A 57,671-nucleotide genomic window follows, 5' to 3' on the forward strand; every position below is an offset into this window, starting at 1 on the left:
TTCCCATGTCGAACACAGAAGTTAAGCTTCTTAGCGCCGATAGTAGTTGGTGGGAAACTACCTGCGAGGATAGGACGCTGCCGCGCAAATATAAAAAGGTTGAGCCACTAGGTTCAACCTTTTTTTGTAGTCATTAAATAATAAGTTGGGAGAAATCAGCATGATTCAAACCGTAACAGAACAGAACATCGAAAACTTCGTTCAGACACAACCGTTAGTGATTTTAGACTTTTGGGCGGATTGGTGTGCTCCGTGTCGGATTATGACACCGATGATTACGGAGCTACATGAACAACTGGCTAATCAGTTTGGCTTGGGGACCGTCGATGTAGCGGATCAAGTAGCGTTAGCTGAACAATATGCGATTCAATCCGTTCCCACCCTACTAATCTTCAAAAATGGGCAGGCAACCGAAAAGGTAACCGGGGCCTTCCCAAAAGAAAAATTAAAACGATACTTAGATAAGAAAATAGCTGAAATGAAGTCAGCCTATTAACAGTAGCCCGCAACTTTCAACAGAGTTGCGGGTCTTTTTTAAAGGATGCATAAAATAACCCCCTAGACTAATCTAGGGGGAGCAAGGATTATTGACGAACCATATGGTTAACACGTTGATAAAGAATTAATGCGCCTAGTTCACAAAGTAAAATCAAAACAGCTAATGGGAGATAGGTATAACTCCCCATAATGCCAACTAATGGGGATAAGAAAATGCCGAAAACATACGTACCAAGTCCAAGAATTGACGAAGCAATCCCTGCATGTTGTCCTTGCCGTTGTAAGGCTAGTGAGGTGACAACAGCGTTAATTAGACCAAGTGTTGCGACAACTAGGAATAAGCCAATTAAGGCTAGCCAGAGGCGATTAGTGCCCAAGCCGCTCATTAAGACGCAGATAGCACCAATTAAACCGCCAATTAAGCCGATTTTCAATTGTTGTAACTCATTGAACCAGGGCATTAAGACGGTCGCCATTTCAGCCATCAAGATAATCCCAATCCCATTGATGCCGTAAATTAGGCTGAAAGTTGATTTAGAAAGATTGAAGACGTTTTGAAGCATAAAACTGGAACCAGAAATATAACAGAACATCGCGCCATAAACGAGACCTTGAATTAAAACAAATAGGATGAACGGACGATCCTTAAAAATGGCCTGAACACCAAGGCGTGATTGTTGGGATAATTGGGTGGTCGTGGCGACTGGGTGGGTTTCTTTGAAGCCTATAATGATTCCTAATAACAAAAGGAACCCGACAATGCCTAAGAAGCCGAAAATACCTTCCCAAGAGGTGAAACGCAGTAAAACACTCCCGATTAAGGGGGAGATGATTGGGAAAATGCCGTTGATTGCCATCAGTAAGGCAATGAATTTAGTCAATTGTTGACCGTTAAATAAATCTTTAGCGACTGCCCGGGTAATGACTTGTCCTGCAGAGCTCGCTAACCCTTGGATAAATCGTAACAGGAACAAAAGCCAAATGTTGTGGGTCACTAAGGATAAAAGACACGCCGCAAAAGCGAGTGCCGTTCCGATTACCAATGGTTTTTTGCGCCCGACACGATCGCTCCAAGCGCCCATGAAGAGTGGGCCAATCGCTAAACCAGCTAAACACATGGTCAAACTGAGTTGAATCATTGAAGCGGATGAATGAAAATCAGCTTTCATAATTGGAAACGCTGGTAAATACATATCCACTAGTAGTGGGCCATAAGCACTTAGCGAGCCAAGTAGGACAGATAGCCAAAGCGTTTTTCTTTTCGTTAAAATCATTTTAATAAACCCTCCAATTTAAAAAAAGTCCAAAAAAATAGCCCGTTGAAAACGTAGCTAGCGCCGTACGCATTTAATTAATTGCTATTCATGGTGCTTCTTAGTTACACTAACATAAGAAGGCGGTTTTGTGGCGGTATATGAGCAATTTTTAATATGTAAATGGTTTCTATTTCAGTTTAAACAAGTTATGATGGAGATAATGAAAAAAGTTACCGAATGAGGTTGTGCCATGAAAATTGCCCAAAAAAATAAAATATTAGAAACTTGCCTAATTGCGGGACGGATCATGATTGAAAGTGGTTCTGAAATGTACCGAGTCGAAGATACGATGAACCGAATTGCTTATAATGCTGGTATTCAAAAAAGCGTTGTGTTTACGACACCGACCGGTTTATTTATCGGGATTGAAAATCAACCTTATGTGCAATTAGGCGCCGTTGCTGTACGCACAATTAACCTTGAAAAGGTTGAAAATGTGAATACTGCCTCACGTCAGTTTGCAACTAAGGAGATTACGCTGGATCAGTTAATGCTACGGTTGAAACAAATTGATCAAAATACCGACCATTTTCCATTGTGGGTACAAATTACGGCGGCGGCAATTATTTCGGCACTTTTGATGATTATTTTTTCTGGTGAATATGATTGGTTAGATATCATACCGTCAGCGGTAGCCGGTGCTTTAGGCTATGCGGTCTTCGCGGTGGTCAATCGGGTCACAATGATTCGCTTTATTGGTGAGTTTTTAAGTGCAACAGTAATTGGAATAGTAGCTTATCTATTAACTAAATGGCACTTAGGGGTTGATATTGATAACATTATCATTGGCGCTGTCATGCCGCTCGTTCCAGGAGTGGCGATTACCAATTCGATTCGAGATTTATTAGCGGGGCATTTATTGTCTGGTATGGCCCGTGGGATGGAAGCCATCTTAAGTGCATTTGCGATTGGAACGGGGATTGCCCTCGTATTTAGATTTTTTATGTAAAGAGAGGTTCAGCAGATGCCATATTGGGGACAGTTTATGATTCAAGCGCTGTTTAGTTATTTTTCAACAGTGGCCTTTGGAATTTGTATTAATTTACCAAGAAGAGCGTTGTTGTGGTGCGGTTTGGCAGGCATGGCAGGCTGGCAAGTTTATTGGATGCTTTTTAACTTTGGCAGTGGCCGCATGCTCGCTAATTTGTTGGGCGCGTTAGCCGTTGGGATTTGTGGGAATATTATGGCACGCTATAAACGGATGCCGGTGATTATTTTTAATATTCCGGGGTTAGTCCCATTAGTGCCTGGTGGAACTGCGTATCGGGCGATTCGCAACCTCGTGTTGGGTAACTTAAATGAAGCTTCAACCCAAGGTGTTTCCGTGATTATGATTGCTGGTGCGATTGCCGTTGGCTTTATGTTGGCGCAAATTTTGGCCGATATAACACGAAAACGATCGATTACGCCGAAATGGGTATCGCGGCACTAAAAAGTATGCTATAATAAGTTCATGCGATGAGTCGAGTAAGTCTCGGTAGGTAACTATTCTGCGAAGGCAGCTAGGAGACCCAAAGATACAGGATACCACGGTTATTTATTTAACCACTTGCCGTATTGCAAGGGTGTTTTCGCCCGCTGTGTTGTGGAGCACAAGGTGTTTATTCTTCGGAATACTGTGAAAAAAGCCCCTTCCGTCAGGAAGGGGCTTTTTTTGTGCGCGGAAAAAGTGTTGCGTTAAGTTTTGGCGGACTATTTAACTAATTTTAAGATTGCTGAAGCCTTTTCCTGACGTTCGCTTGCAGACAATGACATGAGGTAGCCCCACAACTCATTTGTTTGATTATCGACATTTGGGACGCCGAATATATCTGACATAGGAATAGCAAGAGCATCTATCACCGCAATTAACTTGGATAGACTGACAGAATCAACGACGTTTCTTTCAATTCGAGAAATGAGCGCTACAGAAGTATCGCTTTTTTCGGCTAATTCTTCAATGGTCAGATTAAGTAATCTCCGCTTACTACGTATTTGATGGCTAATATTATTAGGTAACATAGATGGCACCGTCCTTTTGTAAAATTTTGACGGTAATCGGTACTTTTCTGAATATCTAAAAAGATGTTTTTGCTTATTTTAAATCTTTTTAGATGTTTTTATGATAATATTAGATATATAATTAAAATATATATCTATTTGGAGGTTAAATTTAATGAAGAAGCGATTAGATATAGGGGTAATATTTCTTCTTTTGGTAGGTATAATAGCAGGTTGTGGCGCAAACAATTTTCTAAAAAAGGCGAAGGTTGAGTTTACTGGCTATAACGGTTACGGAGTAGCATCAATAGCAGAAGAAAGTTCACTTCAAATCTATAAAGAGATTGCACGTTTTGAAGGTAAAAAGGCAAATGTTGATAAAAAAACATTGGATTCATTAATCGAAACTGCGGATTCTTCAAGCGATTTATATGACGCAGATAAATTTAATCCATTAACGATGAAATCTGCAGAAATTAACAATGCAAAAAATTATATTGAGCATATGGAGAAAACCAGCATTGACTTTGATAAAAGTAGTAATTTAAAAAATGGCGAGACAATTAAATTAACAATTAAGGATGACACTACAAAGCCGTTTTTTAAGCCCGTCAATAAGACCTATAAGGTAAAAGGTCTAAAGAAACAAAAACGAATAGCTGTTAAAGACATTAAAGCGTCAGATTTTAAGCTTAGCAATTCTGGAACGAATACCCATGGGAGGGTTTCGCTTTATTATACTGGACATGGAAAAACATACGTTAATAAAGCGACTGATATTACAAGTAAAAAAGGGTATTCTAATGGAGACAAGATAGCAATAAGCGAGGTCAAGTTAGCAAAAATATTGAATGATGGTGGACGATATGCTTATTATGGGCGCAAGGGCCATAATATCAATTTGACGGTTTCTGGTTTAAAGCGTAATAAGCCGAAAAAAAATCCAACAAATTTGGCGGCCGTTATTACAGAAGTCCAAAAAAATACAACCGAAATATTTTCTGAGTATAAAGGTAGTAAATTAGTCCATGCTTATTTAGATAATGGCAAACTTTATTTAGACTACCGGACGCCTGATAACGAACACTATGAAATATCTAATTGGGCGAAAATTAAGCATAATAAGTTATGGGGCCGTGACGTCACGGGTAATCAGCCGTTGGAAAAAAATATATCAACAGACCCAATTTTTTCAGGGAAGACAGATCCCTATAAAAGTGAAGCGTTAATCGGAGATAACGTCATTGATTTGGATATTTAAATGTTTTTTGGGGGGAGAATAAAATCATTAGAAAGGTTAAATTGGTTGGCATTAGTCTTTTAATGCTAATGCTTTTAAGTGCTTGTCAAAAGACGCAAAAAGTACGCGAATTACGTCGTTCAAGTCAATCGATTCAAATGAAGAATAGCAAAAAAGATAAACAAGTATTGGACGAAGAATCAAGTTTTAGCAAACAAGAAAAAGAATTGTGGAGTAAGGATAAAATGCATAAGTTGGCAACGTTTATGGGCAATTGGGGTCGCTCGATGGGGCAAACATATGCAGCGTATTATCCTGAAAATAATACTGATTTCTATGGTAAGAAGTATCCGCAAGATTTTAGTAAAAACCAAATTGCGGTCGCAAATCAGCAAGTTTCAGTTGCTTGGTCAGAGGATGGGAATGGAACGGCAGATTATCAAGTTGTTGCAATCTATGCAGAGGATTCAAGTGCAAACTTTGGTACTGCTCACCTATATTTATTTTCAATCCATGATGACAAGCCGATGGTTTTAATAACGCAACAGAATCAAGGGATGCCTGATAATTTGATTCATTTTGACGAAACTAAAAATGCCACACTAAAAAATGGCTTTAGTGATATTGTAAATGGCGTGACGCCGAATCAACCAACTACTACAAGTGATGTAACAAAAGAATCAAATACTTCATCTGGCAAATCATCGGTTGCTGAGACAACGCAAAGAGAACAAGCCAATGGGAACCAACCAGTTTCGACAGATGTCATTCACACTGCTGAAGAGGCGATTAATTATCTAAAACAACAAAAAGGGGATGATGGGTGGACTGTAGCACATGGATCAGCAGGGATATCATCACCTGTTTACTGGTCAATTTCTGGCCAATCGGGCGCTTATTGGATAGTTTACGCAGATGGACGAGTTGAACCTTTTAAGTAGCATAAAGGTACTTGAATGGGCTGGGAAGTCGCTTCAATTGGCTTGGGTGATGTTGTGATGAACTCTGGTCCAAAAGGTAATCGCCACAAATGGGGATAGCCGAGCATAATCATGAATGAAGGCACAGGCAATTGAACATTGTCAGTGCCTTTTTTGTATGATAAAAGTGTAAGAGAACTAGCTGATTAAAATAGGCTTTTTCTGAAAGTAAAAGCTACTTTTTGGCTAGTAGGGCGCCATTATGAAATAAATTATGAGAATTAGGACCTATCTAATGCAAAAATAGTCACTATCGTTTACAATAAGTAAGTATTAAAAAAGGAATGGGGTAGAGAAATGACAATTACATATGTCGTCATCAACATCGTAATCATGCTCATCATGTTATTTGTTTTAAACAAGATGGCCCGGATTCACGTTAAGTTTAGTCGCCGCGTCTTCACGGCATTGGGGGTCGGGATTTTATTTGGCGCCCTCTTACAGATTATTTTCAAAGCAGATTCAACAGTTGTTAAACAGACAGCCGATTGGATTGGGATTGTCGGCAACGGGTATGTCTCATTTTTAAAAATGATCGTTATGCCGTTGGTCATGGTTTCGATTATTCAAGCCATTACGAACTTAGAATCATCTAAGGGCTTAGGGAAGATGGCCGGCATGGTCATTGGGATCTTAATCTTTACAACCTTAATCGCAGCCACAGTTGGTTCAATGACCGCGGATGTTTTCGGCTTAAATGCGAGTGATATTCAATCAGGCCAAGTCGAAAAGGCCCGTTCAAAAGAATTACAAACGAAGTTAGGCGACGTACAAGAACAAACAGTTCCTGAAAAAATCGTCAGCTTCATTCCTGAAAATCCATTTATGGATATGACGGGTTCACGTCCTACATCGACACTAGCTGTTGTTATTTTCTCAGCCTTTTTAGGGGTTGCCGCATTACAATTACGGCGTAAAAAGCCGGAACAAGCAGAAATGTTCAATAAAATTGTTAATGCTTTATACGCAGTTATCATGCGCATGGTAACCTTAATTTTACGGATGACGCCTTATGGGGTGTTAGCCTTAATGACAACAACCGTAGCGCAAACAAACGTCAAAGGGATTCTCAGTCTGGGTGAGTTCGTGATTGCCTCTTATGTGGCTTTAATTATCATGTTCTTGATTCATTTCCTATTAATCACATTGACAGGCTTAAATCCAATTAACTACATCAAAAAGGTCATTCCAACCTTAATCTTTGCGTTCACTTCTCGAACAAGTGCGGGGTCCATTCCAATGAACATTGAAACCCAGACAAAACGCTTAGGGGTTGAAGATGGTATTGCTAACTTATCAGCTTCATTTGGGGCTTCAATCGGTCAAAACGGCTGTGCTGGTGTTTATCCAGCCATGCTCGCGGTGATGATTGCCCCAACTGTTGGGATTAATCCATGGAGCATTGGTTTCTTGGTTAAATTGATCTTGATTGTCGCAATTAGTTCTTTTGGGGTTGCCGGTGTCGGCGGTGGTGCAACATTTGCCGCTTTAATCGTCCTATCTTCAATGAACTTGCCAGTCGGGTTAGCTGGCCTATTGATTTCAGTTGAACCATTAATTGACATGGGGCGGACAGCTTTGAATGTTGATGGCTCAATGACAACTGGTGTTTTGACGGCGCACTTATTGGGAAGACTAGATAAGAATAAGTTTAATGATATGAGTTTAACGGAAGATTCAGATGAAATGGCTTAATTTCAAAAAATGGAGGGGTTAGCGATGCGAACGATTATTGTCGGTGCTACAGCTGCAGGGACCAGTGCAGCTGCAAAAGCCAAACGAACGAATCCAGATTTAGACATCACGTTATATGAAAAACGGGATTATGTTTCCTTTGGTGCTTGTGGCTTACCTTATTTTGTTGGTGACCATTTCGAAGATCCCAACCAAATGATTGCCCGAACGCCTGAAAAATTTGCCCAACAAGGGATTAATGTCCAGCTTGAACATGAAGTTGTATCCGTTGATTTCGATGCGCAATCAGTCGTTGTCCGTGATTTAAAGACGGGTCAAGAAAAGACAGACTCATATGATCAATTGATGTTGGCAACCGGGGCGACTGCCATTATGCCACCGATTAAAAATGTTAACCTAAAAAACGTCTATCATTTACGGACGATGGCTGATGGACAAGCTTTACGTGAATTAGGTCAAGATACGCAGATTCAATCTGTAACGGTGATTGGTGCGGGCTTTATCGGGTTAGAAATTGCCGAAGAGTTTCATCAATTAGGAAAAAAAGTGCGGGTCATCCAATTAGAAGATCGGATTTTACCACTGGCATTTGATCCGGAATTAACGGATATGTTTGCGGATGACTTACGGGATAATGGTATTGAGTTACACTTATCAGAAACCGTTCAAGCTTTGGAAGGAACGGATCAAGTAACTGGGATTGTGACTGATAAAGGGCAATATGCGACAGACTTAGTAATTGTAGCAGCTGGGATTCGGCCCAATACGCAATTCATCACAGATGATCGCTTACAGAAGTTGAAAAACGGTGCGATTATTGTCGATCAAGCGGGCCGGACATCGATTAAAAATGTCTATGCTGCTGGTGATAACGCAACGGTTATTAACAGTGTGACCCACCAACCCATGTATTCAGCACTTGCAACCGGGGCCAATAAATTAGGCCGGATTGTCGGCACCAATTTAGGCGGCCAAGCAGCGCAGTTGCCAGGAATGTTGAATTCAGCTGGTGTGAAGTTAATCACGCTAGAAGCGGGCCGAACAGGGCTGACGGAAAAAGAAGCAGCGGCGGCTGGCCTTGAGTTTGGGACTGTTTTAATTCACGATAAGAACCAAACAAGCTATTATCCAGGCCAATCAGATTTAACGATTAAACTGATTTATACTAAAGCAGATCATATCTTAATTGGTGGCCAAGTTGTTGGTCAAAAAGACGCGGTGTTACGCGTTGATGTATTAGCAACGGCCATTCAAGCGAAGATGACAACTGAACAACTCGGGTTACTTGACCTTGTTTATGCGCCACCGTTTGCAAGAACGTGGGATGCATTGAATGTGGCCGGCAACGTTGCCCATTAATAAAAAAAGGGCCACCGCACAAACCGTGTCGGGGCGCTTTTTTTGTTGATATTTAAACAGTTGTTCATAGCGTTTACTTGAATGTTTACTTGGGTCTGTGCTAAAATTGCATTTAGAAATTAATTTTTTGCAAAGTTAGTTATGAATTAATTACGATAATTAAGAAAATCCAAATAAAAATTTATCGACAGGAGACAGTTTAATGAACAACACAAAGAGTTTGATTGCATTGAGTTCTGGAATTTTAGGGGCAGCTGGGATTGGTTTATTGAGTGCAGGGCAAGTACAAGCAGCAACAACAGCAACCGTCAACTACGCAGATGGTGCAACAACTGTTTGGACAAGTCCAACAACTGGTCAAACTGCGAAACGATACATTTTTAAGGGCCAATCAGTTAATCTTTTGGCATCACAAAAGATTGGTGCTGAAACATGGTACCGAATTGGCAACGGCGAATGGGTGCCAGAACGTTACTTGACGATTAGCAATGCGACACCAACTGAAAGGACATCTTCAACAGAAGCACCAGCTGCCCAAAAGACAGCGCGGATTGCTTATGCTGGCGGTGCAACCACTGTTTGGTCAACGGCAACTTATACAGCCCCAACAGGCCAATACTTAGGTTATGGACAAACGGTCAACATTACAAAGACAGAAACGGTTTCAGGTGAAGAATGGTATCAACTTGAAAACGGCGGTTGGGTGCCAGCACGCTTTACAGGTGATGGTAAGATTGAAGCGACACCGACGCCTGCTGCACAGCCAGTAGCGCCATCGACAACCACGACACCGGTTGAAACCCCAGCGACACCAGCCCCAGTTGACACAACACCGGCTCAAACCGCAAGTACTCCGACAACACCAACCCCCGCTACAGAAAATGAAACAGCTCCAGTTGCAGAAAGTGAATCAACTCCGGTTGAAACACCGGCTACACAAGAAAGTACGCCAGCTGCCACAGAAAGTAGTGCATCTGCTCAAACAGCAAGGACAGCGCCAGCTCAAGCACAACAATCAACGACACCGGCTCCAGCTGAAACTGCAACGAAGCCCGCTCCGGTTGAAACGCCAGCAGCTCAAACGGCGCCTACTGAAAATACGCCAGCCCCAACCCCAACGGCACCGGCAACAACGACCGGTAATGTGCAAGCTGTTATTAATTTAGCGATGGCTCAAATTGGGAAACCTTACGTTTGGGGAGCTCATGGGCCAAGTAGTTTTGACTGTTCTGGTTTAATGGATTATGTCTTCAGAAATGCTGCCGGTAAGAGTATCGGTGGTTGGACAGTTCCTCAAGAAAGTGCCGGTTATGCTGTTTCATTAAGCAACTTACAACCTGGCGATTTATTATTCTGGGGTTCACAAGGTAGCTCATACCATGTTGCCCTATACATTGGTGGCGGCCAATATATCCATGCCCCACAACCTGGCGAAAATGTTAAGATCGGTTCAATGCAATATTATGCTCCAAGTTTTGCACGCCGTGTCTTTTAATGATTGCAATTAGACGAACATCTCACCTAGGTGGGATGTTTTTTTGTATTTTAACCCTAAGTAAGCTATGATATGTAGAGATTTAAAAAAAGGACTGACGAGATGAAGATAGAAGTACAAGCGTTTATCAATCAAATCCAAGATCAAACCTATTTAACGGATGAATATGAGCTCCCTACGCCAGACCCTTTTGTGGCGGACGATATTTTGGCACAGTTAAAACCTGCTATTGATAAGGCCATCGAAAAACAAGCTTTGGCCTCTTTTTCAGTGCTGACAGAATATGCTGGTGAACCTATTAAAGTGACCCTGGAAACGGGCATTGTGAATCTGCCCCTCCAATACATTAAAAAAGTAAATCAATTTTTTGAACTTGAGGATCAAGTAGAAGTGAACCTTTATTTATACGTGACCTCACCACTGATTAATCGATCGAACATGCGGATTGATTTAATTGGACCGGTGGCTTCTTTTGCAACTGCCGCCGCTGCTAATTGGACGAAGATTGCTGACTTACTAACAAAAGACTTGGAAGCTGTCGTAATCGGCTCACAAGCACCTAAAGAAGAACCAGCTGAAAAAAAGGCGCCCGCTAAGAAGACTGCGACTAAGAAAAAAGCAACCACTAAGAAAAAAGCCGCTGCTAAGAAGACAACCAAAAAGGCAACGACGAAGAAGACCACGACCGCCAAAAAGACTACGAAAAAAGCAGACTGATTTAGTCTGCTTTTTTTATGGCATCTATTAAAGGTAAGTCGCCGTTAACGAACGAGAATTTCTTGTGGATAGTTTCGGTTGGATGCTCTAAGACGGTCTGAATCATCGCAGCAACATCAGCACGGGCAACTTGACCACCAGCTGGTTGCATTGTCACTAAGCCGGTGCCTGCATCGTTTGTCAGTGCTCCAGGGCGCAGAATGGTCCAATCTAAACCAGAAAATTCTAGCCAGTGATCGGCATAGTATTTTGCAGCATAGTACGGCTTGATACTTTCAGGCCATTTGGTCCGATCTTCAACAAAGAGAGCGCTGACCATGACGTAGCGGCTTACTTCAGCAATCTTAGCTGCAGCCATGCTCTTAACGGCACCATCGAGATCGACTAATAGTGTCTGATCGTCACCCGTTTTACCGCCAGAACCAGCTGTAAAGACAATCGCATCATGATTGGCTAATAGCGGTGCTAACGCCTTAGGTTGTTGGGTTAAATCGAATAAGACCGCACTAGCACCTAGTTGTGTAAGTTCATCCACTTGTTGTTCAACCCGAATGCCGGCAGTAACAGTGTGACCAGCAGCAACAAGTTGGCTAATGAGGAGTTGGCCAACGTTACCATGGGCGCCAATAACAAAAATCCGCATAAATAAAACCTCCAATATAAATGTATGTGCTATTTATTATAGTCGTTATTAAACAGTGACGCAAAGATAGTGGATTTAAAAACCTGTGTTGTAGTACAATAAAATTCGGTAACTTACGAAAAAAGAGTATGATTTGGGGGATATAATCTTGAAAGTGGCTGATAACTAATTTTAAACCGGTAAAGCGAATGATGGAATTGGTTTTAAAAGTCAATCTAAGAATTCTCTCATTTTTTCACAAAGTTGCTTAGTAGAATATCATGAAGCAAGGATTATTTTGTGTTATGGTACAGATGTAGAGATTGTGATTTGTTGGATAAGTCGTCTTATTTATTAATACTATCTCAGAAAGTAGGAGGGGAACATGACAAATCAATATCGCAGCGTTTTTGATATTATCGGCCCGATTATGATTGGCCCTTCAAGTTCACATACTGCTGGCGCAGTCGCTATTGGACATGTTGCCAATCGTCTTTTTCATGCACCGATTAACAAAGTCATTGTGCGCTATTATGAATCATTTGCACAAACTCACCAAGGGCATGGCACCGACTATGCGATTATTAGTGGTGTGCTAGGATTTGATCCGGCCGATCAACGGGTACCAATGGCAGTTGATTTAGCGCGTCGTCAAGGAATTGATGTTGTTTTCATCGAAGACCCAGGGAATAGCCCGATTAACCATCCCAATACGGCGGAATTAACGTTAATCAATCGTGAGAAGGAACTAACGATTTGGGGATGTTCAGTTGGTGGCGGGACCATCGAAATTCGTCAAGTGAATTTGAACGGCATCGTTATCAAAACTGCTGGCCCGTTACCATTGGTTTTTGTCGAATCGGAACAAGAAATCGGGGATGCTTTGGATCAAATATTTGAAGGCAACTATCGTGATAAGCGTATTTCGGTTAAAGTTCCCGATCGGTTTTTGTATAAAATTGAATTGATTGATAAGCCGTATCCAGAACAGATTGAACAGGTTCGCGGAATGAGCCAAGACGTTATTGTGTTATAGAAAGTGGTGAGAAGATGTATACAACAATTCACGAATTAGTCGAGACGGCGCAAGAACGGCAACTACCAATCTCAGAATTGATTATCGAACAAGAGGTTGCGATGAGTCACACTAGTCGTGAGGTTATTTGGGCCACCATGGGGAAAAATTTAGATGTCATGATTGCGGCCGCAGAAAAAGGCGTGACCGGTGAAGGGGTTCAGTCTGCCACTAAGATTACTGGTGGTGAGGCAGTTCTATTAAAGCGGTATCGTGAAAAAGGTAAGTCGTTGTCAGGTGATGTGATGTTGACCGCTATGCAAAATGCGGTGGCCACTAATGAAGTGAATGCTTCAATGGGGATTATTTGTGCGACGCCTACTGCTGGTTCAGCAGGCACGCTACCTGGTGTTTTAGCAGTTATTACAGAACGTTTGGCACTTGATCGGGATGCACAAATTCGGTTCTTGTTTTGTGCATCAGCCTTTGGGATGATTGTTGCCAATACGGCGATGATTGCCGGGGCAACTGGCGGTTGCCAAGCCGAAGTGGGGAGTGCTGCTGCCATGGGGGCGGCGGCAGCAGTTGAGGCTGCCGGTGGCACGCCACAACAATCGTCAGAAGCCTTCGCGATGGCGATGTCTAATCTATTGGGATTGGTTTGTGATCCCGTTGCTGGATTAGTTGAGATACCATGTGTTAAACGCAATGTGATTGGGGCCGTAGATGCCTTAACGAGTGCTGATATGGCATTGGCAGGGCTAGTCAGCAAAATTCCAGCTGATGAAGTGATTGGTGCCATGAAACGAATTGGTGAAGACATGCCAGCTACATTACGTGAAACTGGGTTGGGTGGGTTAGCTGCCACACCAACTGGGGTTGCATTGAAGATGCAAATCTTTGGTCAGGATAAGAGCCTTAAATAAAAACGACTTTTAGGAGGAACCATTATGCAAAAGAAACTTTCGAAATCCGCGTACGGCGGCGTTTCAGGTGAGAAATACGTACCATATGTCAACCAAGGCGACAAAAAGGTCGGCAACGTCGCGATACTAATTATGGGGAGCATTTTAGCCATTATTTTTGCTGCTTCAACAGCTTATTCTGGAATGAAGGCCGGCTTAACTGTTGCGGCCGGAATTCCAGGGTCCATCATTGGTTCCGGGTTAGTCGGGGCGTTTGCCAAATCAAAAGGGATTCTAGGCAAAAATATTATGCAAGGAATGTCCAGTGGTGGTGAATCAATTGCCAGTGGGATGATTTATGTTTTACCAGCTATTATTTTAATTGGTGGTCACATTAACTTTATTCAAGGGGTTATTGTGGGGGTACTCGCCATTCTTTTTTCAATAGGAACAGCCTCATTAGTGCATAACTATTTAATAGTTGAAGAACATGGTAAGTTGGTTTATCCAGAAGCCATGGCGATTTCAGAAGCCTTGGTTGCGTCAGATACTGGTGGCGACTCGCTTAAATACATGGGGGTTGGTTTTGGTATCGGTGGGATTATCACGATGCTAACATCATCAGTCTTTGGGGTTGTCAATAATATGATCAGCTACGTGGGCTCATCATTTTATAAATGGAAATTAGACGTTGAAGTGAACCCATTACTAGCAGGGATTGGCTTTATCGTCGGGTTAGAAGTGTCATTAACAATGTTTGCCGGTGCGATTTTATCCAACTTTGCGATTGCACCATTAATCGGGTACTTCACGGATATGGCAGGCAACGGTGCCCATGTTTGGAATAACACAAGTTTAGCTGTGAACCAAATGGCGGTTAACGATTTATCGAGTTCATACGTTAAATACATTGGTGCGGGAATGATGCTTTGTGGTGGTTTAATCGGTGCGATTAAATTAATCCCAACCATTGTGACCTCAATCAAGAAAACATTAGCTGCTAAAAACGTAGCAGGCGAAGAAAAAAATACCCTTGGCATGGTGGCGATTGTTGCTGGTGGGGTTGGCATCTTCGTTGTTGGCGTAATCATTGCGCAAAACTTCTTGATGGGGATTGTTGGGGCATTATTAGCAGCCATTTTGAGTTTACTCTTTGTCATTGTTTCAGCACGAATTGCTGGGACCATTGGTTGTTCGAACCTTCCTGTATCAGGCATGACGATTGCCTCATTAGTCATTATGACGGTCGTCTTCGTATTATTTGGTTGGACGGATAATAACCATACGCAAATCTTATTAATGTTTGGGACCTTCGTTGTGACCGCCATTGCTGTTGGTGGGGGTTATATGCAATCTCAAAAAGTAACATATGTTATTGGTGGTTCAAAATCAGAAATGATGAAATATTTTATGATTGCTGGCATTGTCGGCGTTATCGTAACTGTTGGCACAATCACCATTCTGTCGCCACAATTTGTTACAGATAGTGCAACACCAGCCTTTGGATTACCACAAGCTAACTTAATTGCTACGTTAACATCGGGAATTATGACGGGTAAATTACCATGGATCATGATTATCGTTGGGGTTGTAATGGCATTAGCGTTCTACTTCTTAGATTTACCAATCATGACAGTTGCAATTGGCTTTTACTTACCAATTTCAACAACTTCAATTATCTTAATCGGTGCTTTGATTAAAGTCTTTATTGAAAAAGTAACGCGTGATGAAGCGATTAAGAATAACCGGGTTCAAAGTGGGATTAGTTTATCATCTGGTTTAATTGCGGGTGGTTCAATTATTGGTTTAATTGGGATTATTCTCCACGTGACTGGTGTGTTAAAAGACCATGTCCTTACTGGTTTTGCGAATACCAATGCAATGGGGATAATCTTATTGGCTGTCATGGTTGTTTCGATTACTGTGCCACTTATGATGATTCATAAAGGAGGAGCAACAGAAGATGGGACGTCAGAAAGCGGAGATTGATTTAGAACAACTTGTCTATGAAAAAAATCCGCAAGTCCAATTTAAGTTAAAAGCTGGCCAAGTCACTATTATCCGGCCGCAGAACCATTGGATTCAACGGACATTACGGCGTTTGCACGTGAAGATTCCGCTAGAAACCCAGCTGGAACTCGATGAGTACGGTAGTTTTGTCTTTAGACATGTGAACGGCAAACGAAGTGTCCACCAGATTGGTCAAGCACTGGCAGGGCAATATGATGAAGCCGGTGAATATCTATATGAACGATTACTCGTGTACTTGAATCATCTAGAACACACCGAGCATTTGATCCGGCGGGTAACCGACTAAGTTTTATTAATCAATTAGTGAATCATATTTTTAATAAAAAGGAGTTTTTCAAATGACAGACAGAATTGAATTATCAGCATGTACTTCAATGATGGTAGGAAAAAATGCGTCAATTGATGGCTCTACGATGATTTCGCGAAATGAGGATCGCTTCTATGCAATCCATCCTAAACGGTTCTTCGTACAACCAGCAGTTCATGATCGACACGCGACATATGTTTCAAAATATAATGGCTTAACTGTGCCATTACCGGCGGACGGTTATCGTTACACATCGACCCCCAATGGCGATTTAAGTGATGGTTTAAATGAAGAAGACGGGATTAATGAAAAAAATGTCGCCCTCTCCGCAACTGAAAGTGTCTATGCTAACGAACGGGTATTAGCTTATGATCCATTGGTCAAGCAAGGTTTAGCTGAAGATTCAATGTGTACGTTGGTTCTTCCATATATCGATTCTGCACGTCAAGGGGTTCAATTGATGGGGGATTTGATTGCTAAATACGGTTCAGCTGAAGGGAATGGGGTTCAATATAGTGACCAAAATGAGGTTTGGTATCAAGAAATTGTTACTGGGCATCACTGGGTTGCTGTTCGAATTCCGGATGATTGCTACGCAGTTGCTGCTAACCAAATTGCAATCGAAGATGTTGACTTTAATGATCCCGAAAATTACATGTGGTCAGAAGGGATTCAAGAATTCGTCAGTGAAAATCATTTGAATCCAAGTGATACTGAATGGAACTTCCGCAAGATTTTTGGGACAGATACTGAATTGGATCGCCACTATAACACACCACGGGTTTGGTATGCCCAACGCTATTTAAATCCTGAAATCAAACAAGAACCAGAATCAAGTGACTTGCCATTCATTCGCAAGGCCAATCGTAAAATAAGTGTGGAAGACGTTCAATATGTGTTAAAATCACATTACAACGAAACTATTTATGATCCACTTGGTAATGGGACAGAAGAACAAAAGACGACTTATCGGGCAATTTCACTTTCACGGACACAAAACTCACATATCTGTCAGATTAGAAATAATGTGCCAGATGCTGTGCGCGGTGTTCAATGGCTAGGCTTTGGGGTACCAACATTCTGTCCGCACGTACCATTTTTTACGAATGCGACGGATACGGATGAAAGTTATCGCGAACTGCCAGCGAAGATGCAATTGAAGAACGCTTATTGGTTATACGAAGCATTGGCAATGATTGTTGAATCACACTATGGGGCCTTTAAAAAAGCTGATATTGACTATCAAAAAGCATTATCAGAATGGGCAAGAACTAAGATTGCTGCGGTAGATACTGCTGTGAAGACAGAAGTGGCTGCCACTGATTTTTTAACCCATCAAAATCATGAAATTGCTGCACACTACCATAAAGCAACAACCGATTTGTTAGCGCAATTGGTGACAGAAGGGACGCAACTTTCTAAGTTAACCTTCGTGATGGACAAGAACCTATAAGCCAAGGGCGCACTTTAATCATTTGTCACACTCTTCCAAGTGGAGAGTGTGGCTTTTTTAATCGATGGAGGTGCTACAATGATTGCTTTAAAAGGAAATTCGAAAAAAATTATTATCGCGATGATATACGGCTTTTTGGCAGCGATGAGTGTTAATCTGTTCTTGATTCCGGCGAAGACGTATTCGAGTGGGGTCACAGGGATTGCTCAATTGCTAACCTCGTTAGTCACGTATCTGGGCGGCTCATTAAGTGTTGCGATGTTGGTTTTTATTTTGAATGTGCCGTTATTGATTTTGGCATGGTTCAAAATCAACCATCAGTATGCGATTTTTAGTATCGTCGCTGTTTTTACAAGTGTCCTTTTCTTGAAGGTCATTCCAGTACCTGTCCATCCAATTGTAACGGAACGCTTTGCGGGCGCCTTGTTCGGTGGCGCGTTGATTGGTTTAGGGGTTGGCTTGTGTTTTAATGCCGGTTTTTCAACTGGTGGGACGGACGTCATTGTGTCGTTAGTCGGTCGATTAACTGGCAAACGCGTGGGCGTCGTGAATAACATCATCAACGGGATGATTATCCTTGCAGCCGGCATCTTTTTTGGTTGGGGTGCTGCTTTATACAGTATCGTCGAAATCTTCGTTTCAAGTTTGTTGATGGATTACATTTATATTCAGCAACAAAAGGTGACCGTAACAATCTTTACCAAGCGCCCTGAAGATTTGAAGAAGCGAATGCGCGACTTTATTCATGGGGCCACTGAACTAGATGGAACTGGGCTGTATACCAACCAAGAAACAACGGTGATCATGACGGTGGTTTCCAAATACGATTTAACGGCATTAAAACGGGTCGTTATGGATGCGGATCCGAATGCCTTTGTCAATATTCAATCGACAATGAACTTATGGGGCAAGTTCGAAAATGTAGAATAAAGTAGGCATCTTTTAAGCCTATCTAAAAAGGGGACAATCGACTGAATGACCGTCGATTGTCCCCTTAATGGTTGACTACGCTTTTTTAAATACACGTGGGTACTTTTGTGAATGATCCCCAAGATCCGCAATAGGGTGGTTAAAATCCGTTTGAGCGCATGAAAAAAGCACCCGCTAAGGATGCTTTTTCATTTTGCTTTAGCAGCTTTTAATTGCTTAAGATTAACAACAATTTTGTTGTTTAATTCCGAAACATTAGCCTTATCAGCTGCATCGAAATCCGTAATGTTAATTAAAGCGGAGTTTTCATATACTTTTTCAACAGTTCCTGTGAATGCCCCCTCGAGGTCTTCGTCCACTTTGCCAGTTACTAAATCACCGATATTGAGATTTTCTTTATCCATAGCCAAAAACTCCTTCAGACATTATTAAAATTACCAAATAAGGTGATAATAAACTATGTAATGGTAAATAGCAAGACTTACTGCTATAAAATAATCGTTTGATTGTGAATGAAACAAAATTGCCTATTTAACGTTTCATCTAAATACGCTAAAATGAAGAAGTGTTGCCGGTTACAAATCTAAATTGAGGGGAATCTATATGGCACCTTACTTAGTTTTTTCAGATATTGATGGGACGTTAGTACGCGACCATCAAATCGTGACACCTTTGACTAAACGTGTGATTCGCACGTTACAAAAACGTGATGTGCTTTTCTACATTGCCACGGGCCGGATGTACAATCTTGGTCGGGTAATCTCACGGCAAATTAACGATGATGTTCGGATTGTGGCTTCTAACGGTGCTGTTTTTGAAAACGGTCATCAGATGAACAAATCCTATTTAGGTAAAAAGGCGCTCAAAGCGGCCTATGAAGTGTGTTTAGCAGATCCTAATTTATCTGCGTATTTTTTTACCACTGATACAGCTTACTATACACAAGAAATTCCTAAGTTTGTCGCCCGTGATGCGGGCAATTTATTGTTGAATGCCGATATTGATCATCATCCGGTGACCGATTTAGAAATGTTATTGAATTTAAGTGATCAGATTACCAATGGCATTATCATTGGGCGGGGCCATCCCGAGCGGTTAGCGGTCGCTAAACGACGATTAATGAATCAAGCTGTGATGAGCGTATCTTCTTCTGGCCCAGATAACATCGAAATGATGCCAACTGGAGTTGACAAAGCTACTGCAATTCGCCAGATTCAAATGCTTCATGGAATTGATGCTGAACATACGATTGCCTTTGGCGATGGTCAAAATGACATGGGAATGTTACAATCGGCGAAGTACAGTGTTGCGATGGGGAATGCCTTGCCAGAAGTCAAGGCCACTGCAAATTATGTAACAGAAACCAATACGAACGACGGGGTCGCTAAATTCTTACAACAACATTTCGAATTAGCACTTTCTGATACAGAAGTTGGCCTCTAGGGGCTTGACCCGCTTTTTATTTTTCGATATACTTATATCACGGTTGGTAATCAATTGTGAAATGCTGTTTTAGCTCAGTAGGTAGAGCACCACCATGGTAAGGTGGGGGTCGTCGGTTCAAATCCGATAAACAGCTTAAAAAATAAGGGCTACTCGATTAGGGTCGGCTTTGCGGCATCATAGTAAAACGGGTATCATGGCAAGCACCGCCATGATACCCGTTTTTTTTAGGCTTTTCGAGTTAATAAACGTTTTGTTAATTGTTGTAATGTTGTTCTTGTCGGCATAGCTGGTAGTTTTGCAAGACCAGCGAGTGCGCGGTTTGTGTAATCTTGTGCGAGTGCTTGAGCTTTTTCAACGCTCCCGGATTGGCGGACGATGCTTTGAACAGCGTGGACGTCGGCATCGGTCATGGCGCTTTGTTTGTCGAGGTAAGGTGCTAATGTTTGGCGATTGGATTGTAAGGCCATGATTAAGGGAAGCGAATAGACACCGCGGCGCATATCATCGAGGACGGGTTTGCCAAAATTAATGTCAGTCTGGGTATAATCTAAGATATCGTCCAAAATTTGAAAGGCGAGACCGATATTTAAGCCAATTTTTTCGGCTTGGTGGGCAAACTTCAAGCCTTTTTGACTTTCGTAAGCACCAATGAAACAACTGAGCGCGAACAGTTGGCCAGTTTTGCCATTAATTTGTTGTAAATACTGTTTGGGGGTTAAATCGAGATTATAACGCGTTGTCATTTGACTGAGTTCACCATCGAGAATTTGATCCATCGTTTGGCTGTTAAATTGGATACTCTTCAAATCACTCGCATAATTGGCCAATAACTTGAAACAGACAACGAATAAGTAATCGCCAGCATAAACAGCGACATCTTTGCCAAAGCGGGCTTGAATTGATTCTTGATGGCGACGTAAATCGGAATCATCCACGATATCATCATGAATTAACGTCGCAGTGTGCAACGTTTCGATAGCAGCGGCTAAGGCAATCATCTTCTGCCGGTTGACTGGATTAAATTGTGAAAATAATAAGCAATAAGCAGGGCGGAGCAACTTGCCGCCAGCACTAATCATCTCTAAAATAGCGTCGGTGACGGCTTGGTTTTTGGTGTGAATGTTATCTTCAATTAGCGCAAGACTTTGCGCAAGTTCGGTTTCGATTTCTGGATAGTTCTGCCACATGGCATGTATTTTTGCCATCATTAACTCCTTGTTAAACTAAATTTCGTGTTGCGCTTTTAAAAAAGTCAGGGTTTTGACGTGTTCGAATAAAAAGTTTGCGGCGATACCGACCGCGATTCCGGCGAGAATGCCGAGAAATGCAAGGATGGGTAGATAGAGGAGCACCTGCCAACTCTGGGCAATAAAACTCGCGACTAAGAGCTGACCGACGTTAAAGAGCAAGCCACCAGTGGCTGAGATTCCGATCATACTGATAAAACGGCGACTAAGCTGTTTTAGCAAGACCATACCGCAAAAACTTAACGTTGCGCCCGCAAGGCTATACATAAAAGTTGAGAGGGTCCCCCCTAGCAAGGCGGATAAAACAGTCCGCATAATCATCAATAAAAAGCAGTCGTTGACCGGTAGGGTAAATAACGAAATAATAGTGATTAAATTGGCTAGTCCCAACTTAGCACCCGGGGCTACGGCAAATGGAAATGGAATCGCGCGTTCGACAAGGCCGATAATGATTCCTTGAGCGCACAAGAGTGCAATATAGATGTATTTACGCGTTTGATTGTTAGTCATCGCTTGTGCTCCTTTTAAATCAGGCAGAAACCATCCCGCCCGTGTCGGTCCCGTCCTTGGCTTTAATTTCAATCAGTAACTTGTGTGGTAAGCAAACAATCGTTTGGCCGGGCTTAGAAATTTTGCCACGCTTAACATCAATCTGATTGAAGCAATTAGCTTCAGTAACCGCGATGGCGTGATCGGTCACTTGAATTTTGTTGTAGTCACCATCGGCATCGCGATAAGTAAAGTGGCTAACGCCACGGTGGGTGGTTAGGTTGACTTGATAGACGGTTTTACCATCGTGTTTGACATAAGCCGTCAATACTTGTGTGTTTGAACCTGTCGCTTGCGTTGTTTGCCATTCATGCCAGCTAAAAATAGCAACTGGGGTAAACGATAGCATAAACAAACTAATTACGACTATTATATCACCGGGCCGAATCATTTTGATGTAACGGTTAGTGCGAATTTGTTTGAACATAGGCGTCAGTCTTTCTCTCTGAAATAGCAATAAAAAGGGTTATGACAAAAACATGTCTGTCATAACCCCCTCCTTTTGATAACGACCAATGGCTTGTTTTATTTAACGTGTCTTTCAAGCCGACTTTCGAGACTAATGCTTAAAAGTTGAACGAATTTCAACGTCCTTCTTTTGTGCATTCATTGATTTTTGTATAGTGCGCGTTGTTGACCGTAGCGCCAGCGACCGAGATGTTTTTGTAAATATGGGACCACCCATTTGTCTAGCCCGAAAGCACGACCTGAACCGTTCATGCAGGCAAGGGCCATTGGAATAATCCAAATGTTAACCCAATAGAACATCCCTGACAGGCAGAATGTGATAACCATTGCAATGGTTGCTGCGCTAGTTAACCAAGTGAAGAGTCCAGCAATTAAAGCCAAACCAATTAAAATTTCAATGATAGTCATTGTTTTTTGCATGAAGAAGGCCACTTCTTGGTTTGGAATCAAGACCTTTGTAATGCTGTAGAACCAGTGAGGCATCTTATCGAACACAGGCATTGGATCGTGGCCAAATAAGTAAGAAAGACCGAATGTGACTTTAGCAGTAGCCGGTTCAGCGGCGCCGCTTGAGGCAGCACCACTAGCGGCGCTTGTTGCATCGGCTGCTTTAGAAGCGCCACTGGTGACTGCTGGTTGGAGCCAGTCAAAAGGTAAGCGGAGCTTATTGGTGAACCAAGAACCCTCACCTTGTACCTTATCCCAACAATCAACGAGCCACATGGCCCCTAAGAAAAGACGTGCAGGGACTGTCCATAAAACATTCCCATATCGTGAAATATGACCGCGCATCAAGTTGCGATCGTTCTTTGTTCTGAAGAATTCATTCATTGAATAGTGGAATAAATCATAGCCAGAATAAATCTGAATAAAATAGAGCATGTTGACTAAATGTTTAACGAATGTTGCAAAGAAACCACTGAGATGGAAAAAATTCATCAAGTTAGCAACTGCATAGCGAGAACCGATTGAAACCATGAAGCCAGAGTAATTTCCTTTGTAAGGGACTTTTTCTCGCCCTGCTTCAGTGGCGATGATGTTCTTTAAAGCAGTTGCAGCAGATGCTTCGGCACCTTGGACAATTTGCGGTTGGCCACGACCGTCATCCGTTTCATCGAAGAAGGCCACATCGCCGACAACGTAAATCTTGTCGTCATCAACAGATTGCATGAATTTATTTGTCACAATTCGGCCAGCTTTCCCCGTTGTTAGGCCCAATTGTGCTGCTTGTGAAGAAGCCTTAACGCCCGCTGTCCAGATGAGAGTGGCAGTTGGGAAAGTTGAACCGTCATTTAAATCAATGTGCATTTCGTGAACACCAGTGACACCGGTATTCTTCCGCACGTTAATTTTTCGTTTAGCCATGTAGCGTTCTGCTTTAGCTGCATCATTGCGGTCGAGCATATTCATGATGGTCGGTGCCATTTCCATCATGGTAAATTGGATTTCTTCAGGGTCCAGCTTATTATCAGCTGCTAGTTCATCGCGCCAATCGCGTAATTCACCAATGGTTTCAGTTCCGGTGAAACCAGAACCAACGACCACAATATTCAAAAGTGCCCGCCGTTTTTCTGGGTCATGTTCAATTGCCCCGCGGCGCACAACATCGATAATGTGTTGTTTCAATGCAACAGCTTGTTCCCATGAGCCTAAAGTGAACCCATATTCAGCAACCCCAGGTGTGCCAAAGTCGTTAGGCTCACTGCCAATTCCCAGGATAACTTGGTCATAGGCATAGCGACCATGTTCGGTAATGACGGTTTTGTTAGCTCGATCGATACGCGTAACCGTATCGGTTACCAATTTGACGTTTTTACGGCGACAGAAGAGATGTTGCAAATCGTGTTGTACATGATCTTCTGGAACGCGGTTAGCAGCGACTTCGTGCAATTCCGTCAAATACGTGAAGTAGGAATGTTTATCGGTTAATGTAATTTGATAATCTGGATGCTTCTTGTAATATTTTGCAAGTTTTTTAGTCGCATAGATTCCGGCAAAACCGGCACCAATGATGACGATGTTTTTTTGAGCCATGATGAGCCACCCCTCAATAATGCGTTTTCAATCAGTATCCATTATACAGAATAAGTCAAAGATTGTCTATTTTTTCACGGATGAACTTGATGAATTTGAGCACTATCAAGGAAACCGTTTTAAATTTTGCAAAATCAATGTTGTTCGGCAAAAAAATAAGTGTTTTAAAAGCCTTGAACTTTTTACACAAAAAAGATAAACTGACTTTGTGTGAAAAGCAACACAATTATATGACTAATTATGCAAAGGGCGGGAAAATTATGAAATTAAGTAAAGCATTAGCTAGTTTATCGGTTGTAGCAATGTCAGCAATGGTTTTAGCAGCTTGTGGCAATCGTAATAGCGCTAAAGATTCATCTTCAAAAGAGGCAAAATCGAGTGCAGTGAAAGAATCATCAAGTAAAAAAGCAACCGCTAAGAAACAAGTTGCTGGTGGTGAATTAAAAGATGGTACTTACCACTTAGAAGAAAAAAATTACGAAAATAATTACCGCGTTAAGATGTCAATGACCGTTGCGGATGGCAAGGTCACGAAGACAACTTATGACTACGTGGATAAAGATGGCAAGTCAAAACAAGATGATAAAGCATATAACGAAAAAATGAAAAAGGTTTCAAAAACAAATCCCCAAGAATACATTCCTCAGTTGAACAAGGAATTTACAGCTAACGGAGCCGATGTTTCAAGCATAGAAGTCGTTTCAGGCGCAACCCATAGCTCAAATTCATTTAAGAACTATGCACAACAATTAGTTCAAGCTGCCCAAGCTGGTAACACTGAAACAATTGAAATCAATAATGGTGCTAAGCTGCAAGATGGTACCTACAAGTTAGAAGAAAAGAATTACAGTCACGACTATCGAACAGTCTTCACAATGGTGGTTAAAGACGGTAAAATCACTGATTCTAAATTCGATAACATCAACAAAGATGGCAAGTCAAAGGCTGACGATGCCGCATATAATAAACAAATGAAGAAGATTGCTAAGACTAATCCTAAGGAATACATTGCTAAGTTGAATTCTGAATTCGTTAAAGCGCAAGAACCTGGTAAAGTAGACGTTGTCTCTGGTGCAACAGAATCATCACACAGCTTCGTCAATTATGCCGAACAATTAGTCAACGCTGCTCAAAAAGGGAATACAGCAACGATTACAGTTGATAATATCGTTTACGCTGAGTAAACAGGACTTTTGGTAGTCAGTTGCCAATGAATTAATGGATCACTGTCTGCTAGAAGGTACGCTGAAGCTAGGGCAAGTCAATTGGCCTAGCTTTTTTTAATGGAAGGAAGGCCGAGATGTCTTTTAAAACATTTCTAGAATTTGTCCGGATTGAGGTCAAAACGGTAAGTGTCTTACCCCTCATCTTAGGAATTGTTTATTGTTGGTACGTTAAGGGGCAACTTAACTTAGTGACAACAGTTGTTTATTTTATTGCCCAGTTTTCGATTGCGTTGTTTGTCACCGGCTTTAATAATGTGATGGATTACTACAAAGCGGTTGATCTAAATTACCGGGCACAGACGAATATTATTGGACGCGAACACTTATCACCAACCAAAGCATTACGTTTAATGCTCTATTTTTTATCGTTCAGCATCGTGGCTGGGATTTGGTTGGTTTGGCAAACAAATATTTGCTTATTATTAATCGGTGGCGCTTGTATTTTTGTGGCGATTTTTTATACATTTGGTCCAGTACCGTTATCGCGGATGCCGGTTGGTGAATTGTTGAGTGGTGTGACCGAATCGTTTGGTGCGTTTTTCATCATGGTCTATGTCAATGTGCCGAGTGATAGCATTATGGCCCTGCATTTTGATTGGCCGACAGTCACCCTCACCGGCCAATTACCAACATTACTCAGTTTATGCTTGATCGGTGTGATTATTGCAATTCCCACTTCGAATATCATGTTGGCGGATAATATCTGTGATTTAGATCAAGACCGCCGCAACGAACGTTATACATTGCCGCATTATTTAGGAACGACATGGGCGTTACGGTTATATAATACGTTGATTTGGGTCTCGTTAGTGGCAGTTGTTGTGGCAGTGATGACGCACGTCTTACCACTTGAATCTTTATTATTGTTATTATTGGTTCCTGTCATTGAGCGCAATAATCGGCGGTTTAATGCGCAGCAACTGAAGGAGGTAACCTTTATTACCGCGATTCAAAATGCGATGGCCATCAATACTGCTTTGATTGCCAGCTTGTTATTAGCGACTGTTCGAACGACTTGGTGGGGATAAGCCAGCACATTGACAGTTTGGCAAACCCATGATAAAGTAAATGGGATAAACGTCAATTAGAGAGGGGCTTTTCATATGGGTGTTAAGAAAGTCGCCTTAGCCTGTACTGTCTGCGGTTCACGTAACTACTATGTTGCTGAGAACAAGAACCGGACAGAACGTCTAGAGTTAAACAAATTCTGTAAACATTGTGGGCAATATGCACAACACAAAGAAACGCGCTAATTAGGAGGAAATAAGATGATTAAGTTTTTTAAAAGTGTTGGTCAGGAAATGAAAACTGTTAGTTGGCCCGATGCCAAACAAACACGTAAAGATACATCGACAGTCGTCATGACCTCCGTTTTATTCGCCATTTTCTTCGGCGTTGTTGATTTTGCAATCTTAAAAGTACTACAATTATTTATCTTTTAGAACTGGCTTAATTAAGCTGGATTTGCTATACTAATGGCAAGCAAAAAACTTCGCGTGGTCGGAGTTTTTTTATTTTGGTATTTAAAAGGAGAACACACATGGTTGAATCAATCGAAAAAAGCTGGTATGTCTTACACACATATTCAGGTTACGAAAATAAAGTGAAGGCAAACTTAGAATCTCGTGCCCAATCAATGGGGATGGAGAATAATGTTTTCCGCGTTGTGGTTCCTGAAGAAGAAGAACACGAAATCAAAAACGGTAAGGACAAAGTCGATATGAAGAAGACTTTCCCGGGCTATGTTTTGGTTGAAATGGTGATGTCAGATGATGCTTGGTTCGTTGTTCGGAATACACCAGGTGTGACAGGCTTCGTTGGTTCACACGGTGCCGGTAGCAAACCAGCACCATTATTAGACGATGAAATCTCACAAATCTTGCGTCAGCTTGGCATGAGCACGCGTCATTTAGATGTCGAATTTAAAGTCGGCGAATCCGTTAAGATTGTCGAAGGCGCCTTTGCTGGGCTTGTTGGTCAAATTACCGAAGTTGACGATGAAAAAATGAAATTAAAAGTTAACATTGATATGTTTGGTCGTGAAACGGCAACTGAGTTAGACTACGACCAAGTAGATGAACTAGTCTAACAAACGGACGAGTTGCGCGATGTAGCACCCACAGAAAGTACGGCTTAACCATCAGATAACGGGGCTAGGATTTGTCCCAAGCCCAACAAGATAGACGGCTGAGACGAAGCATAATTTGTCTCAGCCGCTTTTTTATAATCAGTAGTATTTATTTCAAAAGAATGATGTGATGACGATGTGGTATATCATTGATCAAATATTAATTGCGGTGGCCTTAGTCGTACTGCTGCTAGCCTTATTGGTCGGGTTGGATTTTTACAAATTGATCCGGGTTTCGGCACATTGGCGGCCACGTACTCGTTTATATACGAAACAACCAACACTATTCATTCATGGCTATCGAGGGAATCGTTATTCGTTCGGCCATTTACTCTGGCGCTTACAAAAAGCCGGGATTGCTAAGAAGAGTATGGTCATTTGGGTTGGTAAGGACGGTCAATTGCATGTGAGCGGGGATGCCGTATTGCAGGCGAATAATCCAACAATTCAAGTCTTATTTGCCAATAATCACGCCGATGTGCAGGCTCAAGTTCGTTGGTTGGGGGCAATTATCGAGCATCTAAAAGAAGCGTATAACGTTACGCAAATCAATCTAGTGGGGCATTCGATGGGGGCGATTACGGTGTTGCGCTATTTATTGACGCCAGAGCATGCTGTGGTGGATAAAGTGATTTTATTGGCAGCGCCAGTTAATGATCCATCGATTGGTCCGGATACCCCGCTTGTTTTTTGGAGCGAGTTAACGAGTCGGGGACCGGTTAAACGGACGCGTAATTACAATTATTTAGCAGTCCGGGCTCAGCGGTTTCCAACCACGATCAGTGTTTTAAACATTGCCGGCGAGTTACTAGGCACTAACCGCCATGATGGTTCGGTAGCAGTCGATAGTAGTTTTGCATTACGAAGTCTATTAAAAGGACGTGTGCGCCGTTACCAAGAGATGTTAGTCCGTGGGCCGGGTGGCGCGCATAGTATGTTGCATGAGAATCGATTAGTTGATCAAGCCATCGATGATTTTTTGTGGCGTGATTAATGGAATCGCCTTGCTTTTTCAGCAATTGCTTGGTATATTATTGAAGTATGTTTTCATACACTAGTGGGAGACCAAATATAATGGCCATCTTAACCACATCACGGACTTAAGGAGGTATGTTTCGTGGCTAAAAAAGTAGCAAACATCGTTAAACTTCAAATTCCTGCAGGTAAAGCAACTCCAGCACCACCCGTAGGGCCAGCTTTAGGTCAAGCTGGTATTAACATTATGGGCTTTACAAAGGACTTTAACGCTCGTACAGCTGACCAAGCTGGTTTATTAATTCCAGTTGTGATCACTGTTTATGAAGATCGCTCATTCGACTTTGTAACAAAGACACCACCAGCAGCAGTTCTTTTAAAGAAAGCTGCCGGTGTTGAAAAAGGTTCTGGCGAACCAAACACTAAGAAAGTTGCAACTGTAACTAAAGCTCAAGTGCAAGAAATCGCTGAAACTAAAATGCAAGACCTAAACGCTGCAGACGTTGAAGCTGCTATGCGCATGGTTGAAGGTACTGCAAGAAGCATGGGATTCACTGTCGAAGGTTAATTCATGCTTGACACTTTCAGTCGGATTTTCAATGAAAGTTGAAAAATCAAGTGGGAGGTCAAAAACCGTTCACCACAATTGCAAGGAGGAAAACCCTAATGGCTAAAAAAGGTAAAAATTATTTAGAAGCTGCAAAACAAGTTGATGCGACTAAAGCATACACTGTTGAAGAAGCAATCGATTTAGTAAAGAAAGTTGATTTTGCAAAATTCGATGCATCGATTGAAGTTGCATATCGTTTAAACGTTGATCCTAAACAAGCAGATCAACAAATTCGTGGTGCTGTCGTACTACCAAATGGTACAGGTAAGACACAACGCGTAGTTGTTTTCGCTCAAGGCGAACAAGCAAAACAAGCTGAAGCCGCTGGTGCGGACGTTGTCGGTGCCGAAGATTTAGTTGAAAAGATTCAAGGTGGCTGGTTAGACTTTGATGTTGCCGTTGCGACCCCACCAATGATGGCGCAAGTAGGTCGTTTAGGCCGTGTCTTGGGACCTAAAGGCTTAATGCCTAACCCTAAGACTGGGACCGTGACAATGGACGTTACTAAAGCAGTTAACGACATTAAAGCTGGTCAAGTGGCATACCGTGTTGATAAAGCTGGTATCGTTCACGCACCAATCGGTAAGGTATCATTCGATGCTGCTAAATTAGTAGAAAACTTTAAAGCAATGCAAGATGTAATCATCAAAGCACGTCCTGCTTCAGCTAAAGGTCAATACATTACAAGTTTATCAGTTAGCTCAACATTTGGCCCTGGTGTCAAAGTTGACGTTGCTAGCTTCTAAGTTGGTAATGCAAAAGCGCTCATCCGAGAGGATGAGCGCTTTTTTTGATTAGGCATTGATATCAATAATTTTAAATTGAGTCACATCAACTAATCCTTTATCGGTAATTCGTAAATTAGGGATTACATCAAGAGGCATTGCGCCAAGCTTCATAATGGGGTCGAAGTGGGCAGCAACCTTTAAGGCGGTATGGCAAACAGCATTGAAGGCCTTTTGATGTTCAATTAAGGTATCGATTGGTTCGTTACTCATTAAGCCGCCGATGACAAATGGCAAGGTCGCGATGACTTGACCATCTTTGACGGCGACGCCACCGCCTTGGCATTCTTTGAGCGCTTCGATGGCAACAACCATGTCAGCGTCGTTAGTACCGACCACTACGAGGTTATGGCTATCATGACCGATGCTAGTAGCAATTGCCCCGTTTTTGATACCAAAGCCGTTGAGCAGGCCAACACCGACGTTGCCGGTGAGATGATGCCGTTCAATGACAGCCACTTTAGCGATATCTTCGTCAGGGTTGTATTGAAAGTCGCCGTCGGCATTGTGAGCAACCGATAAGACGAGATTTTGAGTCCGACTAGTGCTTTGTAATCCGATCACGTGGGCCTTGTCACTAGTTAAATTCAGTTTCAATTGATCAGCTGAGAAGGAATTGAGATGTACGGTTTGTAATAAATCATCAAAATTAGCGATTGAATCTTCCGTTGTTAATAAGGGTTCACCGTTGGTAGCGACTTTTTGACCATTGATGAAGGTTTGGTTGACGTGGAAGTGTTCAAGATCGTCAACCAATAAGAAGTCAGCCTTCAAACCTGGGGCAATCCCGCCGCGATCGGCTAAGCCAGTACATTGGGCGGTGTTGATGGTGGCCATTTGGATTGCCATGATAGGCTCAATCCCATTTGCAATCGCAACACGGATACTTTCATCGAGGTGGCCGGTTTCGCGGAGGGTAACGGATTGCAAGTCATCCCCACAGAGGCAACAGAAACGAGCATTTTGTGGGGTTACGCCCTTTAAGAGCGTTGGCATGTTCTTCGAGACGGTCCCGTAGCGGAGATAAACATACATGCCGCGACTGATGCGGTCGAGGAGCTCATCGACTTGTGTACATTCATGGTCGTTACGAATCCCTGCAGCCGCGTAGGCGTTTAGACCTTGCGCTTTCAATGCGGGTGAATGACCATCAATTAATTTATGTGCATTGATTGAAACGAGTAGTTCATCTAAAACGCCATCATCAGCGTTAACAACGCCGGGATAGTTCATAAACTCAGCGAGTCCGTAAGTCAATCCTTGCTCATAAGAATGTTGAATATCGTCAGCGCTAATCACGGCGCCGGAAGTTTCAAGTGTTGGATTAGCCGCTGGGACACAAGAAGGCATCATATAATGGATATCGAGCGCCGTGTTTTTAGCAGAAGCAACCATATATTCAAGACCGCGCATGCCAGCAACATTGACGATTTCGTGGGGGTCGGCCAAAATGGTCGTTGTGCCGTGGGGCATTACGAGCGATCCGAAGACCGCTGGTGAGACATTGGCCGATTCAATATGAATGTGGGGGTCAATGAGACCCGGCACGATATATTGGCCACGGGCATCGATAACTTTTGGTGCAAGGTAATCGTCACTGATACCGAGAAAACGACCGTTACCGATGGCAAGAGCGCCTTCGATGATACGCCCATTATAGACATCAACGATTTTAGCGTTTTTAATGACCATATCAGCGGCTTGGCGGCCAGCCGCTTGTTCAATAAGTTGTTTTAAAGTTGTTTTATCCATGAGTAAGCTCCTTTATTTAGCGGGTAATTCATGCATTGTGAAGAGTAATAATAAGAATAAGAGGGCGGCGACGTACATAATCGGATGCACCTTTTTACCTTTGCCGGCCGCAATCATTGTGATTGGGTAGGTGATGAGACCGAATGCTAAACCGTAGGAGATGTTGTAGGTGAGTGGGACGCACAGAATAATCATGAAGGCGGCAAAAGATGTTTCAAATTCTGACCAGTCAATGTTGGCAATTGACTTCATCATGAATGAGCCGACGATGATTAGAATCGGCGCCGTCACTTGGGAGGTAACAACGGCTAATAAAGGAGAGAAGAATAAGCTTAAGACGAACATGATTGCCACGACAACGGCTGTGAAACCTGTCCGGCCCCCAGCAGCAATTCCGGTTGATGATTCAATGTAACATGCAGTCGGTGTTGAACCGAAAACGGCGCCGGCGATCATTGAAGTTGAATCGGCGAACAGGGCTTTACCAACTTCTTTAGGCATTTTGTTATCTTTAATGAAACCAGCTTGTTGGGCGAGTCCAATAACCGTTCCAGTTGTATCGAAGAAAACGCTGAAGAAAAAGACGAGAATAACGACTGCCATTTGGATGTTAAAGACGTTATGGATGTTCATAATTGAGACACCCAAAGTTGGGGTTAAACTCGGAATTGATGAGATGATGCTATGAGGCATTGCGATTAAACCGGTAATGACCCCCATGATGGCTGTGGCTGCCAAACCGATAAATAAAGCACCGGGGACTTTGCGAGCTAATAAAGCAACGGTCACGATTAAACCGAATACCGTTAACCAAACGTGGGGGTCTGACCAACTTGTAATGGTTACAAATGATTTAGCACTGCCGACCACGATTCCACCTTGTTTCAAACCAGTAAAGGCAATAAATAAGCCGATGCCAACCGCCATTGCGGCTTTTAAATTAGCAGGAATGGCGTTGATGACAACTTCCCGGACCTTTAAGACTGTGACGAGCATGAAGAGTAATGAAGCGACGAAGACGCCGGCAAGTGCAGTTTGCCAAGGAATTCCCATGCCTAACACAACCGAGTAGGCGAAGAAAGCGTTGCTGCCCAGTCCGGGCGCAACAGCAATTGGGTAGTTGGCGATGAAGGCCATCGCTAAACAGCCGACCACTCCGGTTAATGCAGTGGCAACGAAAACGGCGCCTTTGTTTAGCCCGGCATCGCCTAAAATAGTTGGGTTGACGAATAAAATGTAGGACATCGCAATAAAAGTCGTAATTCCGGCGATGATTTCGGTTTTAATGGTTGACCCACTTTCCTTAATTTTGAATTGACGTTCGAGCCAATTCGTTCGTGTTTTTGCAACAATGCCAATATTTTTGTCCATTATGCACCTCTGAATTAGTTTTTTAGGAACCTTGGCATCATTATACAACAAAACAATCGTGTTTTTAAGCTAAATAAGAAAAATAATTAATATTTTTGAAATATCGTTCGTGATTTGCTGATAAAAAGTGCTTTTTATCAGCAAAAACGAGCCATTAGCATTTATTATGCTAATGGCTCGTTCATAATCCAGTGTTCAGTTAAATGGTTGCTAAAACTTGATTAGCAATTGCTAATTCTTCATTGGTTGGCATCATCAATACTTTAATAGCTGAGTTTGGCGTACTGATTTGGCGCGCGCCAGTGCCATTTTCGTTTAGTTCAGGATCGATTTGAACGCCTAAAACGGCAAGCTTTTCGCAAATGTCAGCACGCAAGCGGGCATCGTTTTCACCGATACCGGCTGTGAAAGTGATGACGTTTGCGCCACCGAGTTCAACGTGGTAGCTTGCAATGAACTTCACGGCAGCGGTGATGAACATATCATAGGCAAGTTTAGCCCGCGGATTTGTGGCGCGTGCCGCTTGAATGTCACGCATATCAGCGGAAATGCCTGAAACGCCGAGAATTCCGGATTGCGTGTTCAAGAGCGTGATGACTTCATCAGCACTTTTATCGAGTTCGTTCATTAAAAATGGGACGATGGCTGCATCTAATGAGCCGGCCCGAGTCCCCATGGGCACCCCTTCTAACGGTGTGAAGCCCATTGATGTATCAATGGGTTTACCATTTTGGCTAGCAGTAATTGAAGAACCACCGCCCAAATGAAGGGTAATTAATTTTAAATCGGTAACCGGCTGATTTAAAAAGGCAGCGGTTGCTTGTAAAATATAACTGTGACTAATTCCGTGTTCGCCGTATTTACGAATTTGGTAATCGCGACTGTAGGCATACGGTAAACCGTAAAAACTTGTTGCATCGGGCATATCGAGATAAAACTGACTATCGAAAACGGCCACTTGTGGGACGCTAGTTGGTAAAATACGCATCAATGTTTCAATGCAGTCAACTTGCACAGGATTGTGTAATGGGGCATATTTAGCGAGTTGCTTTAAAGTGTCTAAGTTGGTACCATCAATAATGGTTGGTTTTTCGAACGTGGTGGCGCCGGCAACGACCCGGTGGCCGACCGCAATAATATCTGCGGGAGAATGAATGATGGCTTTATCTTCAAGTTGTTTCAAGAGACGAAGGACGCCATCTTCATAGGAAAGATTGGCAATGGCAACTTGTTCTTTTTGACCTTGGGACTTGAATGTAAAACTAGCTTCTGGCGTATTCATGCGTTCCATGAGCCCGCTTGCTAGTAAGGTTAAATCAGATTGTTGGAATAGTTGCCATTTTAATGATGAACTACCCGCGTTAACGACTAAAATTTTATTCAAAAAACTGCACCCCTTACGATTAATTTTCTTGATAAGCTCAATTTTAAACTGTCTTTTCAGAAAAATAAAATAAGTAAAACGTGATGCTAGAATAACTAAAATTAAGTGCCGATAATGATTGACGCTTTATGGATTACATGCTATATTTGTAGTTGGTTATTTATGCTACCGAAGACTCAGGTGCCAATAGGCTTAATATCCTGCCGAGGAAGATACGTTGAAATCCCTCTCTATGTCTTGGTGGACATGGAGTTTTTTATTTTTATATGAAACTCTTGACCACAAGTTTTACAAATCTAATGGAGGTGAATCAATTGAGCGAAACAATGATTGCAAAAAAAGCACAAATCGTTGACACAATTGTTGAAAAATTCAATAGTGCTGTTTCTATCGTCGTTATGGATTACCGTGGCTTAACAGTAGAACAAGTTACTGAATTACGTAAACAATTACGTGAAGCTGACGTACAAATGGAAGTTGTTAAAAACACTTACTTACGTCGTGCAGCAGACAAAGCTGGTTATGAAGGTTTGGATGATACATTTACAGGCCCTACAGCAATCGCATTTTCTAAAGAAGATGTTGTTGCACCAGCTAAGATTATTGCTAACTTTGCGAAGAGTGCAGATGCACTTGAAATCAAAGGTGGGATGATCGAAGGTAAAGTAGCTTCCCTTGATGAAATCAATGCTTTGGCAACAATGCCAAGTCACGATGGTTTATTATCAATGTTACTTTCTGTATTACAAGCACCAGTCCGCAATGTCGCATATGCTGTTAAAGCAGTTGCTGACAGTAAAGACGAACCAGCTGCATAAGTTGAAATTGTGTAGTTAAAAGGAATATCAAAAAATATTACCCATAAAATGGAGGAAACTAAAATGGCATTAGACGTAAATGCAATTGTTGATCAATTAAAAGAATCATCAATCTTAGAATTAAACGACTTAGTTAAAGCAATCGAAGAAGAATTCGGTGTTTCTGCAGCAGCTCCAGTAGCAGCAGCAGGTGCAGCAGGTGCAGACGCAGCTGCTGAAAAAGACAGCTTTACTGTTGAATTATCAGAAATCGGCCAAGAAAAAGTTAAAGTTATCAAAGCCGTTCGTGAAATCACAGGTTTAGGCTTGAAAGATGCTAAAGGCTTAGTTGATAACGCTCCTTCAGCACTTAAAGAAGACGTTGCTAAAGACGAAGCTGAAGAAATGAAAGCTAAATTAGAAGAAGTTGGCGCTGTCGTTAACTTGAAATAATTTCGTTTATTTCTGAAAAAGGTGTTTCATAAAAGCCTGTTTAGGACCCCACAAATGTGGGGTCCTTTTTTTACATAAAGTATTAGTGCAAGCATTAAGCCCTAATTTAGTATCAGAATTAGTTGAAAAACGCTTCTTATGGGAGGAATTGAAAATTTCATCTGTGTCACACAGTGATTAAAAAATAGCATCTAACATAATTGTCATCTTACTGTGTTTTAGCGCATGATAGATTATAATTAAAGTAATTAAGTTAAGGAGCGATTGATATGCGAAAATGGGGTAAGAACATATATGAAGGAATCCAGCGCCACTTGACGTTGCTGAAGGGCATCTTTATTCTTTCCGTGATGGTCTTTGTCATCTTAGAAGTGGGACGGATTTTCCGAGACTTAAATGGTGAGCAATTAAAGGCGAGTTTAACAACCCAGAGTCCGTGGACGTTATTGGCAATGCTGGTCATTGGCTTTGTTGCGGTTTTACCGATGCTCAATTATGATTTTGTCATTGCGGAGTTATTACCGGAAGACTATTCATTTTGGTATAAAGTAAAATCCGGCTGGATTGTCAATACATTTACCAATATTGCGGGTTTTGGCGGGTTTTTAGGAGCGAGTTTGCGGGCCAATTTCTATGGTAAAAAAGCGTCACAAAAGGAAATTCTAATTGCGATTTCTAAGATTGCGCTGTTCTTATTAGCTGGGCTGTCAATCTGGTGCCTTATCAGTGTTGTGTTGATCTTTGGTTTTGGTATTGGACGGGTGTATGCCAACTACTGGTTATGGTTAGTAGGCGGTTCGGTGTATTTCCCTGGGCTGATGATTAGTACGCGTTTTAAAAATGCAGCTTTTTTTAAAGATCTTTCCATGCAACGTGTTTTACGCCTAACATTAGGGTCATTTTTAGAATGGGGCTTTGCTGGTGGCTTTTTCTTAATCATCGGTTATTTCTTAGAGATTAAAGGCGACTTATTACAAATTTTGCCACTCTTCATGATCGCCAACATCATTGGGGTTATCTCGATGGTGCCAGGGGGCTTGGGCACATTTGATTTGTTCATGATTTTTGGCTTGAGTGCAGTCGGCGTCCAAAATGCGGATGCGGTTGTATGGTTGTCATTTTACCGGGTCTTTTACTACATCGTGCCGTTTTTAGTCGGGGTTGGTTTATTTACCCACGATGCAGGTAGCCGGTTGAACCATTATTTACAAGGGTTACCACGGCAGGTGATGCAAAAAATCGCGCATCGTTTCATCGTTTTTTTCCTCTATATTTCGAGCATTATTCTGTTATTAGTCGCGACTGTGCCGAACTTTGCGATTACCAACACAGTGATTGGTCAGCTTTATCCCTACACGTTTTTCTTCTTAGATCGGGTAACCAACATTATTGTGGCGTTTGTTATGTTAGCTTTAGCCCGCGGCGTCGCAAACCGGGTTCAAAAGGTCTTCTGGCCGTTGATGATTTTATTAGTCATTGCGATTGCAAATACACTATGGCGAGATTTCTCGATTAAACTTGCGGTCTTTTTAACTTTTGTATTGGTCGCCAGTTTTCTCTTGAAACGCGAATTATATCGTGAACGGATTGAGTTTTCGTGGAATGATCGGATTGTAGATGGGGCACTTTTCGTGGGAGCCTTCTTATTATACGGCTTTGTCGGGATTGCCAATTCACCACATTTGCGGCATCACAAACCGATACCAACAGCCCTCTTATTCCCATCCGAAAAAGTCTGGTTGTCCGGCTTTATTGGGATGTTAGTTGCGGCGGGGACCTTGTATCTCGTATACCGTTATCTTAGTCATGGTGGCCGTTCGATAGCCGCCCCGTATGATGAAGCACGGATTACCAACGTGATAAACACTTACGGTGGGAATGAAGTCAGTCATTTAGCTTACTTACGGGATAAATCAATTTATTTCTATCAAGAAGAAGGCCAAGATCAGGTCTTCTTGCTTTATCGTAAAAAAGCCGACCGATTAATTGTGATGGGTGAACCAGTCGGAAATCCAGATAAAATTTTACCGGCAATTGTACAGATGATGCACGATGCAGATGCTGTCGATTGTCACTTGGCATTCTATGAAATATCCAGTAAATTAACGATGCAACTTCACGAAATCGGTTTTGACTTCATCAAGTTTGGTGAAGAAGGCTATGTTCGTTTGGCAGACTTTACAATGACCGGTAAGAAACGGCGCGCCGAACGGGCCTTAATGAACAAGTTTGAACGTGAGGGCTACCAATTTGAGGTTTTAAACCCACCATTTAGTGCTGAATTAATGGCAGAACTGAAAGCAGTTTCCGATGATTGGTTAGGGAGTCGCGTTGAAAAAGGCTTTTCGCTTGGCTTTTTCGATGAAGCTTACCTTCAAAAAGCCCCCATTGCAGTTGTCTATAATGCCGACCGGCAACTGATTGCTTTTGCCAACGTTATGCCAACCGGCACGAAAGAAGTTACAAGTATTGATTTAATGCGTCACAGACAAGACGCACCATCTGGTATAATGGATGAGATCTTTATTAATCTTTTTGAACAAAACCAAGCAGAAGGCTACACGTATTTCAATCTCGGTATGGCGCCACTGGCCAATGTGGGGACTTCCGAATTTAGTTTTATTGAAGAACGAATTGCACATCTCATCTATGAATACGGTTATCACTTCTACGGATTCCAAGGGTTGCGGACTTATAAGAAGAAATATACGACAGAGTGGCATTCGAAATACATTGCCTACCAAAAACGGACCTCATTAATCTTCACAATGGTTCAAATTTTGCTAGTCGTCAACCAACGGATAACGGATCAATCGCGCCCAGGTGGGTTATTAGGGCGTTTGCTGAAATCAGTTCAAATTGGGCAATTTTCAGATAACTAATGATAAACGAGGATAAATCATGACAGAGTATTACTATTCCGAAAATCCAGACGTCAAACACGCTGAGCGCCAATGGACGTTTGAATTACGCGGCTTTAATTTTAAATTTACAACGGATAATGGTGTGTTCTCTAAAAATACTGTTGACTACGGTTCACGGGTATTGCTAGCGACGGTTGATCTGAGTGAAGCGCCAGCTGGTCCAGTGCTGGATATGGGTTGTGGATACGGCCCCATTGGGATGACAATTGCTAAGCTTGCACCACAACGCCGGATTGACATGGTTGATGTCAATCAACGCGCGTTAGATTTAGCACGTCAAAATAGTGCATTGAATCAGATTACTAACGTGACTGTTTTTGAGTCAGCCGAATATCAAAACGTAACGGATCAATACGCGGCTATTTTTACTAATCCGCCAATCAGAGCTGGCAAAAACGTTGTTCAAAATATTTTGACCGGGGCGTATGATCATTTATTGCCAGATGGTGAATTGAATGTGGTAATTCAGAAGAAACAAGGCGCACCATCTGCGAAGAAAACGATGATGCGCATTTTTGGGAACGTCCAAATTATTCACAAGGACAAGGGGTATTACATTCTGCAAAGTATTAAATTAAAGTAAGGACCGGAGTTGAAAGCGGTAAAATCAAGTGCATTGTGCTAAACTATGGTTAAAGTACAAGGAGGTTGATACGATGAAAACCAGATATAAGATTTTAATCGGCGTAGGGGTGACTGCAGCAGTTGGTGCAACGACCGCTTTTGTTGGTTCGAAAGCAGTAATTGATAAGGTATCACGCTATCGTAAACGATTGGCAGTTAAAAGTTTTGTCAAAAACAAATTACATGGTAATCAAAAGGCGTTAGAGTTGGTCGATCAACTCTCCGACACGGATGTAAATAACTTGTTAACGACAGCAGATAAGTTGACGCAGTTAAAAGACAAGCTTGGCGAACACGCTGATAACTTACCCGACATGATGGATGATTTTCGGCAAACGCTAATGGCTTACGCAACAAAAGTTAAAGAAAGACTATAGTGTTTTCTTAAATGAATTGACGTTACAAATTAATAAAAAAACGAGCATTATGGCGCTTTTGGCCATAATGCTCGTTTTTGATAGTTAACTAAAAAAGACAGTTTGGCGACCACGGGGACACGGGACTTAATGACTGTCTTTTTGCGTTAGTTAGGACAATTGTGTTTTAATAGTTGATAAGTATAATAAAGGGGCGACTAACGCGTGAGTGAAACACAACAAGAAATTAATCAATGGATGCAAGCGGCCATTGACGAAGCTAATCAAGCGCGCATAATTGGTGAAGTACCGATTGGGGCTGTGATTGTTAAAGACGGACAAATTATTGGGCGGGGGCACAATATCCGAGAACACGCACAAGATGCGACATTGCATGCTGAAATTCTTGCAATTCAAGAAGCGTGCATGGCTGAAAAGAGTTGGCGTTTGGAAGGCACTGCAATCTATGTCACGTTAGAACCATGCCCGATGTGTGCGGGGGCGATTATCAATAGTCGGATTCCTCAAGTTTATTTTGGCGCCAATGATCCTAAGGCTGGCGTGACAGGAACGTTGATGAATTTATTAACTGACAAGCGATTTAATCACCAAGCCGAAGTGGTTGGTGGGGTGCGCGAAGCCGAATGTGCTAGCTTATTGCAGACTTTTTTTAGAAAGATTCGCGAAAATCGGCGTAAAAAAAAGAAAATGACTGGTAATTAACGTTTGAATCAGGTAGAATAGAAGTTGCCGAAAGGCCTTGAGACAATGATGAGCCTACGAATCGTGTCAGGTTCGGAAGAAAGCAGCACTAAGTTTGTTTTATCATGTGTCTTAAGTTTTGTGAAAATTAACCAGACCCAACGGATAATTAATTTTGTCGGTTGGGTCTTTTTTCGTGCAACGCAACCGAAATTGGCGGTAAAATATGCTAAAATGGAACAAGTAGCATTAAATAAATCGGACTTTAAATTGCAAAGGTGGAGGTCATTAAATGAGCTATCAAGCTTTATATCGGGTTTGGCGCCCGCAGCGTTTTGATGACGTGATTGGGCAAGAAACAATGACCCAAACATTGAAAAATGCCATTATGACGCACCAAACAAGTCATGCTTATTTATTTACAGGCCCACGTGGAACAGGGAAAACGTCGGCCGCTAAGATTTTTGCCAAGGCAATTAACTGTCATTATCAAAAAGACGGTGAACCATGTAATGAATGTGAAACATGTCGGGCCATTACGGCTGGGGCGCTTAATGACGTCATTGAAATTGATGCAGCATCTAATAATGGCGTCGAGGAGATTCGTGACATTCGGGATAAGGCGAAATATGCACCGACCCAAGCTGATTACAAAATTTATATCATCGATGAAGTCCACATGCTATCGACTGGTGCGTTCAATGCGTTGTTGAAGACGTTAGAAGAACCACCAACCAATGTGGTGTTTATCCTTGCGACAACGGAAGTCCACAAGGTACCCGCCACAATCATTTCACGGACGCAGCGGTTTAACTTTAAGCGGATTACAGCCGCTGATTTGTTTAAGCGCATGGCCTATATTTTGGATCAAAAGCAAATGACCTATGATCCGGCAGCATTGAAGGTGATTGCCAAAGCTGCTGAAGGTGGGATGCGGGATGCTTTAAGTATTCTCGATCAAGTATTATCTTTTAGCGACAACCACGTCACGCTAGACAATGCGTTGGATGTGACGGGGAGTTTAACCGAAGCATTATTGGCTGATTACGTCCAAACGATTCAGGATAATGCGCCTAAACAAGCGTTACAATTGTTGCAACAGATTTTGGCTGAAGGTAAAGATGCCCAACGGTTTGTGGAAGATTTAATTGAATATGTGCGTGACTTACTGTTATATCAACAAGCACCCGAATTAGTAGCGGCAAGCGAAATGGATTTATTGGATGAACACTTCAAAGCGCTCAGTGCAGCGATGCCTGCTGAACGGTTATACGGGGTGATTGATATTTTGAACGAAACACAACAACAATTGCGTTTCACCAATCATCCAGAAATTTATTTGGAAGTCGCAACAGTGCGCCTAACACAACCGCAGATAGCACAAGTGGCCGCCGCGACCGTTGCGCCCCCAACTGCCGATAACGAACAAGTGGCAGCATTGAGTCAGCAAGTCGCTCAATTACAAGCGGCGTTACAAAAATTGGCAGCGGCGGGTCCCGTTAGCTCACCAGCTGCCAAGCCAAAGCAGAAACCGGCTAAGAAGATGAGTCAAAAGGTTAACCGTAAGGCGATTTACCCGGTGTTGGCGGATGCCACCCGAACCAATTTGGAGAATCTCAAAGAAGTTTGGCCGGATCTGTTGAACATGCTAGATGTTACTAAGCGGGCTGTGATGAAGGTGTCTGAACCGGTTGCGGCGAGTCAAAATGGGGTTGTCGTGGCGTTTAATTACGCGATTTTATTCGAGCGGGCTAGCAACGATCAAGACCTTTTGAACATTTTAGAAGCGGGCTTGAATCGTTTAACCGGTAATCCCTTTAAGATTGTTTTAGTACCACATGATGTTTGGCCAGAAATTCGGCAAGAATATTTACAAAATCACGCAGTGCCAGGTCAACAGGAAACAACTGACCAAGCAACAAAAACCCCTAAACCAGAACAAAAACCGCCCGTTGTTGAACAAGCTCAAGCGTTGTTTGGCGATGCGGTGGTTGTTGAACAAGATTAATTTTTAAATTTGAAAGGAAGTAATGAAGATGCGCGGAATGGGTAATATGCAAGGTATGATGAAACAAATGCAAAAGATGCAAAAAGAAATGGGGCAAACGCAAGAAGCGCTTAATAACACAGAATTTATCGGCAAAGCGGCTAATGATTTAGTGGTTGTTACAATGACCGGTGATAAGAAGATGAAAGACATTGCTATCAAACCGGAAGCAATCGATCCAGATGATATTGATATGTTGCAAGATCTCATTATCATGGCAACCAATGAAGCAATGACTGAAATCGACAAACAAACACAAGCTCAAATGGGTAAATTTACTAAAGGCCTCCCATTTTAAGTGAGAGATTAAGGAAGTGCATTGATGCAATATCCAGAACCAATTGCAAAGCTAATCGAAAGCTACATGAAGTTGCCAGGGATTGGGAACAAGACCGCCACACGATTAGCTTTTTACACGATTGATATGAATGAAGGCGATGTGACAAACTTTGCCAAGAACTTAATTTCGGCACGTCGTGATCTGCATTATTGTAGTATCTGTGGCAACATTACGGATGAAGAGCCATGCGAAATTTGTCGCGATACAACACGCAGTCAGGACATGATTTTAGTGGTCGAACAACCGAAGGATGTCATGTCGATGGAACGGATGAATGATTATCACGGACTCTATCATGTCTTACATGGGGTGTTATCGCCGATTGAAGGTAAGGGCCCCGATGATATTAATATCGCCAATTTGATTAAACGCTTGCAAAAAACACCAGCTAAAGAAGTAATCATTGCTACCAATGCAACGCCAGAAGGGGAAGCAACGGCAATGTATATTTCCCGGTTGATTAAACCGGCTGGGATTAAAGTAACTCGTTTGGCACACGGTTTATCAGTTGGTAGTGATATTGAATATGCTGATGAAATGACGCTGTTAAAAGCGGTTGAAGGACGGCAAGAAATTTAAGAATGGTGGGTTTGCGATGTTTGGAAAACGAAAACCAACGTTAAAACAGTTGGGTGATCAAGCCCTTTTGGATTTGGTCTATCAAGTGAAAGATAAATGGCAGATGGCTCAAAAGACGCAAGAAAACGTCCGTGGACTCGATTCGCAATTAGAAATGGAAAGTAAGATTCAACAAGCCAAGTTTGAATTCTTATTCCGCCAAGCGCGTCAACGCAAAGTCGCTGGTGAAGCAGTCTCAAAAGAAGTGGCTAATAGAAATGTATTTAGATAGTGCTGAGTCGAACGAGTTGGTTTCGAGGATTAACCGGGCAAAACCGTTCAAAAAAGCGCGTTTTTGGGGAATATTATTTGAAGAAGAGGTCGCCTAATCTATACCAGATAGGGGGCTTTTTTGTATGCTAGTACGCATTTTAATCAGCGGTTTTTGGAGCTTAATCAAAGTTACCAAATTGGCGCCGGCATTAGCCGCTTGGCAAATCTAGTGAATGCTTGGAAGATAACCGCGCCAAACGTACTCTTCTCTTTACCTTATTTAGCGAATCAAGTAAAATGATAGTAACACTATGGATGAAGAAGGTTGTTTTGTGGTAGGAAAATTGATTACGTTTGAAGGGCCAGATGGTGCTGGAAAAACGAGTGCGTTGATGGCTGTTGTGCCATTACTTGAAGCAAAGTGCAACCAAGCCATCATTGTCACGCGTGAACCAGGTGGCAATCCGATTGCTGAGAAGATTCGCAAGGTTATTTTAGATGTTGAAAATACGGCGATGGATGACCGTACCGAAGCACTATTATACGCGGCGGCACGACGCCAACACATTGTTGAAAAGATTGAACCGGCCTTGGCTGCTAACCAAATCGTGATTTGTGATCGGTTTGTGGACAGCTCAATCGCTTATCAAGGTGCTGGACGTGGCATTGGTGAAGCAGCTGTCGCACAGATGAACTTGTTTGCTACCAATGGGTTAACGCCCGATTTAACGTTATATCTCGATGTACCATCTGAAGTCGGTTTACAACGGATTAAACAGAATCGGCAGGATCAATATGATCGACTGGACCAAGAGCAGTTGGCTTTTCATCAAAAAGTACGACGCGCCTACTTACAACTTGCGCAAGATAATCCAGAGCGGATTCAAACGATTGATGCGACCGCAGACTTAGACACCGTGATTGCCAAATGTCTGCAAGTGATTGAACACCGGTATCCAGACTTATTCACAGCATAGAAAAGGGGAGATTGAGATGAAATTACTTTTAGCAATTGTTCAAGATAAAGATAGTAACTTACTAAGTAGCGAATTAATCGATGCCAATATTCGGGCAACCAAGTTATCAACAACTGGTGGCTTCTTGAAATCAGGAAACACAACGTTTATTGTCGGAATTGAAGACGAACGGGTTCCTGAAGCGCTTAAAATTATTGAAAAAACGTGTCAGGCCCGCGAACAATTTATGACACCGCCTGTTAATATGGATGCCACGATGGATAGCTCAATGTCATATCCGATTGAAGTGCAAGTCGGTGGGGCAACCGTCTTTGTGATGCCGATTGAACAGTTTCACCGCTTCTAATCGATGGCCAGTTTAACAATTGAACAGTTGCAACCTAAACTTGTGACCCAGTTTGCCCAGATTATTGCGCGTGGTCAGATGGCGCATGGTTATCTATTAGCCGGTGCACAAGGGTTGGGGAAGACGCAATTAGCACAATGGTTGGCACTGCGTCTGTTCTGTCGCCAAGTGACGCCAGATGGCCAACCTTGTCGGACATGTCCAGAATGTCAGCGGATTTTGACACATAACCATCCGGATGTTATTGAAATCAAGCCGGAAGGGGCACGGATTAAGATTGCTGATATTCGCTATTTGAAACAAGAAGTGGCGAAGAGTGGGATGGAATCTAGCCAACGCTTGTTCATCATCGAAGCAGCGGAAACACTAACTGCCAGTGCGGCCAATAGCTTGTTGAAGTTCTTGGAAGAACCGGCCCAGAATGTTTACGCGATTTTATGTACAAGTAATAAAAATCAAATGCTCCCTACGATTTTATCACGGCTTCAAGTGATTGATCTGGCAGCATTACCACCGCAAATGGTGCAACAACAGTTTGAAGCTGCTGGTATTTTGCCACAACAAGCCCAGTTATTGGTGCACTTGACAAGTGACTTAACTGAAGCACAAGCATTATTAGCTGAGGATTGGCTAGTACAAGTCAGTGCGAAGCTTGCTACGTGGGCGCGAAAAGTTGAACAACGCGACTTAGAAGCATTTGTGCAGATTCAGACGCAAATTTTACCATTATTAACTGATCGTCAACAGCAAAAGACTTTTCTAATCTTGGTGGGTTTATGGTACCAAGACTTATTGAATTACCGCTATGAATTAGGCGGCACACCATGTTTTGGTGCGTATGCAAGTCAGTTAAACCAAGCCAGTGCGGCGTTAACTACCACGCAATTGGTTGCTCAGACGGAATATGCTTTACAAGCCCAACGTGTTTTTGAGCAAAATATTAGTTGCCAAAACGTTTTAGAGAGTTTAACGTTAAAGTTAATTGCATAGTAAGACGCATAATCAGCGTATTGGGAGGATATCAACGGTGAGTAAAGACTTATATGAACAGTTATCAGACATTGAACAGCAAGCAAAATTAACGTTTGAGGGGCTCAGTGAAATGAAAGCAGTCCTTGCCGCAGTCCTTGAGAAAAATGCTGAATTAAAGATTGAAAATAAGCATTTGCGGGAACATTTGCAAGAATTGGAACCAGCAACCACTGCGCAAACCGGTAAAGAAGGGGCTCAGTCCCTTTCAAAATCCATACAGAATCTACAGAATCTTTACGAAGAAGGCTATCACATCTGTCCGCGATTTTACGGGTCACGACGTGAGGATAACGAGCCTTGCATCTTTTGTAATGATGTCATCTACGGCGAACGAACAAACGATTAAAAAGGCAGGGCAAAAGAGATGCTTACTTTTGGCCTGTCTTTATGTCATTACTGGTGTATCTTGAAAGGATAGAACATGCAAACACAATCAAGCTTTAAAACGACGGGAACGGGAACTTTATTTTTAGTGCCAACGCCCATCGGTAACTTAGGCGATATGACTTACCGCGCAATCGACACATTGAAATCGGTCGCGCTGATTGCTGCTGAAGATACACGGAATACGCAGAAGTTATTGAACCACTTTGAGATTGAAACGAAACAAATTAGTTTTCACGAGCACAATACGCAACAACGAATTGAAACCCTGATTGAAAAATTAGTAGCCGGTGACGATATTGCACAAGTCAGTGATGCGGGGATGCCATCTATTAGTGATCCTGGTCATGAACTGGTTAAAGCCTGCATTGAAGCAGGTATTTCAGTGGTGCCACTACCAGGGGCCAACGCTGGGATTACGGCATTGATTGCTTCAGGTATCACACCACAACCCTTTACGTTCTATGGCTTTTTGCCACGTAAAGGAAAAGAATTAACTGCGGCCGTAACGTCATTGGCCCAAAAATCGGAAACGTTGATTTTTTATGAAGCACCCCACCGTTTGAAAAAGACGTTGCAAGCCTTAATCAGCACGTTTGGTGCCGATCGCAAAGTCACCTTGGGGCGTGAACTGACGAAGAAGTTCGAAGAATTCATTCGTGGTGATTTGGCAGAAGTGCTTGCTTGGGCCACCGAAAAGGAACTCCGTGGCGAATTTGTGATTATCGTTGCCGGGAATCCAGCGCCAACTGTCGCAGCTAGCGTAAGTATAACCGAATCATTATCCCTCCCTGAACAAGTAGAAGCCCAGATTCAACAAGGAGCTAGTCCCAACGTAGCCATTAAGACGGTCGCTAAGGCAAATGGATTGAAGAAACAAGTCGTTTATAACGCCTATCATGAATTAACAGAATAGAGGTCCCGCAATGCCAGGAAAGCAATATTCAGAGAATTATCAAATTCCGTATTTCGAAACAGACATCAAGGGCGAATTAACGCTCGCATCATTAGTTAACATTTTGATTTTAGCATCAGAACATCAACTCAACGCACTCAACGTCGGTGAAGCGACGATGCATGCGCTCAATCTCGGTTGGGTGGTCACCCAATATCAGATGCAGATTACGCGGATGCCTAAGGTTGATGAAAAAGTTAAAATTGTGACTGAAGCTGAAAGTTATAATAAGTACTTTTGTTACCGGAATTTTTGGCTGTACGATGAAGCAGGTAATGAATGCGTCTTTGTTCAAAGTATTTTTGTAATGATGTCGTATGAAACTCGTAGTATGGTACAAGTGGTACCAGAAATTATGGCCCCCTTTGAATCAAGTGAAATTAAAGGTAGCAAGCGATTCCCCCGGATTAAGAAAGTGGATCCTGAACAAGTGGCCATCAAAGAATATCGCGTGCGCTATTTCGACATTGATGGTAATCAACATGTCAACAATGTCCACTATTTTGAATGGATGTTGGATGCACTTGATTATGACTTCTTGACGACGCATCGCGTGGCAGGTGTCAATATTCGTTATGGCCACGAAATCCAATACGGGCAAATGACGCAAAGTATGGTCGAACAACTCACAATTGACGATGTAATCACCACACGGCATAAAGTCGCAGTTGATAATCTAAGTGCAGCGGAAGCGGAGATTACATGGGAAAAGTGCGTTTGAAATGTTTAAGACAGCGTGCGAAGACAGACTAAAAAAGCCCATCACAATTTTACTTGTGATGGGCTTTTTTGCTTTGGTTTTTTTGGCTGCTTGGTTAAACGTGCTACGATGTGGCGTTGCTAACAAATTCTTTTAATGCGGCGCCGGTTTTCCCTGCGCTTAGGCCGACTTGTAATTTTAAGCGTGCTTTTGGTCCATTGAGACCTTGACAGAAGGTGATGCCCATTTGTTTGAGCTTCACACCGCCGCCTTGGTAATCGTAAACATCTTCGGCAATCCCGTTGAAACAGCGAGAAACGAGCACGATTGGGATGTTATGATTTAATAGCGATTGCACAGCAGGTAAGGTTGCCGGTGGTAAGTTACCAGCCCCCAGTGCTTCAATGACGAGTCCTTTAGTGTTAGGTTGGTCGATGGCATTGAATAAAGTACCATCCATGCCCGCATATGCTTTTAAAAGATAAACGGGTTCGACAAGGGTTTTAATGTCGCAAATTTCAGAACGAATTAATTCTTGGAAGAAATTCGCATTGTGCTTGCTGACCAAACCGATGGGGCCAAAAGTCGGGGTTCTAAAGGTTGCGACGTTTGTCGTGTGCGTTTTTGTGACATAACGTGCTGTGTGAATCTCATCGTTCATCACAACGAGCACGCCCTTGTCATGAGCATCGTCAGAAGCGGCCGTCCAAACAGCACTAATCAAGTTGTGTAACCCGTCTGCGCCGATTTCATTCGACGAGCGCATCGCGCCCGTCACGACAACGGGGATGTTGTTGGGCAATGTTAAGTCTAAGAAGTAGGCTGTTTCTTCGAGTGTATCCGTCCCGTGGGTGACCACCACCCCATCAATTCCGTCTTCTTCTGCTTGTTGGATGCGGTTTTTGAGGTCTAACATCACAGCCGGTGTGATGTGTGGTGAAGGGAGGTTGGCGAACGTTTCACTTTCAATCATTAATTGATTATCAAATAGCTTTTCAAAGCCAGCCATTGGGTTTTGATCGGTGGGGGCTACCGCGCCATCTTCATCAGCGGACATTGCGATTGTGCCACCGGTATGGAGGACTAAAATTTTCTTCATATTAATAAACACCTTTCTTTAAATCCGAATTACTTATCTGTAAGTATAGCAAATTTTCTGCAAGAGTTGCTGAAAAACGAAAATCAATTGCTTGTAATTAAATAACGTTAGTGATACATTTGAAGGGTTCTAAAAATTCGGAGTAGGACTGAAGCGTTAAGTGCTGGTGGAACGGAATGTGAACACCAGACGAAAAGCAATAATGCTTGCGATTTCAGTACCGCATTCGCCGCAGGATTATTTGTGGCAGCTCCAAAAAGGAGATGCTTTTATGGTTAATGGTCAGATTTTTGGTGTTAAGCTAGACACTAGACGCATTGTGTTACTAGCTGTTTTAATTGCTTTACAATTGGTGATTGCCCGCTTTGCAATTTCACTAACGATTTTCAGAATTAGTTTTGGCTTTATCGTTACCGCCTTGATGGGCTGGTGGTTTGGCCCACTTTGGGCGGGGCTGGCGGCTGTCATTGGCGATCTCATTAATAGCTTGATGATTGGGGTTCCGGGTGGTTATTTTCCAGGCTTTACGCTTTCAGCGTTCCTAGGGGCTTTTATCTACGGGTGTTACTTCTATCGACAAAAGATTACATGGTGGCGCGTGCTGGCGGCCGTAGTCACAGTTGTGTTGATTGTTAACCTCGGTTTAAATTCATGGTGGGTGGCGCTTATTAGTCATACACCATTTGGCTTCCACTTTACCGCCCGCGCGATTGGTGAAGCTGCCACGTTAGTCATTCATCCGATTGTTTTATACATCGTGATGCATTTTGAACCTGTTATTAGATTAAAAGATCGCGTATTATAAACGAGTAGGTGTTATCGATTTGAGGATAACGCCTTTTTTTGTGGAAACCGGCTTTTTATGCTAGAATAACAAGGATTATAAGCAGAAGAAGGATGAAATAATGAAGCTATTGGCAATGGATACCTCGAATCAAGCGGTGAGTGTGGCCCTCCTTGAGAATCATCAAATTTTAGGCGAAATGACTGTTAATATTCGTCAAACACATAGTCAAACGTTACTTCCAATGATCGATCAACTATTGAAACAAACGAAAACCGCCATCGAAGCTATCGATCGCTTTGTCGTTGCAGAAGGGCCAGGTTCGTACACGGGATTACGGATTGCAGTGACAACAGCTAAATCTTTTGCTTGGACATTGAACAAGTCACTGGTTGGGATTTCGAGCTTAGCATTGCTAGCAGCTAATGTGACGGATACGACGGCTTTGATTGTCCCGTTATTTGATGCACGTCGCGCCAATGTTTTCACGGGGGTTTATCAGTGGCAAAATGGCACATTGCAAACGGTGGTGGCCGATCAACACATTTCATTAGAAGCGCTGTTGGCACAGTTACAATTGTTGGCTGAACCCGTTTATTTTGTGGGAAATGACGTTGCCCACTTTAGCGAACAGATTCAAGCCGTATTAGGCAGCAAAGCGTATTTTGTATCCGCTAATCACAATTTACCGCATGCCAGTGTTTTGGGTGAATTAGGCTTGACGGCTGAACCAATCACGGATATTCACGGCTTTGCCCCCGTTTATTTACGCAAGACGGAAGCAGAAGTTAACTGGGTAAAAACGCATGACGAGCGGGGCGCTGATTCATATGTGGAACAAGTTTAGGGAATACCTCAAACCCCAGATTTGGTTCAAAAAAGAAATGCCTTACACCACGCGACGTGTTGAGATTGATGAGACCATCTTTTACTTAGCCCGCGCAAGCCAAAATGATATTACGGCATTGTTGGACATCGAGCGGGCGGTTTATGCGGGTCAGACACCGTGGGATCGCTGGGCGTTTACCAGTGAATTAAATAAGCGCAAGACATCGTTATACCTTGTTTTATGTCACGGCACGGAAGTTGTGGCATTTATCGGGGCATGGTTTTCAACGAATGAAGCTCACATTACCAACATCGCGGTCCGACCAAGTTATCAAAAACGCGGTATTGGGCACTTTTTGGTGCATGAAATGGTCAGCTTAGCGCATGATTATCCCAGTCAAAAAATTACCCTCGAAGTACGCGCTAGCAACACAAGGGCCCAAGCTGTTTATCAACGGTTGGGTTTTACGGTGGTGCGGACGCGCCCTAATTATTACATTCAGGAAAAAGAAGACGCATTCAGTATGTGTCGGATATTGAGTCAATAGGAGTCAGTCATGTCGGAAAAACGAGAATTAATTTTAGCATTTGAATCCAGTTGTGATGAAACGAGTGTCGCCGTGATTGAAGACGGTCACGTTATTTTAAGCAATATTATCGCAACTCAAATTAAGAGTCACCAACGTTTCGGAGGCGTCGTGCCCGAAGTGGCCAGTCGCCATCATGTTGAACAAATCACAGTTTGTACCCAAGCTGCTTTAGAAGAGGCGGGGGTTACTTACGCGGATTTAACAGCGGTTGCTGTGACTTATGGCCCCGGCTTGGTTGGGGCCTTATTAATTGGGGTCACAGCCGCCAAAGCGATTGCTTACGCCCACCACTTACCATTGATTCCAGTCAATCATATGGCAGGGCATATTTATGCAGCGCGTTTTGTTAAGCCATTAGAATACCCATTGTTGGCCTTGCTTGTTTCAGGTGGCCATACTGAATTGGTGTATATGCCGGCCGCTGGTGAGTTCGAAATCATTGGTGATACACGGGATGATGCAGCAGGAGAAGCCTATGATAAAATCGGGCGGGTACTGGGTGTTCAATACCCAGCTGGCAAAGAAATCGACCGGCTAGCCCACTTGGGTCAAGATACGTTCGATTTTCCACGGGCAATGCTTAAAGAAGCGAATCTCGACTTTAGTTTTAGTGGTTTGAAGAGTGCCTTCATCAACACCGTCCATCATGCCGATCAAATTGGTGCGACATTGAGTCATGAAGATTTAGCCGCTAGTTTTCAAGCCAGTGTGGTCGAAGTGCTCACAACCAAAACGATGCACGCGGCGCGTCAATTGAATGTCCGCCAACTCGTCGTGGCCGGCGGGGTGGCTGCCAATCAAGGTTTACGTGAAGGTTTAGCTAAAGCGATTAAAGCATCCGATATGGACTTAGATCTCATCATCCCGCCCCTTCGCTTATGTGGCGATAACGGGGCCATGGTTGGGGCTGCGGCGCATATTGAATTACAAAAACAACATTTTGCTGATTTAAGTTTAAATGCAGTCCCTGGTTTAGATTTTCCTTATCGTGGATAAGGTGTGGATAAAAATGTGGGCGGTAACCGGATTTGGACAACCTAGATTGGGTTTAATTTTTGAAAAATAATCATCAGCAACCCAAGCCGATATTTGTGAAATGAACGTTTCATAGGTATCGGTTTTTTAGGTGCGCTGGTTTTTCCTCGAGCAGTTAAATGAAGTGTGGATTGGGGAAAAGAAGCCTGATTCGTTTTCAGCCACATAAAAACCCCAATATTGGATTTTAAGCCAGTATCAGGGTCCTCGGCAGGCGCTAATTATAACCGATTTTTTTAGACAGATTGTTTGTTCAATGGTGGCACTGTGTAGATGTCTTTTGGTAACTGAGTAATCAATGGACTCAGCTCATCGACACCAATGAGTGTTAAATCGTGCATGGCGCGTGTGACGAGCGTATAGAGCAGATCAACATCCGTTTGGGCGCCGAAAGTTTTGGCGGAGATGTCGTAGCCAATCACGGCATCGAATTCGAGGCCTTTTGCTAAGTATAACGGAAGGATCAGGATACCTTTGGGTAAATGCCGCATTGTTTCACTGATGAGGGTGACGGGTTCATCAGGTGTTAAGCTGGCGTAGAGTTGGTAAGCAGCCTGTTGGTTCTTGGTGAGAATCGCAACGGTCGCGTGGGCTGTTTGGAGGTGACGAATTTCTTGCATCAGGATGGGACGTGCTTGTTCACGCGGGGTTTCAAGCACACGTGGTAAGCGGCCATCACGACTGAAGGCTTGGAGTGGGGTTTCTTTTGGTAAGAGTGCTTTAGCAAAGTTAGTGATTGGGGCGGTTGCACGATAGCTCTTGGTTAAGTTAATTTGGTTGATTTTTAACCGAGGAAAAGCAGTGGTTAATTGATCAATGAAGTGGTCCGTTTGGTAAGTCGCCGTGAAGATATTTTGGGCATAATCACCGAGCACGGTTAATTTCGCGTTTGGGAAGGCATGGTGAATGTAGACAAATTGGGCGATGCTGTAATCCTGCATTTCATCAATGAATAGGTATTGAATACCGTGATTTTGGCCGTTAGCGGTTAATAAGTCGCGTAGATATAAAATCGGGGCGGCGTCGCTGAGGCTGACAATGTGGCGTTCGTTATTTTCGGCAACTTGGCGAATCATCGCGTCCCAAACTGTCGTGGGAATATCGGCAGGACAAGCACCGCTTAAGAAGTGTTGATATTCTGTGGATTCATCTAGGAAATAATCATTGTAGATTGATTCGTAGAGTGGGGCGAAATAGCTTTGAACAATTGCGCGGGCGATGAAGGCTTGTTCAGCGTCACCAGAAGCGAACTCGCGTTCACCGACAATCGCGCGGTAAGCATCATCTGTCAGGGTATCGATCTTTTCAGCGACCCAGTCGAGATGGACTTCGAGATTGATTTGGCGTTTAAGCCGTTTGATGAGTGTGTTCTTAGTAGCAAGGAATTTATCGCCGGGTAACATGTTTTCGGGGAGCGCGCGATAAATCTGGTTCATCTGCTCCTTGGTAAAAAATGGCCGGTCTTCGAAGTATAAATCATTAAATGCCAACGGGTGGGTTGATGCTTGTTTAACGTAGGCTTCGATGGCCTGCATGAACGCTGCACTTTCTTTATAGCGGCGCATTGCTTGTGTCATTTCTGGGAAACTGGCTTGGTCTTTTTCGAAGCGCTCGAAGAGGTTCTCAACTTTTAAGCCGGAGAAGCGATGACTTAAGAATTCGGCCATCGTTACTTGACGCATATTTTTCTCACCTAAACTAGGAAGCACTTCTGAAATATAGTGACTAAATAAACGGTTTGGGGAGAATAAAATCATTTGGTCGGCTGCAAGCTGACTGCGACTGTGATAAAGTAAGAAAGCGATTCGTTGTAAGACAGCCGAGGTTTTACCACTGCCGGCGACGCCTTGGACGATGAGTAAGTCAGCGGTCGTATCACGAATGATGTCGTTTTGTTCTTTTTGGATGGTGGCGACAATGTTTTGCATATATTCGTCACTCTGCGCACCAAGAACAGCTTGTAAGCGTTCATCGCCAACGGTTTCGTTGGTGTCAAAGACATGTTCAATTTGGCCGTTTTGAATCTTGAACTGGCGCTTGAGCTTAAGATCGACTTTGACAGGGCCATTGGGAGTCTCATAAGTAACGGGGCCAAGGGTGCCATTATAGTAGATACTCGAAACTGGAGCCCGCCAGTCGTAGATTAAGAAGTTATCCTGATCGTCGATAAAAGTGGCAGTCCCGATGTAAAGTGATTCCGTCGTACCATCTTCAGTGATGTCAATTCGGCCGAAGTAGGGGGAGTTTACGAGATTGGTCAAGCGTTCTTGTTGGCTAGTCAGTAATTTTTCATTTTCGACAGCGGCGGCGACCAATTGTTTTTGTTGTTGGACAGCGGCGTTGGTTTCCATCCGGTCATCAACTTCAGTAATATTGACTTTAGTATTGTCGCCGTAACGTTGTTCAATATCTTTCGTTTCATGATAGGCATTGACTAATTGTTGGTTAATCACCGTGAGGCGTTGGGCGACTTGCGCAACGGTCTGGTCAACGCGTGCTTGTTCTTGTCGTTGCGTTTCTTCTTGTAACATAGCAACCTCCAATTGTTAGTTGTTATATTATAAGCGTCTTCGTGTAAAAAAGCGACCGATTGACATTCATTTTAAAATCCGTTAGTATGACAGTAATTCAACAGATAAAGTGAAGGATAAGTAGCAACTTGCATTTTCTTGGACAGGAAGCGGCGGGACTGAGAAGTCGTCAAGAGCCAGTTGTGAATTGGGCCTTCAATCGGGAATTGGTGAAGAGCCAGTTCGGGTAGCCCCCTTATCGCATGAGTGGCACGGGTGATAGCCGTGCAATTTAGGTGGTACCACGTAGAAGCGTCCTAATTGTTTAATCACAATTGGGGCGCTTTTTTTAGTTGATAAATCAAATTGGAGGGTATTATTATGCACAAAAAAATTATCTTAACGGGTGATCGACCAACCGGTAAATTACACATTGGGCATTACATCGGGTCATTACGTAACCGGGTGGCTATGCAAAATTCAGGTGATTATGAAACATTCATCATGATTGCCGATCAACAAGCTTTAACGGACAATGCCCGTGATCCTGAAAAAATTCGGAACAGTCTTTTCCAAGTGGCTTTGGACTACCTATCAGTCGGAATTGATCCAGCTAAATCAACGGTTTTCGTGCAGTCTCAAATTCCTGCATTAAATGAATTAACGATGCACTATTTGAACCTTGTGACCGTTTCACGGCTGCAACGGAACCCGACGGTGAAAGCTGAAATCCAACAAAAGAATTTCGAACAAAGCATTCCAGCGGGCTTTTTAATTTACCCGGTTAGCCAAGCAGCTGATATCACAGCTTTCAAAGCAACCACTGTGCCGGTTGGTGATGACCAAGAACCAATGTTGGAACAAACGCGCGAAATCGTACGGACGTTTAACAATGTTTATGCCAAAGACGTCTTGGTTGAACCGGAAGGGGTTTTCCCACCAAAAGGCGAAGGGCGCTTACCTGGTTTAGACGGTAATGCTAAAATGAGTAAGTCATTAGGCAATGCGATTTACCTATCAGACGATGCCGAAACGCTGGAAAAGAAAGTCATGTCAATGTACACGGATCCATTGCATATCAAGGTAACTGATCCTGGTCATATTGAAGGTAATACAGTCTTTACCTATTTAGATGCCTTTGATGATGATCAGGCAAAAGTGGCTGAACTTAAGGCCCAATATCAAGCTGGGGGCTTGGGTGACGTGAAGATCAAACGTTACTTAAATGATGTGTTGCAAGCAAAATTCGCACCCATTCGTCAACGGCGGGCAGAATTCGAAAAGAATCCAGAAGCTGTTTATAAGATGTTAGAAGAAGGCAGCCAAAAAGCCAATGCGGTTGCTGAACAAACCCTTAAAGAAGTGCGTGATGCAATGGGGATTAATTACTTTAACTAAATTTTATGAATGAAAGCTTGATTGAACGCCAGTCTGGAGATTAATCAAGCTTTTTTGGGGGATTAAAAAAATGAAAAATTAAGCCTTTTTATGGTAATTTAATAGTGCGTATGAGAAACTTAACTCAATTTATTGAGTCTGAAAATGCTCTTTCAATCAACCGCCGTGAGTGATATTTAGTGCGTGAGAAAAAGGGGGAATTCATATGCATGATTTTACTAAGGGTAATCCATTAAAAGTGATTATTTTGTTTACCGGACCATTATTGATTGGCAATATTTTTCAACAATTATACAGTGTTATTGATACCTTAATCGTTGGGCGAACAATTGGGGTCGATGCCTTGGCAGCTGTTGGGTCAACTGGCGGCTTAAATATGCTGATTATTGGTTTTTGTACAGGGACGACAGCTGGTTTATCGATTTTGACAGCCCAACGTTATGGTGCGCAAGATTATCGCGGTGTGAAGCGTAGTTTTGCAACCAGTATCCTCATTAGTTTGGTGATTACAGTAATCTTAACCATTTTGAGTATGGTGTTTTCACGGCATATATTAGTTTTGATGAAGACGCCAACCGCGATTATTGCGGATGCTCAGCAGTTTATTATGATAATTTTCGCTGGTATTTTTGCTTCGATGGCCTTTAATTTATTATCGAATACGATTCGGGCCCTTGGTGATAGTCGAACGCCACTTTTTTTCTTAATCGTGGGCGTGGTGGTTAACATTGTTTTGGATTTTATCTTTATTTTAGGTTTTAAAATGGGGGTTGAGGGGGCTGGCTTTGCAACAGTTTCTGCACAAGTGGTTTCTGCTGTGTTATGCTTAATTTATATTTACCGTCGGATTCCAGCCTTAGTTTTACGGCGTAAAGATTTTCGGATAACGCGCAAAGAAGTACTTGAGCATTTAAAAGTGGGCTTACCGATGGGTTTTCAATCCTCAATTATTGCCATTGGCGCAATTGTTATTCAGATTATGTTGAATACACTAGGTGCCAGTGCAGTCGCAGCCTATACAGCAGCGGGTAAAATAGATCAACTTGCTAATCAGGTCGGGAATTCATTTGGGATAACCTTGGCGACGTATTCGGCACAAAATTACGGCGCCCGTGAATTTGGACGAATCAGAAAAGGGGTTCGGCAGACATTGCTGTTGTCAATCCTCTTTAGTCTAGTGATGGGGGCGGTAATTATCACCTTTGGGCGACCCCTGGTTAATCTGTTTATCGGGAACAATCAACCGCATGTTACCGATTTGGCCCAAATCTACTTCCGTTTCAATAGTAGTTGTTACTTTATTTTGGCAATTCTATTTGCTATTCGCTACACCTTACAAGGATTGGGTCAAAGTTTTATTCCAACTTTGGCGGGGCTGGCGGAGTTGCTGATGCGAATTTTTGCGGGGATTTTCTTGGTGCAACAATTCGGGTTTATGGGT

General features: G+C 42.7%; 59 protein-coding genes, 1 tRNA gene, 1 rRNA gene, 1 other RNA gene, 1 riboswitch and 1 other annotated feature (1 of these 64 running past the window's edge). Of the genes, 49 read left to right on the forward strand and 13 right to left on the reverse strand.

Annotation, left to right across the window (positions count from 1 at the left end):
• A 5S ribosomal RNA gene (gene rrf / locus J7Q78_RS07120) occupies positions 1-86 on the forward strand; the annotation flags it as partial.
• Between the two features lie 74 nt (positions 87-160).
• On the forward strand, positions 161-496 hold the full coding sequence (trxA, locus tag J7Q78_RS07125; RefSeq protein WP_154243201.1) for a thioredoxin: 336 nt from the start codon (positions 161-163) through the stop codon (positions 494-496).
• 88 nt (positions 497-584) lie between these two features.
• Here the strand turns inward: trxA and J7Q78_RS07130 are convergent, their stop codons facing one another.
• Entirely contained in the window at positions 585-1,772 is a 1,188-nt protein-coding gene (locus J7Q78_RS07130; protein WP_208422666.1) for a multidrug effflux MFS transporter, read from the reverse strand.
• A gap of 232 nt (positions 1,773-2,004) precedes the next feature.
• Between J7Q78_RS07130 and J7Q78_RS07135 the strand changes: the two genes are divergently transcribed.
• On the forward strand, positions 2,005-2,763 hold the full coding sequence (locus J7Q78_RS07135) for a threonine/serine exporter family protein (protein WP_208422665.1): 759 nt from the start codon (positions 2,005-2,007) through the stop codon (positions 2,761-2,763).
• A gap of 15 nt (positions 2,764-2,778) precedes the next feature.
• Positions 2,779-3,246, forward strand: coding sequence for a threonine/serine exporter family protein (locus J7Q78_RS07140; RefSeq protein WP_154243198.1), 468 nt, complete (start codon positions 2,779-2,781; stop codon positions 3,244-3,246).
• A gap of 260 nt (positions 3,247-3,506) precedes the next feature.
• Here the strand turns inward: J7Q78_RS07140 and J7Q78_RS07145 are convergent, their stop codons facing one another.
• Complete coding sequence (locus J7Q78_RS07145) at positions 3,507-3,815, reverse strand: helix-turn-helix domain-containing protein (RefSeq protein WP_208422664.1); 309 nt, start codon at positions 3,813-3,815, stop codon at positions 3,507-3,509.
• Positions 3,816-3,969: 154 nt separating this feature from the next.
• On the opposite strand from J7Q78_RS07145, the gene J7Q78_RS07150 reads away from it, so the two are divergent.
• The 6 genes from J7Q78_RS07150 (at position 3,970) to J7Q78_RS07175 (ending at position 11,280) form a co-directional block, all read left to right on the forward strand.
• The gene (locus tag J7Q78_RS07150) at positions 3,970-5,055 is read left to right on the forward strand and encodes a hypothetical protein (protein ID WP_208422663.1); all 1,086 of its coding nucleotides are present in this window, start codon (positions 3,970-3,972) and stop codon (positions 5,053-5,055) included.
• A 41-nt stretch (positions 5,056-5,096) separates the two neighbouring features.
• Positions 5,097-5,975 (forward strand): DUF4767 domain-containing protein, encoded by an 879-nt coding sequence (locus J7Q78_RS07155; RefSeq protein WP_208427753.1) that lies wholly within the window; start codon positions 5,097-5,099, stop codon positions 5,973-5,975.
• Between the two features lie 336 nt (positions 5,976-6,311).
• Positions 6,312-7,709 carry an L-cystine transporter gene (locus J7Q78_RS07160; RefSeq protein ID WP_208422661.1) on the forward strand — a complete coding sequence of 466 codons (1,398 nt, stop codon included), beginning with the start codon at positions 6,312-6,314 and terminating at the stop codon, positions 7,707-7,709.
• A gap of 24 nt (positions 7,710-7,733) precedes the next feature.
• The gene (locus J7Q78_RS07165) at positions 7,734-9,068 is read left to right on the forward strand and encodes a CoA-disulfide reductase (protein ID WP_208422660.1); all 1,335 of its coding nucleotides are present in this window, start codon (positions 7,734-7,736) and stop codon (positions 9,066-9,068) included.
• Between the two features lie 202 nt (positions 9,069-9,270).
• On the forward strand, positions 9,271-10,563 hold the full coding sequence (locus tag J7Q78_RS07170) for a C40 family peptidase (RefSeq protein WP_208422659.1): 1,293 nt from the start codon (positions 9,271-9,273) through the stop codon (positions 10,561-10,563).
• A gap of 102 nt (positions 10,564-10,665) precedes the next feature.
• On the forward strand, positions 10,666-11,280 hold the full coding sequence (locus tag J7Q78_RS07175) for a hypothetical protein (RefSeq protein WP_208422658.1): 615 nt from the start codon (positions 10,666-10,668) through the stop codon (positions 11,278-11,280).
• A gap of 1 nt (position 11,281) precedes the next feature.
• On the opposite strand, the gene J7Q78_RS07180 is transcribed toward J7Q78_RS07175, so the two are convergent.
• A complete protein-coding gene (locus J7Q78_RS07180; RefSeq protein ID WP_208422657.1) occupies positions 11,282-11,923 on the reverse strand; it encodes an SDR family oxidoreductase in 642 nt (213 codons plus the stop codon).
• Positions 11,924-12,287: 364 nt separating this feature from the next.
• On the opposite strand from J7Q78_RS07180, the gene sdaAB reads away from it, so the two are divergent.
• The 6 genes from sdaAB to J7Q78_RS07210 all read left to right on the forward strand — a co-directional run bounded on the left by sdaAB (position 12,288) and on the right by J7Q78_RS07210 (position 18,543).
• Positions 12,288-12,938: an L-serine ammonia-lyase, iron-sulfur-dependent subunit beta gene (gene sdaAB, locus J7Q78_RS07185; protein ID WP_154243191.1), complete on the forward strand. Its 651-nt coding sequence runs from the start codon at positions 12,288-12,290 to the stop codon at positions 12,936-12,938.
• Between the two features lie 14 nt (positions 12,939-12,952).
• Positions 12,953-13,843 (forward strand): L-serine ammonia-lyase, iron-sulfur-dependent, subunit alpha, encoded by an 891-nt coding sequence (gene sdaAA, locus J7Q78_RS07190; protein ID WP_208422656.1) that lies wholly within the window; start codon positions 12,953-12,955, stop codon positions 13,841-13,843.
• A 24-nt stretch (positions 13,844-13,867) separates the two neighbouring features.
• The gene (locus tag J7Q78_RS07195; RefSeq protein WP_208422655.1) at positions 13,868-15,811 is read left to right on the forward strand and encodes an OPT/YSL family transporter; all 1,944 of its coding nucleotides are present in this window, start codon (positions 13,868-13,870) and stop codon (positions 15,809-15,811) included.
• Positions 15,786-16,139 carry a PqqD family protein gene (locus J7Q78_RS07200; protein WP_154243188.1) on the forward strand — a complete coding sequence of 118 codons (354 nt, stop codon included), beginning with the start codon at positions 15,786-15,788 and terminating at the stop codon, positions 16,137-16,139. Before J7Q78_RS07195 ends, J7Q78_RS07200 begins: the two co-directional genes overlap by 26 nt.
• Positions 16,140-16,191: 52 nt before the next feature.
• On the forward strand, positions 16,192-17,613 hold the full coding sequence (locus tag J7Q78_RS07205; RefSeq protein WP_208422654.1) for a C69 family dipeptidase: 1,422 nt from the start codon (positions 16,192-16,194) through the stop codon (positions 17,611-17,613).
• 78 nt (positions 17,614-17,691) lie between these two features.
• On the forward strand, positions 17,692-18,543 hold the full coding sequence (locus tag J7Q78_RS07210) for a YitT family protein (RefSeq protein ID WP_154243186.1): 852 nt from the start codon (positions 17,692-17,694) through the stop codon (positions 18,541-18,543).
• Positions 18,544-18,731: 188 nt separating this feature from the next.
• Here the strand turns inward: J7Q78_RS07210 and J7Q78_RS07215 are convergent, their stop codons facing one another.
• Positions 18,732-18,947: a DUF2187 family protein gene (locus tag J7Q78_RS07215; protein WP_154243185.1), complete on the reverse strand. Its 216-nt coding sequence runs from the start codon at positions 18,945-18,947 to the stop codon at positions 18,732-18,734.
• A gap of 199 nt (positions 18,948-19,146) precedes the next feature.
• On the opposite strand from J7Q78_RS07215, the gene J7Q78_RS07220 reads away from it, so the two are divergent.
• Together J7Q78_RS07220 and J7Q78_RS07225 are read left to right on the forward strand one after the other, a co-directional pair.
• Positions 19,147-19,986, forward strand: a complete 840-nt coding sequence (locus tag J7Q78_RS07220) for an HAD family hydrolase (protein ID WP_208422653.1) — start codon at positions 19,147-19,149, stop codon at positions 19,984-19,986.
• A 63-nt stretch (positions 19,987-20,049) separates the two neighbouring features.
• Positions 20,050-20,122 (forward strand) — tRNA-Thr (locus J7Q78_RS07225).
• Between the two features lie 91 nt (positions 20,123-20,213).
• Here J7Q78_RS07225 and J7Q78_RS07230 read toward each other — a convergent pair.
• The 4 genes from J7Q78_RS07230 to J7Q78_RS07245 form a co-directional block, all read right to left on the reverse strand.
• A complete protein-coding gene (locus tag J7Q78_RS07230; protein ID WP_208422652.1) occupies positions 20,214-21,194 on the reverse strand; it encodes a polyprenyl synthetase family protein in 981 nt (326 codons plus the stop codon).
• Positions 21,195-21,212: 18 nt separating this feature from the next.
• Complete coding sequence (locus J7Q78_RS07235) at positions 21,213-21,746, reverse strand: Gx transporter family protein (protein WP_208422651.1); 534 nt, start codon at positions 21,744-21,746, stop codon at positions 21,213-21,215.
• Between the two features lie 19 nt (positions 21,747-21,765).
• The gene (locus J7Q78_RS07240; RefSeq protein ID WP_208422650.1) at positions 21,766-22,212 is read right to left on the reverse strand and encodes a NusG domain II-containing protein; all 447 of its coding nucleotides are present in this window, start codon (positions 22,210-22,212) and stop codon (positions 21,766-21,768) included.
• Between the two features lie 179 nt (positions 22,213-22,391).
• On the reverse strand, positions 22,392-24,287 hold the full coding sequence (locus J7Q78_RS07245) for an NAD(P)/FAD-dependent oxidoreductase (protein WP_208422649.1): 1,896 nt from the start codon (positions 24,285-24,287) through the stop codon (positions 22,392-22,394).
• 260 nt (positions 24,288-24,547) lie between these two features.
• On the opposite strand from J7Q78_RS07245, the gene pplA reads away from it, so the two are divergent.
• From pplA to rplA, 8 genes are all read left to right on the forward strand, one after another.
• Complete coding sequence (gene pplA, locus J7Q78_RS07250) at positions 24,548-25,471, forward strand: extracellular electron transfer flavoprotein PplA (RefSeq protein ID WP_208422648.1); 924 nt, start codon at positions 24,548-24,550, stop codon at positions 25,469-25,471.
• 116 nt (positions 25,472-25,587) lie between these two features.
• Positions 25,588-26,541 carry a UbiA family prenyltransferase gene (locus tag J7Q78_RS07255; protein ID WP_208422647.1) on the forward strand — a complete coding sequence of 318 codons (954 nt, stop codon included), beginning with the start codon at positions 25,588-25,590 and terminating at the stop codon, positions 26,539-26,541.
• A gap of 75 nt (positions 26,542-26,616) precedes the next feature.
• Positions 26,617-26,766 (forward strand): 50S ribosomal protein L33, encoded by a 150-nt coding sequence (gene rpmG / locus J7Q78_RS07260; protein ID WP_154243177.1) that lies wholly within the window; start codon positions 26,617-26,619, stop codon positions 26,764-26,766.
• 15 nt (positions 26,767-26,781) lie between these two features.
• Positions 26,782-26,955, forward strand: coding sequence for a preprotein translocase subunit SecE (gene secE, locus J7Q78_RS07265; protein ID WP_004270855.1), 174 nt, complete (start codon positions 26,782-26,784; stop codon positions 26,953-26,955).
• A 98-nt stretch (positions 26,956-27,053) separates the two neighbouring features.
• Entirely contained in the window at positions 27,054-27,602 is a 549-nt protein-coding gene (gene nusG, locus J7Q78_RS07270; RefSeq protein ID WP_208422646.1) for a transcription termination/antitermination protein NusG, read from the forward strand.
• Between the two features lie 169 nt (positions 27,603-27,771).
• Entirely contained in the window at positions 27,772-28,635 is an 864-nt protein-coding gene (locus tag J7Q78_RS07275) for an alpha/beta fold hydrolase (RefSeq protein WP_154243175.1), read from the forward strand.
• Positions 28,636-28,758: 123 nt separating this feature from the next.
• Complete coding sequence (gene rplK / locus J7Q78_RS07280; RefSeq protein ID WP_057907348.1) at positions 28,759-29,184, forward strand: 50S ribosomal protein L11; 426 nt, start codon at positions 28,759-28,761, stop codon at positions 29,182-29,184.
• A gap of 98 nt (positions 29,185-29,282) precedes the next feature.
• Positions 29,283-29,972: a 50S ribosomal protein L1 gene (gene rplA, locus J7Q78_RS07285; RefSeq protein WP_154243174.1), complete on the forward strand. Its 690-nt coding sequence runs from the start codon at positions 29,283-29,285 to the stop codon at positions 29,970-29,972.
• A gap of 48 nt (positions 29,973-30,020) precedes the next feature.
• Here the strand turns inward: rplA and ade are convergent, their stop codons facing one another.
• The 3 genes from ade to J7Q78_RS07300 all read right to left on the reverse strand — a co-directional run bounded on the left by ade (position 30,021) and on the right by J7Q78_RS07300 (position 34,518).
• A complete protein-coding gene (ade, locus tag J7Q78_RS07290) occupies positions 30,021-31,763 on the reverse strand; it encodes an adenine deaminase (protein WP_208422645.1) in 1,743 nt (580 codons plus the stop codon).
• A 12-nt stretch (positions 31,764-31,775) separates the two neighbouring features.
• A complete protein-coding gene (locus tag J7Q78_RS07295) occupies positions 31,776-33,134 on the reverse strand; it encodes an NCS2 family permease (protein WP_208422644.1) in 1,359 nt (452 codons plus the stop codon).
• Positions 33,135-33,333: 199 nt separating this feature from the next.
• A complete protein-coding gene (locus tag J7Q78_RS07300; RefSeq protein ID WP_208422643.1) occupies positions 33,334-34,518 on the reverse strand; it encodes an acetate/propionate family kinase in 1,185 nt (394 codons plus the stop codon).
• A gap of 150 nt (positions 34,519-34,668) precedes the next feature.
• Positions 34,669-34,786 (forward strand) — a sequence feature (ribosomal protein L10 leader region).
• Between the two features lie 46 nt (positions 34,787-34,832).
• Between J7Q78_RS07300 and rplJ the strand changes: the two genes are divergently transcribed.
• The 17 genes from rplJ to J7Q78_RS07385 all read left to right on the forward strand — a co-directional run bounded on the left by rplJ (position 34,833) and on the right by J7Q78_RS07385 (position 48,007).
• Complete coding sequence (gene rplJ, locus J7Q78_RS07305) at positions 34,833-35,336, forward strand: 50S ribosomal protein L10 (protein WP_154243170.1); 504 nt, start codon at positions 34,833-34,835, stop codon at positions 35,334-35,336.
• 63 nt (positions 35,337-35,399) lie between these two features.
• On the forward strand, positions 35,400-35,768 hold the full coding sequence (rplL, locus tag J7Q78_RS07310; RefSeq protein ID WP_004270851.1) for a 50S ribosomal protein L7/L12: 369 nt from the start codon (positions 35,400-35,402) through the stop codon (positions 35,766-35,768).
• 269 nt (positions 35,769-36,037) lie between these two features.
• The gene (gene mprF, locus J7Q78_RS07315; protein ID WP_208422642.1) at positions 36,038-38,650 is read left to right on the forward strand and encodes a bifunctional lysylphosphatidylglycerol flippase/synthetase MprF; all 2,613 of its coding nucleotides are present in this window, start codon (positions 36,038-36,040) and stop codon (positions 38,648-38,650) included.
• A gap of 19 nt (positions 38,651-38,669) precedes the next feature.
• The gene (locus J7Q78_RS07320) at positions 38,670-39,275 is read left to right on the forward strand and encodes a class I SAM-dependent methyltransferase (RefSeq protein WP_208422641.1); all 606 of its coding nucleotides are present in this window, start codon (positions 38,670-38,672) and stop codon (positions 39,273-39,275) included.
• A 73-nt stretch (positions 39,276-39,348) separates the two neighbouring features.
• A complete protein-coding gene (locus J7Q78_RS07325; protein WP_208422640.1) occupies positions 39,349-39,693 on the forward strand; it encodes a hypothetical protein in 345 nt (114 codons plus the stop codon).
• 204 nt (positions 39,694-39,897) lie between these two features.
• Complete coding sequence (gene tadA, locus J7Q78_RS07330) at positions 39,898-40,395, forward strand: tRNA adenosine(34) deaminase TadA (protein WP_208422639.1); 498 nt, start codon at positions 39,898-39,900, stop codon at positions 40,393-40,395.
• Between the two features lie 29 nt (positions 40,396-40,424).
• Positions 40,425-40,521, forward strand: an RNA gene (gene ffs, locus J7Q78_RS07335) — signal recognition particle sRNA small type.
• A gap of 145 nt (positions 40,522-40,666) precedes the next feature.
• Positions 40,667-42,382: a DNA polymerase III subunit gamma/tau gene (dnaX, locus tag J7Q78_RS07340; protein WP_208422638.1), complete on the forward strand. Its 1,716-nt coding sequence runs from the start codon at positions 40,667-40,669 to the stop codon at positions 42,380-42,382.
• A gap of 28 nt (positions 42,383-42,410) precedes the next feature.
• Positions 42,411-42,719: a YbaB/EbfC family nucleoid-associated protein gene (locus tag J7Q78_RS07345; protein ID WP_154243164.1), complete on the forward strand. Its 309-nt coding sequence runs from the start codon at positions 42,411-42,413 to the stop codon at positions 42,717-42,719.
• 24 nt (positions 42,720-42,743) lie between these two features.
• Positions 42,744-43,340, forward strand: a complete 597-nt coding sequence (gene recR, locus J7Q78_RS07350) for a recombination mediator RecR (protein ID WP_208422637.1) — start codon at positions 42,744-42,746, stop codon at positions 43,338-43,340.
• Between the two features lie 16 nt (positions 43,341-43,356).
• Entirely contained in the window at positions 43,357-43,611 is a 255-nt protein-coding gene (locus J7Q78_RS07355) for a YaaL family protein (protein ID WP_154243162.1), read from the forward strand.
• Positions 43,612-43,924: 313 nt separating this feature from the next.
• Complete coding sequence (tmk, locus tag J7Q78_RS07360; protein WP_154243161.1) at positions 43,925-44,569, forward strand: dTMP kinase; 645 nt, start codon at positions 43,925-43,927, stop codon at positions 44,567-44,569.
• A gap of 16 nt (positions 44,570-44,585) precedes the next feature.
• The gene (locus J7Q78_RS07365; protein WP_004270268.1) at positions 44,586-44,915 is read left to right on the forward strand and encodes a cyclic-di-AMP receptor; all 330 of its coding nucleotides are present in this window, start codon (positions 44,586-44,588) and stop codon (positions 44,913-44,915) included.
• Between the two features lie 3 nt (positions 44,916-44,918).
• Positions 44,919-45,905, forward strand: a complete 987-nt coding sequence (gene holB / locus J7Q78_RS07370) for a DNA polymerase III subunit delta' (RefSeq protein ID WP_208422636.1) — start codon at positions 44,919-44,921, stop codon at positions 45,903-45,905.
• 37 nt (positions 45,906-45,942) lie between these two features.
• On the forward strand, positions 45,943-46,293 hold the full coding sequence (locus J7Q78_RS07375) for a DNA replication initiation control protein YabA (RefSeq protein WP_154243159.1): 351 nt from the start codon (positions 45,943-45,945) through the stop codon (positions 46,291-46,293).
• A gap of 75 nt (positions 46,294-46,368) precedes the next feature.
• Complete coding sequence (gene rsmI / locus J7Q78_RS07380) at positions 46,369-47,247, forward strand: 16S rRNA (cytidine(1402)-2'-O)-methyltransferase (RefSeq protein ID WP_208422635.1); 879 nt, start codon at positions 46,369-46,371, stop codon at positions 47,245-47,247.
• 10 nt (positions 47,248-47,257) lie between these two features.
• Positions 47,258-48,007 (forward strand): acyl-[acyl-carrier-protein] thioesterase, encoded by a 750-nt coding sequence (locus J7Q78_RS07385; protein ID WP_208422634.1) that lies wholly within the window; start codon positions 47,258-47,260, stop codon positions 48,005-48,007.
• A 103-nt stretch (positions 48,008-48,110) separates the two neighbouring features.
• Here the strand turns inward: J7Q78_RS07385 and J7Q78_RS07390 are convergent, their stop codons facing one another.
• Complete coding sequence (locus J7Q78_RS07390; protein WP_208422633.1) at positions 48,111-49,085, reverse strand: asparaginase; 975 nt, start codon at positions 49,083-49,085, stop codon at positions 48,111-48,113.
• A gap of 136 nt (positions 49,086-49,221) precedes the next feature.
• Positions 49,222-49,319: riboswitch (THF riboswitch) on the forward strand.
• 37 nt (positions 49,320-49,356) lie between these two features.
• Here J7Q78_RS07390 and J7Q78_RS07395 point away from each other — a divergent pair.
• From J7Q78_RS07395 to tsaD, 4 genes are all read left to right on the forward strand, one after another.
• Complete coding sequence (locus J7Q78_RS07395) at positions 49,357-49,890, forward strand: folate family ECF transporter S component (protein ID WP_208422668.1); 534 nt, start codon at positions 49,357-49,359, stop codon at positions 49,888-49,890.
• A 100-nt stretch (positions 49,891-49,990) separates the two neighbouring features.
• Positions 49,991-50,716, forward strand: a complete 726-nt coding sequence (gene tsaB / locus J7Q78_RS07400) for a tRNA (adenosine(37)-N6)-threonylcarbamoyltransferase complex dimerization subunit type 1 TsaB (protein ID WP_208422632.1) — start codon at positions 49,991-49,993, stop codon at positions 50,714-50,716.
• Positions 50,700-51,245, forward strand: a complete 546-nt coding sequence (gene rimI / locus J7Q78_RS07405; protein ID WP_235688080.1) for a ribosomal protein S18-alanine N-acetyltransferase — start codon at positions 50,700-50,702, stop codon at positions 51,243-51,245. Before tsaB ends, rimI begins: the two co-directional genes overlap by 17 nt.
• Before the next feature lie 9 nt (positions 51,246-51,254).
• Positions 51,255-52,283 (forward strand): tRNA (adenosine(37)-N6)-threonylcarbamoyltransferase complex transferase subunit TsaD, encoded by a 1,029-nt coding sequence (gene tsaD, locus J7Q78_RS07410; protein WP_154243154.1) that lies wholly within the window; start codon positions 51,255-51,257, stop codon positions 52,281-52,283.
• Between the two features lie 275 nt (positions 52,284-52,558).
• Here tsaD and helD read toward each other — a convergent pair whose 3' ends face one another.
• The gene (gene helD, locus J7Q78_RS07415) at positions 52,559-54,853 is read right to left on the reverse strand and encodes an RNA polymerase recycling motor HelD (RefSeq protein WP_208422631.1); all 2,295 of its coding nucleotides are present in this window, start codon (positions 54,851-54,853) and stop codon (positions 52,559-52,561) included.
• 360 nt (positions 54,854-55,213) lie between these two features.
• On the opposite strand from helD, the gene trpS reads away from it, so the two are divergent.
• Both trpS and J7Q78_RS07425 read left to right on the forward strand, forming a co-directional pair.
• A complete protein-coding gene (gene trpS / locus J7Q78_RS07420) occupies positions 55,214-56,230 on the forward strand; it encodes a tryptophan--tRNA ligase (RefSeq protein WP_154243152.1) in 1,017 nt (338 codons plus the stop codon).
• 205 nt (positions 56,231-56,435) lie between these two features.
• Positions 56,436-57,671: the 5' portion of an MATE family efflux transporter gene (locus tag J7Q78_RS07425; RefSeq protein WP_208422630.1), read on the forward strand. Its footprint extends 126 nt past the window's final position; only the first 1,236 of its 1,362 coding nucleotides appear in the window; the start codon lies at positions 56,436-56,438; its stop codon lies off the right edge, out of view.

Source organism: Latilactobacillus fragifolii, from assembly GCF_905332535.1.
Taxonomy (GTDB): domain Bacteria; phylum Bacillota; class Bacilli; order Lactobacillales; family Lactobacillaceae; genus Latilactobacillus; species Latilactobacillus fragifolii.

Coding starts and splice junctions, on each gene's coding strand:
- trxA (WP_154243201.1), top strand. CDS start 161: ATGATTCAAACCGTAACAGAACAGAACATCGAAAACTTCGTTCAGACA.
- J7Q78_RS07130 (WP_208422666.1), bottom strand. CDS start 1,772: ATGATTTTAACGAAAAGAAAAACGCTTTGGCTATCTGTCCTACTTGGC.
- J7Q78_RS07135 (WP_208422665.1), top strand. CDS start 2,005: ATGAAAATTGCCCAAAAAAATAAAATATTAGAAACTTGCCTAATTGCG.
- J7Q78_RS07140 (WP_154243198.1), top strand. CDS start 2,779: ATGCCATATTGGGGACAGTTTATGATTCAAGCGCTGTTTAGTTATTTT.
- J7Q78_RS07145 (WP_208422664.1), bottom strand. CDS start 3,815: ATGTTACCTAATAATATTAGCCATCAAATACGTAGTAAGCGGAGATTA.
- J7Q78_RS07150 (WP_208422663.1), top strand. CDS start 3,970: ATGAAGAAGCGATTAGATATAGGGGTAATATTTCTTCTTTTGGTAGGT.
- J7Q78_RS07160 (WP_208422661.1), top strand. CDS start 6,312: ATGACAATTACATATGTCGTCATCAACATCGTAATCATGCTCATCATG.
- J7Q78_RS07165 (WP_208422660.1), top strand. CDS start 7,734: ATGCGAACGATTATTGTCGGTGCTACAGCTGCAGGGACCAGTGCAGCT.
- J7Q78_RS07170 (WP_208422659.1), top strand. CDS start 9,271: ATGAACAACACAAAGAGTTTGATTGCATTGAGTTCTGGAATTTTAGGG.
- J7Q78_RS07175 (WP_208422658.1), top strand. CDS start 10,666: ATGAAGATAGAAGTACAAGCGTTTATCAATCAAATCCAAGATCAAACC.
- J7Q78_RS07180 (WP_208422657.1), bottom strand. CDS start 11,923: ATGCGGATTTTTGTTATTGGCGCCCATGGTAACGTTGGCCAACTCCTC.
- sdaAB (WP_154243191.1), top strand. CDS start 12,288: ATGACAAATCAATATCGCAGCGTTTTTGATATTATCGGCCCGATTATG.
- sdaAA (WP_208422656.1), top strand. CDS start 12,953: ATGTATACAACAATTCACGAATTAGTCGAGACGGCGCAAGAACGGCAA.
- J7Q78_RS07195 (WP_208422655.1), top strand. CDS start 13,868: ATGCAAAAGAAACTTTCGAAATCCGCGTACGGCGGCGTTTCAGGTGAG.
- J7Q78_RS07200 (WP_154243188.1), top strand. CDS start 15,786: ATGGGACGTCAGAAAGCGGAGATTGATTTAGAACAACTTGTCTATGAA.
- J7Q78_RS07205 (WP_208422654.1), top strand. CDS start 16,192: ATGACAGACAGAATTGAATTATCAGCATGTACTTCAATGATGGTAGGA.
- J7Q78_RS07210 (WP_154243186.1), top strand. CDS start 17,692: ATGATTGCTTTAAAAGGAAATTCGAAAAAAATTATTATCGCGATGATA.
- J7Q78_RS07215 (WP_154243185.1), bottom strand. CDS start 18,947: ATGGATAAAGAAAATCTCAATATCGGTGATTTAGTAACTGGCAAAGTG.
- J7Q78_RS07220 (WP_208422653.1), top strand. CDS start 19,147: ATGGCACCTTACTTAGTTTTTTCAGATATTGATGGGACGTTAGTACGC.
- J7Q78_RS07230 (WP_208422652.1), bottom strand. CDS start 21,194: ATGGCAAAAATACATGCCATGTGGCAGAACTATCCAGAAATCGAAACC.
- J7Q78_RS07235 (WP_208422651.1), bottom strand. CDS start 21,746: ATGACTAACAATCAAACGCGTAAATACATCTATATTGCACTCTTGTGC.
- J7Q78_RS07240 (WP_208422650.1), bottom strand. CDS start 22,212: ATGTTCAAACAAATTCGCACTAACCGTTACATCAAAATGATTCGGCCC.
- J7Q78_RS07245 (WP_208422649.1), bottom strand. CDS start 24,287: ATGGCTCAAAAAAACATCGTCATCATTGGTGCCGGTTTTGCCGGAATC.
- pplA (WP_208422648.1), top strand. CDS start 24,548: ATGAAATTAAGTAAAGCATTAGCTAGTTTATCGGTTGTAGCAATGTCA.
- J7Q78_RS07255 (WP_208422647.1), top strand. CDS start 25,588: ATGTCTTTTAAAACATTTCTAGAATTTGTCCGGATTGAGGTCAAAACG.
- rpmG (WP_154243177.1), top strand. CDS start 26,617: ATGGGTGTTAAGAAAGTCGCCTTAGCCTGTACTGTCTGCGGTTCACGT.
- secE (WP_004270855.1), top strand. CDS start 26,782: ATGATTAAGTTTTTTAAAAGTGTTGGTCAGGAAATGAAAACTGTTAGT.
- nusG (WP_208422646.1), top strand. CDS start 27,054: ATGGTTGAATCAATCGAAAAAAGCTGGTATGTCTTACACACATATTCA.
- J7Q78_RS07275 (WP_154243175.1), top strand. CDS start 27,772: ATGACGATGTGGTATATCATTGATCAAATATTAATTGCGGTGGCCTTA.
- rplA (WP_154243174.1), top strand. CDS start 29,283: ATGGCTAAAAAAGGTAAAAATTATTTAGAAGCTGCAAAACAAGTTGAT.
- ade (WP_208422645.1), bottom strand. CDS start 31,763: ATGGATAAAACAACTTTAAAACAACTTATTGAACAAGCGGCTGGCCGC.
- J7Q78_RS07295 (WP_208422644.1), bottom strand. CDS start 33,134: ATGGACAAAAATATTGGCATTGTTGCAAAAACACGAACGAATTGGCTC.
- rplL (WP_004270851.1), top strand. CDS start 35,400: ATGGCATTAGACGTAAATGCAATTGTTGATCAATTAAAAGAATCATCA.
- mprF (WP_208422642.1), top strand. CDS start 36,038: ATGCGAAAATGGGGTAAGAACATATATGAAGGAATCCAGCGCCACTTG.
- J7Q78_RS07320 (WP_208422641.1), top strand. CDS start 38,670: ATGACAGAGTATTACTATTCCGAAAATCCAGACGTCAAACACGCTGAG.
- J7Q78_RS07325 (WP_208422640.1), top strand. CDS start 39,349: ATGAAAACCAGATATAAGATTTTAATCGGCGTAGGGGTGACTGCAGCA.
- dnaX (WP_208422638.1), top strand. CDS start 40,667: ATGAGCTATCAAGCTTTATATCGGGTTTGGCGCCCGCAGCGTTTTGAT.
- J7Q78_RS07345 (WP_154243164.1), top strand. CDS start 42,411: ATGCGCGGAATGGGTAATATGCAAGGTATGATGAAACAAATGCAAAAG.
- recR (WP_208422637.1), top strand. CDS start 42,744: ATGCAATATCCAGAACCAATTGCAAAGCTAATCGAAAGCTACATGAAG.
- J7Q78_RS07355 (WP_154243162.1), top strand. CDS start 43,357: ATGTTTGGAAAACGAAAACCAACGTTAAAACAGTTGGGTGATCAAGCC.
- J7Q78_RS07365 (WP_004270268.1), top strand. CDS start 44,586: ATGAAATTACTTTTAGCAATTGTTCAAGATAAAGATAGTAACTTACTA.
- holB (WP_208422636.1), top strand. CDS start 44,919: ATGGCCAGTTTAACAATTGAACAGTTGCAACCTAAACTTGTGACCCAG.
- rsmI (WP_208422635.1), top strand. CDS start 46,369: ATGCAAACACAATCAAGCTTTAAAACGACGGGAACGGGAACTTTATTT.
- J7Q78_RS07385 (WP_208422634.1), top strand. CDS start 47,258: ATGCCAGGAAAGCAATATTCAGAGAATTATCAAATTCCGTATTTCGAA.
- J7Q78_RS07390 (WP_208422633.1), bottom strand. CDS start 49,085: ATGAAGAAAATTTTAGTCCTCCATACCGGTGGCACAATCGCAATGTCC.
- J7Q78_RS07395 (WP_208422668.1), top strand. CDS start 49,357: ATGGTTAATGGTCAGATTTTTGGTGTTAAGCTAGACACTAGACGCATT.
- tsaB (WP_208422632.1), top strand. CDS start 49,991: ATGAAGCTATTGGCAATGGATACCTCGAATCAAGCGGTGAGTGTGGCC.
- rimI (WP_235688080.1), top strand. CDS start 50,700: ATGTGGAACAAGTTTAGGGAATACCTCAAACCCCAGATTTGGTTCAAA.
- tsaD (WP_154243154.1), top strand. CDS start 51,255: ATGTCGGAAAAACGAGAATTAATTTTAGCATTTGAATCCAGTTGTGAT.
- helD (WP_208422631.1), bottom strand. CDS start 54,853: ATGTTACAAGAAGAAACGCAACGACAAGAACAAGCACGCGTTGACCAG.
- trpS (WP_154243152.1), top strand. CDS start 55,214: ATGCACAAAAAAATTATCTTAACGGGTGATCGACCAACCGGTAAATTA.